This window comes from Enteractinococcus helveticum, from assembly GCF_001657475.1.
Lineage (GTDB): Bacteria > Actinomycetota > Actinomycetes > Actinomycetales > Micrococcaceae > Yaniella > Yaniella helvetica.
In genome coordinates this window covers 1-57,671 of record NZ_LXEY01000012.1, presented here as the reverse complement: position 1 = coordinate 57,671, position 57,671 = coordinate 1, and the positions used below count along the sequence as shown (strand labels likewise).

Annotated in this window: 53 protein-coding genes and 2 rRNA genes (1 of these 55 running past the window's edge); 32 read left to right on the top strand and 23 right to left on the bottom strand. The window is 57.1% G+C overall.

Annotation, left to right across the window (positions count from 1 at the left end; translation table 11 throughout):
- From A6F49_RS03950 to A6F49_RS03905, 10 genes are all read right to left on the bottom strand, one after another.
- A protein-coding gene (locus A6F49_RS03950; RefSeq protein ID WP_043057104.1) for an FtsK/SpoIIIE domain-containing protein crosses the window boundary here: on the bottom strand, positions 1–2,406 show its 5' portion. 1,926 nt of this gene lie to the left of the window's left edge; 2,406 of the gene's 4,332 nt are visible here — the first part of the coding sequence; the start codon lies at positions 2,404–2,406; the stop codon falls past the left edge of the window.
- A 21-nt stretch (positions 2,407–2,427) separates the two neighbouring features.
- Positions 2,428–3,828 (bottom strand): ABC transporter substrate-binding protein, encoded by a 1,401-nt coding sequence (locus tag A6F49_RS03945; RefSeq protein ID WP_052504712.1) that lies wholly within the window; start codon positions 3,826–3,828, stop codon positions 2,428–2,430.
- Complete coding sequence (locus A6F49_RS03940) at positions 3,825–6,989, bottom strand: coiled-coil domain-containing protein (protein ID WP_043057103.1); 3,165 nt, start codon at positions 6,987–6,989, stop codon at positions 3,825–3,827. Before A6F49_RS03940 ends, A6F49_RS03945 begins: the two co-directional genes overlap by 4 nt.
- A gap of 227 nt (positions 6,990–7,216) precedes the next feature.
- Complete coding sequence (locus A6F49_RS03935; RefSeq protein WP_043057102.1) at positions 7,217–7,627, bottom strand: hypothetical protein; 411 nt, start codon at positions 7,625–7,627, stop codon at positions 7,217–7,219.
- A gap of 9 nt (positions 7,628–7,636) precedes the next feature.
- On the bottom strand, positions 7,637–8,461 hold the full coding sequence (locus A6F49_RS03930; protein ID WP_052504711.1) for a barstar family protein: 825 nt from the start codon (positions 8,459–8,461) through the stop codon (positions 7,637–7,639).
- 203 nt (positions 8,462–8,664) lie between these two features.
- Entirely contained in the window at positions 8,665–9,072 is a 408-nt protein-coding gene (locus A6F49_RS03925) for a DUF6188 family protein (RefSeq protein ID WP_052504710.1), read from the bottom strand.
- 969 nt (positions 9,073–10,041) lie between these two features.
- The gene (locus A6F49_RS17645; RefSeq protein ID WP_150119377.1) at positions 10,042–10,389 is read right to left on the bottom strand and encodes a hypothetical protein; all 348 of its coding nucleotides are present in this window, start codon (positions 10,387–10,389) and stop codon (positions 10,042–10,044) included.
- A gap of 9 nt (positions 10,390–10,398) precedes the next feature.
- Complete coding sequence (locus A6F49_RS03915; RefSeq protein WP_043057100.1) at positions 10,399–15,843, bottom strand: DUF6531 domain-containing protein; 5,445 nt, start codon at positions 15,841–15,843, stop codon at positions 10,399–10,401.
- 116 nt (positions 15,844–15,959) lie between these two features.
- Complete coding sequence (locus A6F49_RS03910; protein ID WP_043057099.1) at positions 15,960–16,247, bottom strand: pyrophosphorylase; 288 nt, start codon at positions 16,245–16,247, stop codon at positions 15,960–15,962.
- Positions 16,248–16,628: 381 nt separating this feature from the next.
- Positions 16,629–17,960, bottom strand: coding sequence for a hypothetical protein (locus A6F49_RS03905; RefSeq protein ID WP_043057098.1), 1,332 nt, complete (start codon positions 17,958–17,960; stop codon positions 16,629–16,631).
- Between the two features lie 69 nt (positions 17,961–18,029).
- On the opposite strand from A6F49_RS03905, the gene A6F49_RS03900 reads away from it, so the two are divergent.
- A complete protein-coding gene (locus tag A6F49_RS03900) occupies positions 18,030–18,821 on the top strand; it encodes a YwaF family protein (RefSeq protein ID WP_043057097.1) in 792 nt (263 codons plus the stop codon).
- A 17-nt stretch (positions 18,822–18,838) separates the two neighbouring features.
- Here A6F49_RS03900 and A6F49_RS03895 read toward each other — a convergent pair whose 3' ends face one another.
- Both A6F49_RS03895 and A6F49_RS03890 read right to left on the bottom strand, forming a co-directional pair.
- Positions 18,839–19,072 carry a helix-turn-helix transcriptional regulator gene (locus tag A6F49_RS03895; RefSeq protein WP_043057096.1) on the bottom strand — a complete coding sequence of 78 codons (234 nt, stop codon included), beginning with the start codon at positions 19,070–19,072 and terminating at the stop codon, positions 18,839–18,841.
- Between the two features lie 202 nt (positions 19,073–19,274).
- Entirely contained in the window at positions 19,275–20,261 is a 987-nt protein-coding gene (locus tag A6F49_RS03890; RefSeq protein ID WP_201120228.1) for an NAD(P)-dependent alcohol dehydrogenase, read from the bottom strand.
- Between the two features lie 185 nt (positions 20,262–20,446).
- Between A6F49_RS03890 and A6F49_RS03885 the strand changes: the two genes are divergently transcribed.
- The 6 genes from A6F49_RS03885 (at position 20,447) to A6F49_RS03860 (ending at position 27,174) form a co-directional block, all read left to right on the top strand.
- Entirely contained in the window at positions 20,447–21,052 is a 606-nt protein-coding gene (locus tag A6F49_RS03885) for a TetR/AcrR family transcriptional regulator (protein ID WP_043057094.1), read from the top strand.
- A 101-nt stretch (positions 21,053–21,153) separates the two neighbouring features.
- The gene (locus A6F49_RS03880) at positions 21,154–22,629 is read left to right on the top strand and encodes an amidase (protein ID WP_043057093.1); all 1,476 of its coding nucleotides are present in this window, start codon (positions 21,154–21,156) and stop codon (positions 22,627–22,629) included.
- Positions 22,630–23,598, top strand: coding sequence for a branched-chain amino acid ABC transporter permease (locus tag A6F49_RS03875; RefSeq protein WP_052504709.1), 969 nt, complete (start codon positions 22,630–22,632; stop codon positions 23,596–23,598).
- Positions 23,490–24,770 (top strand): substrate-binding protein, encoded by a 1,281-nt coding sequence (locus tag A6F49_RS03870; protein ID WP_043057092.1) that lies wholly within the window; start codon positions 23,490–23,492, stop codon positions 24,768–24,770. Before A6F49_RS03875 ends, A6F49_RS03870 begins: the two co-directional genes overlap by 109 nt.
- Entirely contained in the window at positions 24,767–26,479 is a 1,713-nt protein-coding gene (locus A6F49_RS03865) for a branched-chain amino acid ABC transporter ATP-binding protein/permease (RefSeq protein WP_043057091.1), read from the top strand. Before A6F49_RS03870 ends, A6F49_RS03865 begins: the two co-directional genes overlap by 4 nt.
- Positions 26,480–26,481: 2 nt before the next feature.
- Positions 26,482–27,174, top strand: coding sequence for an ABC transporter ATP-binding protein (locus tag A6F49_RS03860; protein WP_043057090.1), 693 nt, complete (start codon positions 26,482–26,484; stop codon positions 27,172–27,174).
- Positions 27,175–27,176: 2 nt separating this feature from the next.
- Here A6F49_RS03860 and A6F49_RS03855 read toward each other — a convergent pair whose 3' ends face one another.
- Positions 27,177–27,479: a hypothetical protein gene (locus tag A6F49_RS03855; RefSeq protein ID WP_043057089.1), complete on the bottom strand. Its 303-nt coding sequence runs from the start codon at positions 27,477–27,479 to the stop codon at positions 27,177–27,179.
- Positions 27,480–27,550: 71 nt separating this feature from the next.
- On the opposite strand from A6F49_RS03855, the gene A6F49_RS03850 reads away from it, so the two are divergent.
- Positions 27,551–28,153, top strand: a complete 603-nt coding sequence (locus A6F49_RS03850) for a hypothetical protein (RefSeq protein WP_150119376.1) — start codon at positions 27,551–27,553, stop codon at positions 28,151–28,153.
- 35 nt (positions 28,154–28,188) lie between these two features.
- Here the strand turns inward: A6F49_RS03850 and A6F49_RS03845 are convergent, their stop codons facing one another.
- Together A6F49_RS03845 and A6F49_RS03840 are read right to left on the bottom strand one after the other, a co-directional pair.
- On the bottom strand, positions 28,189–28,515 hold the full coding sequence (locus A6F49_RS03845; RefSeq protein ID WP_052504708.1) for a hypothetical protein: 327 nt from the start codon (positions 28,513–28,515) through the stop codon (positions 28,189–28,191).
- A gap of 739 nt (positions 28,516–29,254) precedes the next feature.
- Positions 29,255–29,650: a DUF1348 family protein gene (locus A6F49_RS03840; RefSeq protein WP_235604859.1), complete on the bottom strand. Its 396-nt coding sequence runs from the start codon at positions 29,648–29,650 to the stop codon at positions 29,255–29,257.
- Positions 29,651–30,044: 394 nt separating this feature from the next.
- On the opposite strand from A6F49_RS03840, the gene A6F49_RS03835 reads away from it, so the two are divergent.
- Positions 30,045–30,284 (top strand): ribbon-helix-helix domain-containing protein, encoded by a 240-nt coding sequence (locus tag A6F49_RS03835; RefSeq protein WP_043057086.1) that lies wholly within the window; start codon positions 30,045–30,047, stop codon positions 30,282–30,284.
- Complete coding sequence (locus A6F49_RS03830) at positions 30,281–30,601, top strand: type II toxin-antitoxin system RelE/ParE family toxin (protein ID WP_043057085.1); 321 nt, start codon at positions 30,281–30,283, stop codon at positions 30,599–30,601. The genes A6F49_RS03835 and A6F49_RS03830 overlap by 4 nt, the downstream gene beginning before the upstream one ends.
- Positions 30,602–30,903: 302 nt before the next feature.
- On the opposite strand, the gene A6F49_RS03825 is transcribed toward A6F49_RS03830, so the two are convergent.
- Genes A6F49_RS03825 through A6F49_RS03815 form a run of 3 tightly spaced genes read right to left on the bottom strand, consistent with a single transcriptional unit; the run spans position 30,904 to position 33,773 of the window.
- Complete coding sequence (locus A6F49_RS03825; RefSeq protein ID WP_052504707.1) at positions 30,904–32,127, bottom strand: PQQ-binding-like beta-propeller repeat protein; 1,224 nt, start codon at positions 32,125–32,127, stop codon at positions 30,904–30,906.
- Positions 32,128–32,136: 9 nt separating this feature from the next.
- On the bottom strand, positions 32,137–33,012 hold the full coding sequence (locus A6F49_RS03820; protein ID WP_043057084.1) for a cytochrome c biogenesis CcdA family protein: 876 nt from the start codon (positions 33,010–33,012) through the stop codon (positions 32,137–32,139).
- 11 nt (positions 33,013–33,023) lie between these two features.
- Positions 33,024–33,773: a DsbA family protein gene (locus A6F49_RS03815; RefSeq protein WP_235604854.1), complete on the bottom strand. Its 750-nt coding sequence runs from the start codon at positions 33,771–33,773 to the stop codon at positions 33,024–33,026.
- A 117-nt stretch (positions 33,774–33,890) separates the two neighbouring features.
- On the opposite strand from A6F49_RS03815, the gene A6F49_RS03810 reads away from it, so the two are divergent.
- The 4 genes from A6F49_RS03810 (at position 33,891) to A6F49_RS03795 (ending at position 36,812) form a co-directional block, all read left to right on the top strand.
- On the top strand, positions 33,891–34,433 hold the full coding sequence (locus tag A6F49_RS03810) for a hypothetical protein (protein ID WP_043057083.1): 543 nt from the start codon (positions 33,891–33,893) through the stop codon (positions 34,431–34,433).
- Positions 34,430–34,795: a BlaI/MecI/CopY family transcriptional regulator gene (locus A6F49_RS03805; protein ID WP_052504706.1), complete on the top strand. Its 366-nt coding sequence runs from the start codon at positions 34,430–34,432 to the stop codon at positions 34,793–34,795. The genes A6F49_RS03810 and A6F49_RS03805 overlap by 4 nt, the downstream gene beginning before the upstream one ends.
- Positions 34,792–35,784 (top strand): M56 family metallopeptidase, encoded by a 993-nt coding sequence (locus A6F49_RS03800; protein WP_043057082.1) that lies wholly within the window; start codon positions 34,792–34,794, stop codon positions 35,782–35,784. The genes A6F49_RS03805 and A6F49_RS03800 overlap by 4 nt, the downstream gene beginning before the upstream one ends.
- A gap of 401 nt (positions 35,785–36,185) precedes the next feature.
- Positions 36,186–36,812 carry a DUF2249 domain-containing protein gene (locus A6F49_RS03795; protein ID WP_043057081.1) on the top strand — a complete coding sequence of 209 codons (627 nt, stop codon included), beginning with the start codon at positions 36,186–36,188 and terminating at the stop codon, positions 36,810–36,812.
- Positions 36,813–36,826: 14 nt separating this feature from the next.
- Here A6F49_RS03795 and A6F49_RS03790 read toward each other — a convergent pair whose 3' ends face one another.
- Positions 36,827–37,009, bottom strand: coding sequence for a hypothetical protein (locus tag A6F49_RS03790; RefSeq protein WP_043057080.1), 183 nt, complete (start codon positions 37,007–37,009; stop codon positions 36,827–36,829).
- A gap of 51 nt (positions 37,010–37,060) precedes the next feature.
- Positions 37,061–38,137, bottom strand: a complete 1,077-nt coding sequence (locus A6F49_RS03785; RefSeq protein WP_082911575.1) for a YeiH family protein — start codon at positions 38,135–38,137, stop codon at positions 37,061–37,063.
- Positions 38,138–38,209: 72 nt separating this feature from the next.
- Here A6F49_RS03785 and A6F49_RS03780 point away from each other — a divergent pair, with 72 nt between their 5' ends.
- From A6F49_RS03780 to A6F49_RS03745, 8 genes are all read left to right on the top strand, one after another.
- Positions 38,210–39,148, top strand: a complete 939-nt coding sequence (locus A6F49_RS03780) for a LysR family transcriptional regulator (RefSeq protein ID WP_043057079.1) — start codon at positions 38,210–38,212, stop codon at positions 39,146–39,148.
- Between the two features lie 132 nt (positions 39,149–39,280).
- On the top strand, positions 39,281–39,583 hold the full coding sequence (locus A6F49_RS03775; RefSeq protein ID WP_043057078.1) for an urease subunit gamma: 303 nt from the start codon (positions 39,281–39,283) through the stop codon (positions 39,581–39,583).
- A 13-nt stretch (positions 39,584–39,596) separates the two neighbouring features.
- A complete protein-coding gene (locus A6F49_RS03770) occupies positions 39,597–40,196 on the top strand; it encodes an urease subunit beta (protein ID WP_067605563.1) in 600 nt (199 codons plus the stop codon).
- Positions 40,193–41,905 carry an urease subunit alpha gene (gene ureC / locus A6F49_RS03765; protein ID WP_043057077.1) on the top strand — a complete coding sequence of 571 codons (1,713 nt, stop codon included), beginning with the start codon at positions 40,193–40,195 and terminating at the stop codon, positions 41,903–41,905. Before A6F49_RS03770 ends, ureC begins: the two co-directional genes overlap by 4 nt.
- Before the next feature lie 16 nt (positions 41,906–41,921).
- Positions 41,922–42,395, top strand: a complete 474-nt coding sequence (gene ureE, locus A6F49_RS03760) for an urease accessory protein UreE (RefSeq protein WP_043057076.1) — start codon at positions 41,922–41,924, stop codon at positions 42,393–42,395.
- Complete coding sequence (locus A6F49_RS03755) at positions 42,376–43,080, top strand: urease accessory protein UreF (protein WP_043057075.1); 705 nt, start codon at positions 42,376–42,378, stop codon at positions 43,078–43,080. Before ureE ends, A6F49_RS03755 begins: the two co-directional genes overlap by 20 nt.
- Positions 43,081–43,105: 25 nt before the next feature.
- Entirely contained in the window at positions 43,106–43,720 is a 615-nt protein-coding gene (gene ureG / locus A6F49_RS03750; protein WP_043057074.1) for an urease accessory protein UreG, read from the top strand.
- Positions 43,717–44,613, top strand: coding sequence for an urease accessory protein UreD (locus A6F49_RS03745; RefSeq protein WP_052504705.1), 897 nt, complete (start codon positions 43,717–43,719; stop codon positions 44,611–44,613). The genes ureG and A6F49_RS03745 overlap by 4 nt, the downstream gene beginning before the upstream one ends.
- Positions 44,614–44,917: 304 nt before the next feature.
- Here the strand turns inward: A6F49_RS03745 and A6F49_RS03740 are convergent, their stop codons facing one another.
- A complete protein-coding gene (locus tag A6F49_RS03740; RefSeq protein ID WP_043057073.1) occupies positions 44,918–45,652 on the bottom strand; it encodes an Abi family protein in 735 nt (244 codons plus the stop codon).
- Between the two features lie 553 nt (positions 45,653–46,205).
- Here A6F49_RS03740 and A6F49_RS03735 point away from each other — a divergent pair.
- The 10 genes from A6F49_RS03735 to A6F49_RS03685 all read left to right on the top strand — a co-directional run bounded on the left by A6F49_RS03735 (position 46,206) and on the right by A6F49_RS03685 (position 56,171).
- Complete coding sequence (locus A6F49_RS03735; RefSeq protein WP_043057072.1) at positions 46,206–47,291, top strand: FecCD family ABC transporter permease; 1,086 nt, start codon at positions 46,206–46,208, stop codon at positions 47,289–47,291.
- Positions 47,292–47,302: 11 nt separating this feature from the next.
- Positions 47,303–48,301: an ABC transporter substrate-binding protein gene (locus tag A6F49_RS03730; RefSeq protein ID WP_043057071.1), complete on the top strand. Its 999-nt coding sequence runs from the start codon at positions 47,303–47,305 to the stop codon at positions 48,299–48,301.
- Positions 48,298–49,083, top strand: coding sequence for an ABC transporter ATP-binding protein (locus A6F49_RS03725; RefSeq protein WP_043057070.1), 786 nt, complete (start codon positions 48,298–48,300; stop codon positions 49,081–49,083). Before A6F49_RS03730 ends, A6F49_RS03725 begins: the two co-directional genes overlap by 4 nt.
- Complete coding sequence (locus A6F49_RS17240) at positions 49,080–50,147, top strand: methyltransferase domain-containing protein (RefSeq protein WP_082911573.1); 1,068 nt, start codon at positions 49,080–49,082, stop codon at positions 50,145–50,147. Before A6F49_RS03725 ends, A6F49_RS17240 begins: the two co-directional genes overlap by 4 nt.
- 84 nt (positions 50,148–50,231) lie before the next feature.
- Positions 50,232–50,978, top strand: a complete 747-nt coding sequence (locus A6F49_RS03710; RefSeq protein WP_201120226.1) for a hypothetical protein — start codon at positions 50,232–50,234, stop codon at positions 50,976–50,978.
- A 195-nt stretch (positions 50,979–51,173) separates the two neighbouring features.
- On the top strand, positions 51,174–52,436 hold the full coding sequence (locus A6F49_RS03705; protein ID WP_043057069.1) for an MFS transporter: 1,263 nt from the start codon (positions 51,174–51,176) through the stop codon (positions 52,434–52,436).
- 131 nt (positions 52,437–52,567) lie between these two features.
- Complete coding sequence (locus tag A6F49_RS03700; RefSeq protein ID WP_043057068.1) at positions 52,568–53,134, top strand: DUF7010 family protein; 567 nt, start codon at positions 52,568–52,570, stop codon at positions 53,132–53,134.
- A gap of 18 nt (positions 53,135–53,152) precedes the next feature.
- On the top strand, positions 53,153–53,902 hold the full coding sequence (locus A6F49_RS03695) for a hypothetical protein (protein WP_043057067.1): 750 nt from the start codon (positions 53,153–53,155) through the stop codon (positions 53,900–53,902).
- Between the two features lie 44 nt (positions 53,903–53,946).
- Complete coding sequence (locus A6F49_RS03690; protein WP_043057066.1) at positions 53,947–55,644, top strand: potassium channel family protein; 1,698 nt, start codon at positions 53,947–53,949, stop codon at positions 55,642–55,644.
- Positions 55,645–55,793: 149 nt separating this feature from the next.
- Positions 55,794–56,171: a hypothetical protein gene (locus A6F49_RS03685; protein WP_043057065.1), complete on the top strand. Its 378-nt coding sequence runs from the start codon at positions 55,794–55,796 to the stop codon at positions 56,169–56,171.
- Positions 56,172–56,997: 826 nt separating this feature from the next.
- Here the strand turns inward: A6F49_RS03685 and rrf are convergent.
- Positions 56,998–57,114: ribosomal RNA gene (rrf, locus tag A6F49_RS03680) — 5S ribosomal RNA — on the bottom strand.
- Positions 57,115–57,441: 327 nt separating this feature from the next.
- Positions 57,442–57,671, bottom strand: a 23S ribosomal RNA gene (locus tag A6F49_RS03675); the annotation flags it as partial.

The following is a 57,671-nucleotide window of genomic DNA, read 5'->3' as shown; positions in this document are numbered from 1 at the left end:
GACCACACCGGCCGGGCGCTGGGTCGCCAGGATCATGTGCACACCCAGGGTACGGCCCACGGCGGCCACACTGACCAACGAGGCCAACACGTCCGGGAAGTCTTTGGCCAGCATCGCGAACTCGTCAATCACCAGCAACAAGCGCGGCAGCGGCTCCGGCGGATTCGTGGCCAAGTAAGCGGGCAGGTTGTCGATGTCTTCGCCGGCCTCGGCAAAGAGTCGCTGACGGCGTTCCATCTCGGCTTCCAGGGCGCGCAGGGCACGGTCGGCCAGCTGCTCATCAAGGTTCGAGATGGTACCGATGGTGTGCGGCAGTCGTTCGGCGGCCTTGAACGCGGCCCCACCCTTGAAGTCAATGAGAATAAAGCTCAGCGTTTCGGGGCTATTGCGCGCAGCCAACCCGGCAATAAAGGAGCGTAAGAATTCTGATTTACCGGAACCGGTGGTCCCACCGACCAGCCCGTGCGGGCCATCTTTGACGATGTCCAAAAACACCGTGCCCTTTTCGCTGACCCCCACCGGGCCAGACATCCCGGGCGAGCGCCATAGATCTTGGATCGTCTGGGCGTTGAGGTCCTCAACGCCCAGCAGTTCGGGAAGCCGGACCAACGATGGTAGTGCGGCTCCGGGCACCACAAGTTCCGGGTCCTCAAACTGGGCCAGACGGCGTGCGCAGTACTCGGCGTCCTCAAGACTCACTCCAGCTAGGGTCACGTCTTCCACATCGATGAGGTTTTCGGGGTGATGCACCGAGGCCGAGGCATCTTGACCCACCTCAATGACCGTGGTACAGGCGGCCGGCAGTTGATCGGTGGTCGTGGCAATAACAATGCCGCTGACCTGCGTGTTCTTCTCATCGGCACGCAAAATCCGCACCCCACCGTGGTCCCGGCCGTGGCCCAACAGGTCACGCGCCGGCGAGTTCCGGCCCTCGGTCAGCACCTCGGAATCAATAACCAGCATCAGCCCGTCGGTTGGCAGCCCGTTGATGTTGTCCAACAGTCCGCGCAGCATCGCATCGCTGGCATCACGCTGATTCGCCATCCAGTGCGCACCAGATGAAGTGCCGGGTTGTTTGGTGTGCGGCAACCAGGCAGCCCAGTCCCACACGTCTTCGCGCCCGTTATCGCAAAACACCCCGACGCTCAGATCCGCGGGTCCCACGTGCACGGTAGCTTGCATCACCAAGCTGCGCGCCAGGGCCAGCGCACCCTCACGGTCCCCCACAATGCCAACCACCCCGGCATTATTCAGGTCCACCAACACGGGTGCTGCGGTCAGCTGACTGGCGTCTAACACTTTGCGCACGCGTTCGTGATACTTCTGGGAGCCTCGGTCATCCAGTTCCGGCTGCCACGGGATATCGCCGATCCCGGCGTGCAAATACAAATGGTCGGTCGCATCTGGGCGGCGCTGCCACATCAGCGTGGACGGCAGGGCCACCCGCCGCATGACGGTTGCCGGGTCGGGAATCAGCTCATGACGACGTTGAATTTCCGTGGCCGCCGCCTCGGTGAGCTCTTCGTCGAAGTCCTGAATGGCCTGGCTGAAGCGCTCTTCCTCGGCCTCAAGATTCTTTTTGCGACGCCGCTTCTGCTCAAAGTACATGCCGATGGCCATCATGGGGCTCAGCAGCGCAAACAGGGCAAACCGCGGGTTGCCCAGCACCACCACGAGCACACCGGCCATGATCAGCGGCGCGATGATCGTCACCAGGCTAAAGCGCGCCTGGTCGTTGACCTCTTCGGGTGCCGGCGGCTCAACGGCCTCAGGCTTGGGCGGCAAGCCCGGCCGCGGTGGTCGGTTAAACGGTGCCGTGGCCGCAGGCGTCAGGTTCTTCAGCGACCCTGGAGCCGGCGCCACCGGATCATGGCGGAATGGTTCCACGGAGAGTACTGCGCCACCGGCTTGCACCGTGGCTGCCTCGGTCACCACCGTGCCGTCCTCGTCAACGCTGACACCGTCAACGTAGGTGCCGTTGGTGGAACCGGAGTCTTTGATGATCAGACCATCATCGGTCAGCTCGATCGTGCAGTGGTGCCAGGAGGCGCTTTCGGTGGGCAGCACCAGATCAGCTTGGGGTGCTCGACCAATCACCAGCGCACGGTGCTCCGGCACCACGACGACGCTCCCGACGGCGAATCCACCGGACACCGCGACGTTCCACCCGGCAATATTGCCGGTCTTCTCGGGGGCTTTCCGCGAGATGACCGATCCCTCAAGGATCGTGCAGTCAGCAAGTGTGGTTTCCCCGGTCACCGGCAGCTGGTCAACGTAGAGTCGGTCGTCGTCTGCCAGGCGGTAGCCCAGCGCAGATTCCGTGAGATCAGCAAGGGTCGCCTGCGGCTGGAAGCCGTTGAGGTTGACTACCTGTGTTGCACCATCGAGGTCGAGCAGAATCCGCAATACCGCATCCTAACTATCTGACTAGGGCTGGTTGATCCACACCAGCGCATCCGAGACTTCACCGTGCACCGGGCGCAAACCAAGGCGCTGCGACGACGCATTGAGTACCGTTACAGCCGCATCCACGGCATGGCTTTGGCTAAAGTCTAGAGCCGGTCCGGCAATGCCGTGACCAGCCACCATGTGCAAACCGCCAAGCGCCTCGGCAACATTGGCCGGGTCAGTACCACCGGCAACATTCAAGGCCTCAGCAAAGGCGAGCACTGCATCGTGGCCGCGCGTATCGGCAACCGCCGCGGTCTCGGCCAGTGGAGCATCCCCGGTCAGATTAGTGATTTCCTCATTGCCCGCAAACTGGCGGTTAGCACTCAAAAACGCCGACATCGCCCGGCTCTGCCCGGAGGTACCCAGCGCCATACCGTCGTCAGCCGACACACCGATCGTGCGCAGATTCGACGACACCGTACCGCCCAGCTCCAATAGCGTCTGTTCGAACCGTGGACTCAGTGCAGCATCGGTCAGAATCACCGGCACCGAAACGTTACCGGTCTGCAGCGCAAACACCACGCGGGCCTGCATGGCCGCCGGCCCAGAAACCACCACGGCATCCGCCGGGTTCTGTGCCACGGGTGGCGGTGTTTGTTCGTCTTCTCCCCCACCCGTATACGCACCATTGCCATACGGGTTAGCACCGGTACGCAGGGCAATGTCTTCGGCAAAGTCATCGATATTTGTCTCGGCGTTGAACGACAATTCATCGTCAACATCCACGCCATCGGGCAGTTCTTCACCCGCGTTGATGTGCACAGGCCGCTCGAATTCAGCAACCTTGGCCGCCAGGGCATCCGCAGTGTCTTGTGCTGCCGGTGCCAACGACCACACCCGCTCCACACCATCGGGCGCAGTTTCGTACGGCAAAATCACCGGCACACCGGCATCCGTGGCGGCCTTGAGCCCATCGTGCAGATGATCGCCCGCGCTGGCATAAATAATCCCCGAAACGCCCTGGTTGATCAGACTATCCACGGCATCCACACCGCCGGATGCCGTGCCAAGGTCGTCTTCGGCAATCAGTTCGACGTCGTTGCCACCCAGCCGAATGCGTTCTTGTGCGACGACGGCGCCCTGAGCAGCCTGATGCCACTGCGATCCTTCGGCTTCGCCCGAACCCAGCGTCATGATCACGCCGAGCTTTGCGTTCTCCGGCGGAGCCATCTCTGCCAGTGCGATCGGTACGGTCACCGCAACCGGGTCTGGCCCCTGATCAGCATTGGCACGCACCAAATATCCGACCAGCAGTACCACGATGACGACTCCGGCGAAGATCCCGAGTAGCAACCCAAGGTGTTTCTTGCGTTTCGGCTCGGTTTCTTCTTCCTCGGCGATGACTTCTTCGCCGAGTTCTTCAGCTGCATGGCTCATTTGCTGTCTCCGCCAATGTGGAAGGCGTAAATTGTCTGGGTGCGCGCACCAGATGGCACATCAAGGTGGAATACCGGCAGGTTGCCAGCAGCTTCCAGCGATGCCGAGAACTGTGCTTGGCGCAGCATAATCTCTGCGATATCTTCCGAGCGCACATTCGCATAGCCTGCTGCACGCTGTGATGCCAACGCCAGCTGGTAGTCCGCGGTATCCGACATCGCCGAGCTAGCCGACATCGAACCCAGAATACCCGAGCCCTGAATGTCCGGATCACCCAGGTCCAGGATCACGTTGGTCAAGCTCGCGCCCAGCTGGGCCGAGGCACCTTCGAGATCACGAGTCGACGACGTCGTGGACTGGTGAATCGATTCCAGAACGTTCGTCGTACTCTTATTCAGCGCCTCAGTAGTTGCACCCTGCTGCTCTTCGAGCGAGGCTTTCTGCTCATTCAACTGAGCCGCTGTGTCATTGACGACGGCGTCCGAAGTCGTCGCCAGACCCGAGATCGTGGTGTTATAAGAGTTAACCACTGCATCCTGTGCGTTGTTGATCCGATCAGTCACGACACGGACCTGCTGGTCAATATCGTCTGGCAACTGATCTCGCGTCTCAGCAGTCACTTCATTAAAGGCCGCTTCAATCTGGTCCGGAAGTTCTTCTTTGAGTTCGCGTTGAAGTGTTTCGATCTGGTCCTTGAGTTTTGTTTGGTCCTTTTCAGCTAGCTCGACGATATTGTCTTTATTTTCTTGGAGACCCGTCACTATGCCTTTGATGCGATCTGCTTCGTCTGCCGCCTCGGTTTCGACGCGTTCGATCTCTTCTTCGGCTTCAGCATTGATACGATCGATCTCGTCTCGAGCATTCTTTTTGACTTTCGAAATTTTGTCACGGGCCTTTTCTTTGATCCGCTTGACCTTTGATTTCGTTTCGTTTTCGATTTGCTCGATGCGCTTTTCGTGCTCTGCAATTTGCTGAGCTGTATCTTCTGCAGTTTGTGTCTGGACTGCGAGGATGTCTTTTTCCAGTTGAGTAAGTGTCGCCAGCAATGTTCCGACCGCTGATTCTTCGTTGTCGGCATTGAGGTGGGCCAATGCTGCATCCCAGTGGGCTTTTTGTTCCTCTACAAGACCATCTGCATGCTCTTCGACCGAGTCCTCAACAAGAGCTTTGGCGCGCTCATCCAAGGAAATATCCTCTACGCCAGTTGGAACAGCGTCATCACAGTCCGTGCCAACCAGTTGAATGCTGAGACGATTTCGATCATCAATCGCCCCTTCTTCACCGCCGTCCTCAGCTGCTTCAGGGAGTTCCATACGGCAGATTTCTTGCGCTAGCTCGTGGTAGTGATCACTCAGTGCATCAGCTTCGTCACTCAATCGATCATGGTCGTCTCGTACAACCGTGACATGTTCTTTGAGGTCTTCGAGAGCATCGTCTCGGTTGGTGCGCATGAGAGCTTGCAGCCCTTCTAAGTCTGTTCGTGCGCTCGAGATGGCTTCGGTCAGCTCATCCCAAGTGACAACAGGCTCGTCTGCGTCAGGTTTTTTATCGGAGACTTTTAATTCATTATTGTTCTCGTCCTCTGAGGAGCCCTCGCCGTCATCTTGGGTATTTTCCAAGAACGGGCTGGGGATTCCGGAAGCGTTTGACTTCTGTGGAGTCTTGGCGTTCCCTACTTCCTCACTAGGCTCGAGTATCTCGTCCAGGCCCTCGTAGATATCATCAAAGCGAGCACCGATTGTTTCGAGCTTCGTGCCTATCTCCTCGTTCGTGGTCCAGGACGGATCAACTGATGTGTTTTCGAGCTCATCAGCAATCCGCTGCCCTTCCGCGACCAAATCATCAAGTGAGGAAAGAACAGACTTTTCAGCAGCAAACAGGACGCACGTAATGGACGTACCATTCTCTTTACACACTTCTTGATCAGGGACTTCTGGCCCCAACGTGTCTTGGATTCCGGCAACAATCTCGTCACGGCATTCTGCGTTGGCTGCTGCATAACCATCAAGCTGTGCACCAAGAATCAAGAAGGTCGAGTAAAGCGAACCGTTAGATTCAGCGTCCTCAACAGTGGCAGCACAACCCTGACCGGTCACCAGCTTTGGCGCGGTGGCTTCGGTGTTGCCCATCATGCCGTTCATGGACGCCACGATCTGAGATAGCTGCGAGTTCATTGCCGTTTCGGCACCGCTCATCGATCCTTCGACCTGGGATTCCAGCGCGGTGAGCTGTTCTCCAACACGCTGCATCTCAGTGACCATGTCGTCGGAGTTCTGACGCAACTGTTGTGCGGCGTCGACACCCAACGTGTCAGTGGTGTGGTCGAGGTTCTGACGAATCTCGGTGATAGTGGTACCAGCACGGGTCAGGACTTCGTTAATATCAGCCACCAGTTCGATGGCTTTTTGCTGCATCGCGTATTCAGAGCTGGCGCTGGTATCAAACGTCGAGGTCAACATGCCCTCAAACGACATGTCGGTGTGGAACCCGGCCTGTACGGCCAGATCAAATTTTGGGGTGGAGAAGTCTTCAACGTCAGCGACTAACCGGAACGTAGTGGTTGCTTCTGACTGTGGCGGGGCAAGGACGGTGCCCCACTGGACCACGGCATCGCCGTCAGTCGTCTGGCTCACCACACCGTTGGTGGTGTTGTCGGACTCGACGTCGACCACGACATTGCTGGCGGTGGTGTCTTCAAGTTCAACGGAACCGGCCACGCTCAGCGGCGTGCCAACGAGCGCTGAAGACTGACGAGATTCACCGGCGACATCGTAGGTTACTTCCGTGGAGTTCAGGGTGAGGTTTTCGACGGTCACCGCGATTTCCACGCGACCGGTGTGGCCTTCGAGGTCCTCGAGGTTCGAACCGCTGTCATCATCGGTCGTGTACTGGGTGGAGACCCGGACCGGAAGATCTTCGACAACCTCGTCGACGGTGTAGTCGTCGGTATTGCTATTTGATTTGCCCGAGAGTTCATCGAGATACACCGCGTTACTGGCGACCTCGGTGATCGCACCGGCTGGATCAAGGTTGACATCCACGGATTGGATGACCTTGGTTGCTGCAGATTGATCGAAGCCCGTGTCACCGCAGGCGGATAATCCCAACGCTGCGATAGTTAATATTCCGGTCCCTCGAACGAGACGCCCTACCCGTGACATACGGGTTCCTCCTCGAATTATGCGGTGTGATGTTGTGCCATGACGAATGTGTCTTTTGAAAACGACAAATGCCGCCAGATGAGGCACTCGCTCGAGTATAACGGAATTACATGAAAGTTTTGGTTATATGCGGTTCTACAAATATGAACAAAATGAGAAGACTACATTAGACCAAGTCATAGACAGAACGAGTTTGCACGCGGGCAGTTCATAGTGAGACACGCTTATCATTGCGGTTTGTCCGCAATCCCCACGAGCGTGATACCAGGCAATCCCAAGACCCACGGATCAATATCGGTCTCCGCATGCACCCTCAATTCAATACCGCCAGAGATCTGGAATATCGGGTCGATCATCTGCGCATTTGAAGTGATTGCTTCAATCTGTTGGTCTATGAGAAACTCTAGATCCTGTGTGGTGCACTCCGCTGCATCATTTAGAATATTGCCGTCGCTATAGTTCCGGTCAATCCGATGTCCGTTGCCTTCCAAGCTCCAATCGCAGGAAAAATTTGCTGCCCAGCCTGGTCCGCTGAGTAACAGGATTGGATCTGGCCCAAGCTCTGCACGGGTAATTTGCAACGGAAGTGCCGCCTGTGCAGTTTCCAGCATGCTGTCAGAGGCGTTGGGCGGTTTCACGGTTAACTCTCACCCCTCCGGCCGTTGAAAAGAAGATTTAAGAATACTCTCCCACTGATCGAGGCGCTGGTTTTCGGTATCTTCCGAGATGACTACAACGTGAATCGGGACTGGCTCGGACCGAAGGCCGTCGTGTTCGAGTGGAGCGGTGAACCTGGCGTGTGTATCTTTGAGAGTCTCGAGAAACACGATGAGGTCATCGAGGTGAGCGTCGGCAAGCAATTCTTGTGGCTGTGTGATCGCGATAATGTAGTCGGCTCTGGGTTCTAGCCATTGTAAATCTGAGATGCAATCATAAAAAGCGTCCCAATTCTCCCCGAAGTGCAAAGGGAATTGGAATGCCGCGCTGAACTCATCAAACAGGGCGGACTTGTTGCGCATTTTGTCTCCACGCACCGTCCGAACCGTCTGTCCCGCTCGTTGCGAATCTGCCAGGAACTTTTGGAAGTCAGCAGTTTTCAGTGTCAACAGGTAAGGCACAAAATGCTGTTGTCCAACCGAAAAATCACCAGCAATCTGAGCCTGCCCTTTCCGCGGGTTCTTCACAGCTCGCCCCGTTGGATACTCAATCCACGATTCGGTATCTCCCGACTCCAGGACCGCCCTTGCGCGGTTACGACAGAAATATAGATCGACCCTAGAATCGTTCGCTCCAAGGCCTAAAAAGTCACTGAGACCATTCGAATCGACGATTTCCTGGGTTTCGTTGTCGTGAAGCACCGCGTAGCGATACGCCCTACTGGGCCGAAAGAGATAGCGCCAACCTTTCTGAGGAAGGCTGTGCTCCTTAAAATATCGAACCAAGCTATACGGTGGAGATGCATCCATTTCCATGCACCCATCCAATCTCATCTACTTGTCAACAGGGACCAGCAAGCCGGTGGCGTTTGCGAGCAGGTCGGGTTTGGTTATGATTTTAGTTCCCGAACTCTCAGCATGGAGGCCTGGTTGTGCGCTTCCCGCCATAGGGGTCCAAAGCAGTATTCTCGGCGGGGTAGAAGTCCATCACAGTCCGCATCCCAAATCTGTTAGAGGAACTAAACGTCTTCGTCAGACTGCCATATGGCAAGTTCGCCACCTGGCATAGCGATAACTCGCGTGGGTGTGGATTCAGGACCGGTGTAACTCCAGGATTCGTAATCCTCGTCGGGTCCAGCCACTAACACGGATTCATTGGAAAACTTCAGGACCAATTGATTGTCATTGATGTGGGCAGCTTCCACTAATTCACCGTGCAGTTTGAGAACTGGCACGAATCGAGCTTTATCGCCTCCTGGGTCAATAATGGTCTGACTGTCGCCGGCGCCGGAAATGGCAAACGCTGACTCTAAGCGAACAACACAGTTATTGGAGAATCGCAAGGTTATCTGAAGATCTACACCAATAAACGCCACGTGAGCGCCCACAAGCGGCAATTGCGAGTCGGCGGCTGTATTTCTGGACATCTACCTTACCTCTCCTGCCTTTGTCTGAAGATGTGACTTCTCATAGTTGGTCTGGGAATGACTGTCTATCGCCAGTCAAAGCCGAAAGAACTTGGACTCTACGACTTATCAAGTCGCTTAAGTCGCTCCCCTAGCGATAGGCCATCTGAGACAATTGAAGCGTCGTACCACTGAGCGCCAGAAGCGACCCAGGCGTTCCTGTAACTCATAATCGCGGTTGGTGTTGCATCTTCATAGCCCCACTCGACTCCACAACATGGACAAATATCGAATGAAGGATCCATCCCGCTGCTGCCCCAGGGTGCTTCCGTCGAATAAAAGCCACACACTCTGCATAAATGCGAATCACAGACTTGATTCTTATGCACTGTAGCACTCCAAAATTATCTGAAATCCGTACTCGTGCGAATTAAAGATATGAACTTTCGGGTATACAGTCTCTGTTCATGAAACGCTCCCTATCTACGAGGCTGACGTTGCTGTTCAAACGAAGTCGAACTGTTGTCTCAAAGAATGTACTGGTAAAAATCGTTCGGGAAGTCTTCCTCGTCATCAGCGTATTCACGGACCGTTGAATAATCGACTCCGGAACTAAAATCCGTTCGTCATGAATTATCCACGCCAATTGGACCACCCCTAACGGAGCCTCCCCGTGGTCTACCAACCGACGAGATTCCACGAGCAAGTCCTGCGCAATGAACCCGGAGGCATCATGCAGCAACTCCCGTACTTTCTCCAAATAGCGTTGCATCGCCTGAGACTGCTCCGGTGAGATTGATATAAAGAGCTCCTTGCAACGTTTGGAGAAGTGGCGGTTCAGAATCGTAAATTCAAAATATCGAACTGACTATCACGCCTGTGCTCAGCCCAATAAACGCTGCTATTTTCCTCTTCGATACGGCGTAAATTCTCCCCAGACTCTGAGATGTCGATCTGGCCAGGCCGCGAAACAGCTTATCGGCCGGTGCTCTAGGGGTCAAAACGGTGGTTGCGAGCGTCATCTTCTGTCTTATAAATCTCACCCCAGGCGAGAATACTTAGTGATGACGGATCATTATCCGGACGATCGGCGTCGCAGATATATACGAAAAAGGGAAATCTCGCCGGGCTCCAAATATCATCGCCGTCGAAACGATTCACGAGTACTAGCTCGCTTATGCCGAATGGAGCGTTCAAATCTTGTCCAAGCACGGGAGGATCGCAGGTTACAAGAAGCGCAGGTCGGCCGTCTTCTAGGCGAAATCTTTCCTTGATTTCACAATGAAATACTCCAGAGAATCGCTTGCTGTCCATTGATGAGAGATAAAAAGCAGACATTCAACTAACCTAAAATTCTGGGTTGACACCGCTGACTCGTACGACCCGGATTGCTCCGTTATCGAGACCATTTGGAATAATGTATTCAGGGATGCCTCCGCGATTACCGTCCAAAGGTAAGGCGTCGCGGACAAGGACTACTGCGTCAGGATCCATCAACCGGCCTTCTATAACGAATCTACCCGAATTAAGACTACCTCCAGATTCTGCGCGGCCTGTAGGCAGCCCGGCAGCGTCCCGGTAGTTTGGCACTGAAGCCGGGCTCACGGGTGACCAGGAAGCTCCTCCAGGAAGCGCGTCGTCGCCGTAGACACGGTAAATCGTTTCACCAGCTACAGGTCTCGGTGGTACTGCATCAAGACGGCCCACTGAGCCGGATGGAAGTTTGTTCAATGCCCCGGCCGTCACTGTTGAGACTGCTGCACCTTCTGCTGCGGTGGTAAGCAGCGTCGCTGGGGTCAACGGCTGACCACCGGCTGCTGCGTAGGCAACGCTCTCCACTGCACCTTCGACAGCATTGCCAGCCATCTGACGGCCTGCTATCGACGCAAGGCCGGCACCACCCAGTCCACCAAAGGCTCCACTGATAGCGACCTGACCCCAGTTGACGTCCCCGGTGGTGGCTTTCTGGATGACCGTATCCGCACCCGCGGCAATCAGCATCATGCCGGCTGGTCCGCCCACACCGGTCGCCATGAGCACTCCACCGGCCACGATGGCGGCACCGCCGGCAAGGTATTCCCAGTTATTCTTCGTCCAGTCCCACGCTGATCCGGCAGCGCTCTTGGTCCAGTCCCAGGCCGCACTAAAACCGCTAGCAAGCGGGCCCTGCAGGCCATCGGCATAGGACTGCAGATCAGCATCAGAGACCGGGGATAACCCTAGAGGGTCGATGGAGTGTAGCGGATCATTGCCCGCATACGAATACGGATTCGCAGTCCAACCGGAACCGGTGATCGGTGCAAGAGGGTCAACCGACAGGAATCCGCGTGCCGCAGGATCATAAGCCCGAGCGCCCATCCATTCCAGACCGGCGACTTCGATGCCACCATCGGCGGTTAGTCCAATGCCACCCGGCAGGTCGTTTTCGCTCTGCGAAGCAGCGGCTAGCACGTGCCACGGGTCGTTGACGTCGGTGGCACGAGCAGAACGCCAGGTAGCACTCTCCCACTGGTCTCCGACGCCGGTCAGCCCACCGGGGGCTTTGAATATCGGGGTGTTATCAATGCCGATGGTCGTGGGCGTTGAGGCGGCCAAGTCCCACTGGACGCTGGTGTCATTAACTTCGGTCAGCTCACCCAGGGCATTGACCCACAGGTTGGTGGGTTCGGCGTCGTCGTTTGTGATCTTGGCCAGCCAACCGCGAGCGTCCCACGAATAGTGCACGGTGTTTTGAGCGCTGGCGGCCTGGATGCGGCGGCCCTGGCCGTCGTAGGCGTAGTCGGTGACTGAGCCGTCCGGTTCGGTCACGGTGACCAGTTGCCCGGCGGCATCGTAGTCCAGCATGCGGGGGCCGCGTGCATCGTATTCGTGTATCAGACGTCCGCCCAGATCATAGGTCCAGGCGCGGCCACCTGCGGGGCCATAGGATTCGATCAGCTGGCAGGCGTCGTCGTAGGTATAGGCCGTGGTGCCCTCGGGGCCGTCGATCTGGGTGATGCGGCCGTCCATATCGCGGGTGATGCGGGTGACGGTGACGCCGGAGGGGTCGGTCAGGGTGTGGACCACCGGATAGCCGTGATGATATTCCCAGGTTTGCAGTTGGTCGCCGGCGCGGGATTCGATGATGCGCCCGGCGGCATTATATGCAACGTTAATGTCGCCCAGGGTGGGGTGGATGATGCCGGTAATGCGCCCGAGCATGTCTCGGTGGTATTCGATGCGGGCACCATCGGTGTCGATCAGCGCGGTGCGGGCGCCGTCGGCGTCATATTCCCAGCGGGTGGTCTGCGAGGCTGTGGGGCCGGTGGTGGCACGTTCGATGAGCTGACCTAAGCGACTGTAGGTCAAAACGTGGGTGGTTTCGCCGTCGTCGCGGGTGAAGTCGCGGATGGTTGCGGTGCGGGCGCGTTCATCGCGGACCAGTTGGGCTACCCAGCGCCCGTTGAGGCGCATGCCGGTTTCACGGCCGGCCTCGTCGTGGGTCCACTGCGTGAGGTTGCCATCTGGGTCGGTTTGGGAAATTTGACGGCCGGCAGGGTCATAGGTTGCGGTGGTCACCCGGCCCAGCGGGTCGGTGGTCGAGTCGACCTTATCCAGTTGGGTGTAGGTGCGGACGGTGACGCCGCCGGTGGGGTCGATGATTTTGGTGACGCGGCCGCGGAGGTCGTATTCGTAGCGGGTGATTCCGCCGACGCCGTTGATGGCCTGGATGAGTTGGCCTGCGGCGTCGTAGCGGAAGCGGCGCTGGCCGGACCAGGAATCTTGGACGGCGACCAGGCGGCCAGCTTTGTCGTAACGGTAGCGGGATGCGCCGACGCCGGGGGTGCATTCGCCAATGACGCGCCCGGCGGGGCCGTAGTCGATAGTGGTGGGTTCGCCCACCGGGTTGAAGCGTTGGATGACGCGCGAGTCGGCGTCATAGACTAACGTGGTGCGCTGACCGGCGGCGTCGATGGCGGCCACGGGGCGGCCGCAGGCGTCGTATTCGTAACGGGTGGTGCGCCCGGCTGGGGTGGTGATGGCGGTGATACGCCCGGCCAGGTCGCGTTGGATTGTGGTGAGCCCGCCGTTGGCGTCGACGAGTTCAACGGGGCGCCCGCAGGGGTCATAGGTGACGAGTTCTTGGGTGCCGTCGGTTTTTTCGACCCGGATGGGGCGGCCGAATTCATCGGAGTCGACCGTGGTTTCTTCAAACGCGTTGCGGATGGTGGCAATACCATCAGCGCGGGCCCGGGTGACTTCAGCACGGATGCCGGTTGGGTCTACGGTGGCGGCCAGGTGGCCGTTGGCGTCGTATTCACGACCCCAGATGCCGCCGGCCGGGTCGATGACCTGGCGCAAACGGGATAGTGCGTCGTGGGTGAAGGCCCATTGGGCGCCGTCGGGCAGGGTGAGGCTGGCGACGTTGCCGAATTCGTCGAAGTCTTTGGTGATGGCCCGGCCCAACGGGTCGATCGTCGTCGTCAGTTCGCCGGTTGGCCCGTAGTGCAGCTCGGTGCGTGCGCCCAGCGGGTTGATGATGGCGGTGACGTTACCGCCTGCGCCGTGTTCGTAGCGCCAGATCGCACCGTCGGGGTCTTGACGGGCGATCAACAGGCCGCGGGCGTCGTAGCGATACGTGGTGCGCGCGCCCAGCGGCGTGATGGCCTGGGTGACACGTCCAGCGTGGTCGCGGATCAGCTGCGCGGTGTCCCCGGCCGCGTTGGTCACACCGATGAGATCACCAGAGGCGTCGTAGCTGTAGCGCAGGGTCACACCCTCGGGATCAACCACTTGGGTGAGCAGTCCGTTGGCCCAGGTCAGCTCGGTGCGACCGCCTGCCGGGTCGATGATGATCGAGGGCGAGCGGTCGGTTTGGGTGGCGTAAAGGTATTCGACGATCCCACCCGAGGCGTTGACCACGGTGGTGACCCGGTCGTGCTCATCGTAGCCGTAGGTGATGTCAGCACCCTCGGGTGTGACCGTGCGGATCTTGCGGCCTCGGGCATCGTAGGCGTGGACGGTGACTTGGCCGTCGCGCGCCGTCGTCGACACAATATTGCCGTTGGCATCGTAGGCCATGGATTGGCGGTTGCCCTCGGCGTCAATAATGCCAACCACGCGACCTTTGCGATCGGCGATCCAGGTGTTGGCCCCGGTACCGTCGTCGGTGGAAACCGAGGTGACGCGGCCGCGCAGATACGCATAACGCACGCTGCGCCCGTACGGGGTCAGCTGGCGGATCACACGCTGGTTGTCGTCGTAAAAGTTTTCGGCTTCGACCGTGCCATCGGCGGCCACCACCTGGTCGATCAGCCCGGTGTCAGTCCACCGGTAGGTGCGCGTGCCCACCGCATCGGTCACCCCGGTCAGGCGGTGCGCGGCGTCGTAGAGATATTCGATGCGCCGACCATCCGAGGCGTGAATGCTCACGACCCGATCATGAGCATATTCAACATCCAGCCAGCGTCCGCGCTCGTGCAGCAGCCGGGTGATATTGCCGGCGTCATCGCGGAATGTGCGGATCCCGGTGCCGGGGCCGTTGCCCCTGCCCAACCAGGCGCCAGCGCGGGTGAAGGCCCACCAGCCGCCGGTGTTATTGGTGACCACCAGCAGCTTTCCGGTGGTCACGCCCAGATCGGTGTGAAAGTCTTGCGCGTTGACCTCTTCGAGCCAGAAGTTTTCCCCGATGCCGCGGTCCCAGCCGGTCCCGATGCGCGGGAATTCGATTTGGCGGCCATCGGCCAGCACAAAGCTTGCACCCTCGTCGTCAACTTCCAGCCGCGTTTCGAGCAGCGAGGACCAGCCCAGCCCAAACACGCCGAGGCGGGTGTCGTGGGTGTTGTACATGCGCGTGAATTCAAAGGAGGCGGCGGCCCCCGCGAAGCGCAGGTCAACCTCGGGTTCCAAAAAGTTACCGGTGGCGGTGTTGACCGGGTCATCGGCGAACCCGGTGGTTGGTGGGCTACCGATTGCTGTGAACGGCCCGATTGTAAAGTCATCGCGGTGCACATCTACACCGGCGGAGGCCAGTGCTGCGCTGATCGAAGCGTCGGCAACCGTGATGACGCCCTGGCCACCGGCGGCCTCAAACGCCCCGGCGACTTCTCCGGCCCACTCGGCGTCCTGACTGTTGGCCTCGAACCACTCGCGCAGTGCGGCCACCAGCGATTGGGCGTCCAGGTTGCCCCAGCGCCCGTTGCACATCATGATGTAGTCGGTTAGTGCGGCGTCAAAGGTGCGGAACGGCGAGCCCAGCTCAGCATCCAGGTCTTGTGTTCCGGTCTGGAAGCTTCGCAGATCCGCCGGGACTGCCGACGACGTCGATGACCCACCCACGGGTGCCGGAATCTCGCGGCCTGCAACGGTCACGGTCTGTGCGGTGCGGTTCGGTGCGGGTTCGGCCGGCGGTGGCATTGGGTCGTCTTCGACCAGACGTAAAAACGTGCCAATCTCGTGGATGGTCCCGGCAAACCAGTCCTCTTCGCGCTGGCGCTGCCGCTCCTCCCAGGCGCGAGCCGCCTCGCGACGCTGATCCTCAGCTTCGGCGGCATCGCGCAGTTCTTGGACAAACCCCGCAAGACTGCGCAGGGATGACGCCAGCTGTTGGCGACCACGCGCTGCAATATCGGCGTTGTTTTCAAAAACTTCCGAGAAGTAACCGCGGAACTCCTCCATCGCCTTGGACACCAGGCTCGAACGAGAGCTTGTTTGATCTTCAAGCAGGGTCGCTAACGATTCGGCGCGCTGTTTTAGCGTGTCAGCCGCCGTGTAGTTATAGCCGGTAGGTTCGTTGCCTCCGATACCCGACATGTGCTCTCGCCTTCTCAGTTACAAAGTTCGCGATGGTGAAAAAATCAAATAGAACGCACAGATCGGTGCACCTACGCGTCCCCTAGCGTAGATGCACCGGCTTGCATTGATAGGTGTTAGGCGCCGCCACCGGCGGTGAAGATGTCTTGGGAAATGCGGTCCAGCTGGTTGCGCAGTTCTTCCAGCTGCTCTTTGGCGGTATCCAACGCCGACTTGGTCTCAGGCCAGGTGCCGTTGCGGAAGGTTTCGGCCAGCGGGCCATCCCAAACATTCGGGTCCGACAGCATGCGGCCCTGGGTATCAAGCTGGGTGATCTGGTCGGTGAATCCACCGTTGACGATCGACTGGATCTGACGGATAGCTGTTTTAGCTTCCTCGGTAGATAGAACGCGCGCACCACTCATCGGGCTACTCCTCAAGGTGAAATGAAATTTAGAACGCGACCCAATAGGAGGGCACATTGAAAACAGAGAGCTTCAAGTAACTGTACCTTATATCACAACATGACGACACATAATGCAAGACCACACACGCTACTCAAACACGAAGAACCACCCTTAGTTACCTGCAATTCCCCATCCGACTTGGGAATTCATTGTAGCTTCACGTTTTTATACTCTCCCAACAATCGGCTCCAGCCTGAACTCCGATCCACGTCAATTGCGGGCGATATTATTTTGATCCGTGTTAGGCGAGTCGTAAGATCGCCTAAAATCGTTGCTTGAGTGCTCCCAAAATCCCTGGCTGGGCTACGTCAGTCTCTTAAGCGTGAGCATTCCGATGATTTAGTCATACATCCAGGGATCTTCGAGATCTATTAATACTGAGTCGGGTTGGCTCTGTGACGATGTTGGCTCATTGGTTCTCAATTCAGCGAATAAGATGCCCACTGGTACGACCAGTTTCTCAAAGCGCCGGACTGTTGACTCAGATCCACCAAAAATAGTAGAAGACTTTTCAACGAGATCTCTATCCACAGTTGTCACTTCTACCTGGCCCCAGCCAGGCCCGAGACTCACCTGGAGCACCCATTCTTTTCCATCGCGCTTGAGAGACAGAATCTCAATGAATTTCTTATTATCTCTAGCAAAATATTCTGAACTATCGCGAGGATAAGGGGAAAGTCTCTCATAAATATCCATTACTTGTTCTACGAACACTGGACTCGAGTTGATGGTTTCAAGTTCGACCCTAAATAGCGTTCGATTATAGCCATGATCTTCGTGACCTTCAGGATAATATCCTGCATAATTCTGACATAGCAGCTTGATGGATAGCTCATCGGAAATGGGCTCAGAAGAATAAACCTGAGCCACGCCGTAGGTTCCTGGACCAGAGAACCGTCCTTTGAAGTATTCAATCCGTCTGATCCAGGCAGGCCGTTGAATGCATTCTGTAAGGACGACCGCTTCAATAAAATCAGCGGAAACGTCATTCTGACGAGCCTCGCGCTGAATGACATACAGAACCTCCTCTCCTAATTCCTCCTGGGCACGCTCGATCTGCTTATCTAGATTCTGTTCAAATGTGCCGAACGAACGAAGCGATATCACAGCAAGAGCTACGAACACACTTGTCCAAATAGCCTGCACCAACTCGTCAACGTCCGGCAGAAAAGGGAGTAAATAAGACCATGATATTCCCGCTAAAAATGTTGCCAGAACAATGGCAACAACAGTCTCTAAGAAGACTGCAACATAGCGAACGCGAACTCGTGAAAACTTGAATGTTCGCCGCAGGATATGAGGACGAAAATTTGTAAGACAGAGATGCAAAACGGCGCAGGTTACCAGAGCCAGCGCTGCCCTACCGCCTATTGCTTCAGCGAGCGAAGCAACTAATACCGACGCTATGTACATCGGAACGAAACGCATCGCCAAATAGACCCACATGTTGCGTTGAGAAGCCGAATCCACCACGTTTTTCATGTCCGCATAGTTGTTCGGCCAATCGTTTTCCAGCAGCCTGAAGACTAAGTACAGCAGCGCCGACCCAAATAGCCCGGCGAAAACACTCATCAACACGGACGACATCATTCGATAATAGCGCAGCACAGGCGTTGTGAGCTCGGGACCATATCCCGATACATACATAGAAGCGCATTCACGCTCAAGCACTTCGAGAGTCGCGCTGGTTTCCTCTACTGGTTCATCACGCGTTCAACAGCCTCTGTTTAGAATGTGGTTATGCGCACCGCTGTGGAACCCATCGGAAAGATGACGCCGTACGGTCCCGAACACGCCGCCATGCTCGTGTTCACCGCATGCATCGCCGTCGTCCTGGTGGTCCTAGGACGACGCATCCGCGGCACCGCTGCCGAAGATCGCGTGCTGCGAGCGCTGGGCTGGACCATGCTGATCGCCACCGTCGCTTGGACTATCTGGGGCATGCTGCCGGGCCACTGGGACATCAACCAGTCGCTGCCGTTTCACTACTCTGACGCTCTGCGCATGATCACCGCCATCGCACTCATCACGCGCGCCGGATGGGCGATTGCCATCTGCTATTACTGGGGCCTGACGCTGAATCTGCAGTCGATCATCACCCCGGATCTCAACTACTTCGATTACCCTGGCCTGGAATTCGCAATGTATTGGTTCTTGCACATCGTCGCGCTCGTGGTGCCCGTCTTGTTTATCTGGGGTCTGGGCTACCGTCCGACCTGGCGCGGTTACGGGGTCGCCTATTTGGCCACAGTCATCTGGGCGGGCATTTCGCTGATCGCCAATGCGATGACCGGCGCCAACTACGGGTATCTGTCTCGCGGGCCGGAGGGCGCCTCAGTTCTTGATCTGCTGGGCCCTTGGCCCGTCTATATTTTCTGGGAGGCTGTGATCATCGCCGTCGTCTGGGCGCTGATGACCTGGCCGTGGCAATTGAATCCCGAACGAGGTCACCCGACCGCAGACAGGTTCGCCACCACCCGTCGTAAGCCCACCGGTGGGCGTATTCGAACATCAGCCCAACATATGGCCTAGCACTCGACTGCGGAACCCTACTGGAGAACTAACTTCTTATCGAGGGCTGCTGCAAGGCGAGCGACCGTTTCAATCGTTGGGTTCGCATTACCGTTTTCGATCCGGCTAATCTCTGCTTGCGGCACACCCGTTGCATCGGCCAGTTGAGCCTGAGTCATTGCATGACGCCCACGAGCCGACGCAAGCTCCCGACCAAGCTCTACCTGAGCTGCGACTTCGGCCTGGAATACCTGACTGGCTGCATCATATATTTTCTGGGCATCATCGGACCACGTTTCGCGCGCACGGGAAGCCAGGTCACTGAATTTTTCGACAAGTCGATCACCTCGTTATGGGCTTTAGTACATATTACCTCTCGTATCCTCCGCACTTTAATTCCCCTGGACGACAGTGGATCTCCGAATCTTCCGGCTCGTCTTCGCGTCGCCAGTCCGACGACGAAAACTAGCAACTTCACGGCCAATACGATCCGGGGCCACGCACAGTGATCAGCACGCTACCGATCTTTCTCCCCGTCTCGACGTATCGGTGAGCAGCAACAATGTCGTCTAGAGGGTAGCTGCGGTCGATCACCGGCCGGAACATACCCGCTGCAAGGGCATCACGAATCTCTTGCACCACGGCTTGGTTGTCCTCGGGATAGGGAAACACCACGCGCTGACGCCCACGGCGTGCGATCCCTATCAAAGACAGTGGAAGGTTCTGCCACCCGGGTCCGAGTTCGGATGAGACGTAGACGCCGTCCGATTTCAGGATGCCGCGGCACCGCCCGAAGGTACTCTTGCCAACGGCGTCAATGACCACATCGAACATATGCGGCAGGTGGGTAAAGTCCTGGGTTGTGTAATCCACAACGTGCTCGGCGCCCAGACCATGAACCAGGTCCGCATGCTCGCCAGCGCAGACCGCAGTCACGTTGGCACCCAGTGCCGCTAGTTGTTGGACCGCTGCCGACCCGATCCCACCTGTAGCACCGTTGACCAGGACTTCGTCGTTCGGTTGAACGCCTGCACGTCGAATCGCTGATCGGACGTAGTGATATCCCTCGGTGGCTGCTGCAGCTAGATCCTGAGTGATGCCCTCGGGGACAGCGGCGACCGATGAATGCTGGTTGACCACAAGATATTGCGCGTGTGCTCCGAACCGACCCTCACAGTAGCCGAAGACCCGCTCCCCCACAGCAAACCGATCTACCTGTGGGCCGATTGCGACGACCTCACCGGCAAACTCCGTGCCGAGAATGGTGCGCTTCGGACCGCGCAAACCAGTCAAGGCTCGCATGAAGAAGGGACGTGCCGCGCGGTAGGCACAGTCGGTGCGGTTTACGGTGGTTGCATCCACGCGAATCAACAGCTCACCGGTGGCAGGTTGTGGGATTGGAACTTCGGTGACCAAGACAACGTCTGGGGACCCATAGCGGGTGTTTACGGCTGCGCGCACGCCACTGATTTTACCATCCGCGGCCTCTACAAAGCGGATTGTCATGCACTTTCTGATAGGAAGTGCACTACGCACGAATCGTCTTCGAAGAAGCCAAGACCTTGCCAACTCCCTCCTGCTAAACTGCCATTACGTGACATGCGTCACTGCATCATGCCGCTTTTGGAAATTAATGAGGTGAATCAATGCGCGTAGATGCGTATGAGAATCGGCTCCGGCTCCTCACGGCTTGTCGAGACCTTATTGCCCAAGAAGGCACCACAGCGGTAACCGTCAAAGAAATCATCGGTCACGCAGGTCTCAGTTCAGCGACATTCTTTCGACACTTTGGTTCAAAAGATGCAGTCATTGACGAAGTCTCCATCAATCGGTGGTCACTGCTGGAATTTCATGCTCGTCGTCCACTCGACGATGAGGACGACAACCAGGCCAGTTTGAAACAGATTATTCGCATACTTGACCTATTCACTCGGATGATTACTTCCGATGATGAATTCATCAACGCGACTGGCCTCCGTATCGGCCAATCCCCTGGGGCCATCCTGCCGATCCGAGAAACATTTGAGCCAAATTTTGCCAATCTTTGGGTGGATGCTCAACGACGAGGCAATATCCGATCCTGGGCCCATCCTCGCGATGCAATTGACATGACAGCAAGCATCCGAGATAAGGATCGACGACTTCCGATGCTTACTACATTAGTCAGTGGACTGTGCACTGATGTTATTGACGCAGAACAACTCATCTACGACCTTTTCAGTGCAGGAAAGAATCGACTTCCTTTACGCTAATAACCGTCCTGTGACAGGGGAAGTCAAATCATGTGAGAGCTATCGGCTGGTTGTCTCTCAGATACAAATAGGAGGGCCTGTCCTCGTGTTACTTTGCAGACATGATGCCTCATGATTCTTCTGGAACAGACCCGGCCGACCTCACGCTCATTGGAGCTATTGACGCGTTACGTTCAGGTCAGCTCAAAGCAGTGGAATTACTAGATGCAGCACTAAAGCGCATCACTGCCTGTAACGGTGGCAATCCAAGCTTTGAGGGTGAACCCCAGGCGATTAATGCGTGGGCGCGCATCTATGCCGATCGAGCTCAGATGCAGGCAGAACAAGCCGATCGCCATCTGCAAAATGAACCGGAAAACACGCCATTATTGTGTGGCATTCCATGGGGTGTCAAGGACCTCTTTGCCGTTCAAGATTTGCCGCTAACTGCATCGTCGCGGGTCATCGCAGATCATATTGCTGATGAATCAGCAGTCGTGGTTGAACAACTGGAATCGCAGGGCATGGTCCTCGTGGGACACACGCACACACATGAATTTGCGGCAGGCGGCTCGACTGACCAGGTGGGCAATCCGTGGGCGCTGGATCGTTCTGCTGGTGGGTCTAGCGGTGGATCAGCCGCTGCATTAGCTGTTGGCATGATCCCAGCCGCGTTAGGGACTGACACCGCCGGCTCGGTGCGAATTCCAGCATCTCTTTGCGGGGTGTCAGCGATCAAACCGGCATTCAATCGAGTCCCCACCGCAGGTGTGATTCCGCTGTCACCAACCTTAGATCACGTCGGTTCGATGGCTCGGACGATCGCGGATGCGGCAGTTTTACTCAACCACATGAGTCGCTCTCGTCGACCTGCCCTACCCTGGATGGGCTGGGGCGACCCGCAAATCGACTTACCGATTGCGGCTAGTCGGGAGCGACGCCCCTTGGAAGGTACACGCATCGCTGTTACCGAGCGGAACCGATCAGAACTCATCCACCAAGACGTAGCCGTATCCGATCAAGCCGCACGCGAGGCTTGCCAGCGGCTCGGCGCTGAGATCATTGAACTGCCAATTCCAGTCGACATGAATCGAGCCGACTACGACACCGTCCTGATTGCCGAAGCCCGGAGTTATCATCGGCAATACGCAGCATTAGAAGACCAGTACCGGGGTAGCACGCGAGATTTCCTGGCGTTTGGTGCCGATGAAATCCCGGTCAGTCAGTATCTTGCCGCCCAGCACCAACGACTTGCTGTGACCGAGCAATGGCGTCAGTGGTTTGACTACCACGGCGTCGATGCCATCCTTGAGCCAACACAAGCCATCCCCTCGCCCAGACGCGGTCACGGCTATGATCCCGATCAAGCCGTCGGTGGCGAAGACCCGATGACGTACTTTACAGCCTTGTGGAATTACACTGGTTTCCCTGCAATCACTTTGCCGACAACACGAGGGACAGAAACCGGACTGCCGATGAGCATCTCGCTGATTTCAGCACCCGGTCAAGAACGCGAAGCCGTGCGGATTGGTCTGGCCCTGCAGCATTATGAATTCTCCGTGCCAACCCCACCAATCGCTTCCTGGGAGGCGGACTAAATGGAGCTCCTGCAATCGGTGGTACTCTTTTTCCTCACCGCGATGACTCTCTTCGGATTTTACGGTCTGTTGGCGTGGGGACTTGGACTGATTTTCGGCCAACTCGGTGTCGTCAATGTCGCACACGGAGATTTCGCTATGGTCGGCGCTTTCACAATGTTCGCACTACCGGCCGTGCCGTTTTTCTTACGGTTGCTCATTGCGGTCCTGGTGGCCATCGTCCTGGGCTATGTAACCGAACGGTTCCTCCTGCGAAAACTCTACCTTCGGGGCATGCTCGCCACATTGTTGGCTATGTGGGGTGTAGGCATCGTGATTCGCCAGGGCCTTGAAGCCTGGTTTGGCACGACCCCGGGCTCGGTCACGGCACCGGTCACCACCAGTCTTACAGTCCTAGGAGTCCAATATCCTGCCTACCGATTGCTCGCTACTGCTATCAGCCTGGTGCTCATTTTGGTCGGTTTATTCATCATCTATCGCACCACTCTCGGGCTCAAATTGCGCGCCTCTATCGCGAACCGTCAAATGGCTGCCCTCTTGGGCATCTCACCGACCGCCATGATTACCGGAACCTTTATCGTCGGCACGATTCTGGCCGTCATCGCTGGAGCCCTGCAGTCACCGATGCTGGGGGTCACACCTTCTGTCGGCCTCACTTTTCTAGCCCCCGCGTTCTTTGCCGTACTCGTTGGCAAACCAGGCTCACTTGGCGGTCCAATCCTCGGCGCCGCCATCGTGGCACTATTGCAAACTGCACTGCGTACCTTCTTCACCGAAACAGTCGCAAGCCTACTGTTCTTCCTCATTCTGATACTCCTTATCGCACTACGACCTCAGGGTCTCAACTGGAGGATTCCACAATGGAAAACAACAAGAAAAACTCCGCCATCTTCATCGACCCAGGAGAACACCTCAAACAACCACCCAAGCGGTCGCCAAGTCTCCGCCGAGCGGCAAGACTCTCGGTAGGACTCATCACCTTAGGTTTTGCACTCACCTCGTGCGGCACACTGGGTGGAGGCGAAGCCAACGATGACGACGCCGATGCCACAGCCAATGATCCGCTCACCATCGGTGTAATTACGCCGATGACCGGCGTCGCTTCACTGGAAGGCAATGCGCTGCGCGACGGCTTTGAGCTGGGTATTAAACACCTCAATGCCGACGGTGGAGTCTTTGGCCAAGATGTCGAATTGATCTTCATCGACGACCAGGGTGATGCAGCTATCTCAACCCAGTCTGCCCAGCGACTCATCCAACAGGATGAGGTCGATTACCTCTTCGGTACCATCGCCGGAGATACCTCAGAAGCCGTTGCCGGTGTTGCCGCCGAGCAACAAGTGCCGTTCTCAACGGCCATGATCGGCTCGATCCCGCACTGCAGTCCACACTTCTGGCCATTCGGAGCCACCGAATTGATGGTCACCGAAGGTTTGGTGCCCTACATGATCGAAGAATACGGCGAAAACGCCGCGCTGGTTGGCAACGATTACCTATTTCCAAGACAATATCACGATGCGTCACGCAGCCTCATTGAAGAAGCGGGTGGCAACGTAAGCGTCGAAGAATACTCACCACTGGGTACTTCAGATTGGCAGCCGGTTATCAACCGTCTGGCTGATGCCGACCCAGATTGGATCCTCACGGCTGTTGTCGGCGGAGATGCCATTTCCTTCAGCCAACAATCCGATCAATTCGGTCTGCTCGACGACGCGGGCATCAGCGGTGTATCGCTGCAACAAGAGTTCTACCCAGGAACTGCAGAAATCATCGAGGGCTCAGTCACGGCGCAACCATATTCGGATCAGCTCCCCGGAGAAGATAACGAAGCCTTCGTCGAAGAATTCAGGGAAGCCTATGACTTTACCGATCCAATCCCCGTCGTCGCAGCAACCTCCTACCACGCGGCCCACTACATTGGAGCTGCAGTCGAAGCCGCAGGTAGCACTGATCCAGAAGCAATCTCTGAACAGATGCCCCAAGTGGATATCGGTGGGCTGATGGGCTCTTCGTCCTTCGACCAAGACAACCATACGTTCAGTACCCAAATGTATCTGTTCGAAATCGGGCCGGACGGCGACTATAACCCGATTGAAGACTTTGACATTGTGACAGATCCAATGGATAGAGACTGCTCATGAGCCGAATTAAGCGCTCACACTTAATCACCGCAATTGTGGCGTGTCTGGCGCTAGGTGCGGCACCGTTTCTCCTGGTGCCGTATCCCCTGGCTCTCCTCACCCTCGCCTTAGCCTACGGATTGTTTGCATTTGGGCTCGATCTCACGTGGGGACGAACCGGAGTCGTCAGTATTGGCCACGCCGCTTTCTTTGGCATAGGCGCTTATGGCTCAGCTATCGCTATCGATAACGACATCCCCATGCTAGTGGGAGCAGTCGGCGGCGTAGTGCTGGCAACCCTGATGGCGTGGATCATCGGTGTCATCGGACTCGGCGATAAAACACTCCCGTCGACCATGGCGATTTTGACCCTGGCGCTGACATTGTTAGTGGAACAGGTCGCATTGTCTTGGCGCGGCGCCACTGGCGGCAGTAATGGAATATTTGTGCCCGGGTCAGGAGTCGTGATCGAGTACTACACAACAGCGCTCATTGTGATCATCGTGGTGGCGGTCGTGTGGTTCTGGATAATTCGCGGTCGCTGGGGTCGTCGTTTCCGTGCGGTCCAGTCCAATGAGAAACGTGCAGCTCATCTGGGTATCAATCTGCATGCAACGAAAACCTTTTCGTTCTGTCTCAGTGCAGCGGTGGCATCCATCGCCGGAGCAACCGCCGCCCCGGTCATGGGGCTGGTATCCCCTGGGGTCGCAGGCATCATACTGTCTGCACAGGTTCTGGTCTGGCTGGCAGTCGGTGGTCGGGGTAGCATCGCGGGCGCTTTTATCGGGGCGGGCCTAGTGAGCATCGGCCAGCAGTACCTCGGCGATGCTATCGGCTCCTGGTACCTCCTGGTGCTTGGCGTCGTCTTTATTCTCGTCGTCCGCTTCGCCCCAGCAGGACTGACGGGAGCTGTTCGTTCCATACTGCGACGACCCGTAACGGAATCCGCAGCACAAGGAGTGCATTTGGATTCGGCAACCATCAGGCTGGCAGCCCCCCGCAACCCAAGCGAGAAACTTGTTGCCACCACCGCTGCTGGTTCGGCATTAGAAGTGGTAGGAGTGACAAAGTCCTACGGTGCCACGCACGTACTGCGTGGCGTCACCATAGAGGTCCCTAATGGCGAGGTCATGTGTCTGATCGGCCCCAATGGCGCTGGCAAAACGACATTGCTCGAAATTATTACTGGTGGACAAGCCCTGAATGATGGCCAAATCCGGTTATTCGATGAGGACATTTCAACCTGGTCGATTCATGCCCGCGCACAGGCAGGTCTCGGGATGGTTTTCCAGATCCCTAGTATTTTCCCTGACCTAACGCCTGCCCAAAACCTCCAATTAGCCAGTGCTGAAGCGAAAAACCCGGCACCGCTGCCCGAGGTCTATGAACGCTTTCTAACGAGTCATTCTGGACTGGCCGTTGATCTACCGCTAGCCGATCGGCGAGCGCTGGAAATGGCAATGATCCTGGTGTGGAACCCGAAAGTGATTCTGCTTGATGAGCCAGCAGCAGGACTGTCACACGAAGAATCCATGAGCTTAGCCCGTCGTCTACGCACGGTTGCGGACCAAACCGGATGCACGCTGGTCACAGTGGAACACGATATGGAGATTGTCCGAGAACTCGCAGAACGCGTCGTCGTCCTCGCCGATGGAGTAGTCCTGGTCGATGGGACGATGGATGAGGTCTCTGCCCATGAGTCAGTCAAACACGCCTATCTCGGGGTATAACGATGTTGAAGTTTGAAGATGTGAGCTCTGGCTATCACGACACCAGAATCATTCAGAATTTATCCCTGAGCGTTGAATCCGGCGAATTTGTCGCGCTGCTCGGTCGCAACGGCGTTGGCAAGACGACGTTGTTGCGGACATTATTTGGAATTTGCCCAATCTTCGGGGGTGCCGTCGTTGTTGACGGTACAACCCTGCGTTCGATTCGCTCGGAAAAGATGGCTCGTGCGGGATATTCTTTTCTGCCAGATGATCGGGGTGTCTTTGAGGAGCTCACGGTCGAAGAGAATCTGGTGCTTGCTCGGCACAAAACTTACAAACCTGCTGTCGATGTTTTGGAGCTCTTCCCGTTACTCACGGAACGGCGCACTCAATTGGCGGGCAGCCTTTCCGGAGGGCAGAAACAACAACTCGGCATTGCTCGAGCCATGCTAGCTGGTCGTAAGTTCATCGCCATCGATGAGATATCACAGGGTCTGCAACCAAATATCGCGCACGCAACCATGCAGGCGCTTCGCCATCTCGTTGATGAGCACCAGATTTCGGTACTCATCGTTGAGCAAAGCCCTACTCTGCCGCTGGAATATTGTGATCGAGTCATCGGCATGGTTAAAGGCAGGATTTCATTAGATCAGCCTGTTGCGGCGATCCAGCAAGAACCTGATCAGTTGACCGACCTATTAATCGTCACGTGAATTCACGTAGTCTGCGGTTGAGTAACACTTGCTTCCAGCCAGCTGCGGTACTGGCGAATGCCGACCGTTGTCAGTGCTATGGCAAGCGGCAGCGTGAGGACCGTGCCGAAGAGGCTGCCCATAAACATAGCGAAGCCAAAGTACATGCCGCCAAGTTCCGGCAGCGCCATCGTAGTGGTTGGCGCCAGGTTGAGCACGAGCGCGCAGGCAGCAGCCCAGCTAAACGTCTTACCGACCGATATGTCCATCCACTTGCCGCGTCGTTTACGCGACAGGACGATCACCAGGTAGACCATCAGGGCCACGACGACGGTTGTGGACGACGACGTTAATCGGCGCAGGTCTCTGGTTTGCTTCCCGTCTGTTTACGATCCTGGTGTCACTGTTCGCATCTGCCAACGTCACGGTTCCGTTCTTCATAATCGCTTCGGCTGGCGCGGTTGTGGCATTTTTGGCCGGCACCCTGGCCCATACGTCCGCTCGGACTGACTCCCCCACTGCGGCTGCTACACCCCACGACCCCAAAAATTTCCGTACCTTGTGGGTAAGCGTCGTCGTGGGCACTGGTCTGGTCATCCTTGGAATGCACATAGCCAGTTACTCTGTGGACAGTATGCGCCTGAGCTTCAGTCTGATCGCCCAGACCATTGTCCGCCATTTCGGTCCGCAAACCATCCTGACGATCATGTTGCTGGCCGTCCCGCTGCACATTCGCCTTACCCAAAAGGTTGTAGTCCTTCCGATGGCAGTGTTTGCACTGCTCGAGGTGCTCCCGACCTTCACCGGCTTCATTGAACTGTCACTCAACATGAGTTCTGAGGTGGCTACATGGCTGGCGAGTCGAACGAGCTGGCTGAGCACTCTTGCCTGGGTTGTCGCCATCGTCGCGATCATCGTAGTGTATTCACGGACAGACGCACGTCGTCAGGCTTCAATCGACGTCAGGAATCCAATGGATCCTGTATCAAACAAGCACTAAAACAAAGCCGCACCGCATGTGCGCAGTATGAGTTGTCAGCGTGGAAAGATCAGCCGCGGGTGGGGCCCCTCCAGACGTGCCACCGCAACTTTCACGTCATTCAATTCTGACTGCATTTGGTTCAGTCGCTCATCAACCTTGTCGAATCGCTCATCGACCTTGTTAAAGCGCTCATCTACTTTGTCGAACCGCGCGTCTATCTTCTCGAAGCGTTGGTCGACCTTTTCGAAACGCTGGTCGACTTTCGCGAACAGTCCTTCCATGCGCCGCAGCAACCATGCCAGACCGGCAAACAGGCTACCGCCGAGCGTTATCAACACACCGGCAGCGACGAAGACCATGGAAATCACTTCGGCTGACATGTACATACCTCCATTGTGCCGCATCACGAACTCTTGACGCCACTAAATCTAAAGCGCGGCTGCCCTTCGTAAGCGACCAGCACTTCGTTTTGTGGAGAACTACTCGCAGAAGCGATACCTGTGGACGAAGCCACCAGCCTTACCCATGATTCACTTGCAATTTACATGTTCGCAGCCTCAAGGAACCTTCAGCACTTCTGGTGATCGCTGGCTCCACTCACGTGTCAGAGGAAAGTAGGTTTATGCGCACGCATTCCAAAATAACGGCCACGTGTGCCGTTGCGGCAGTAAGCGCTGTGTCGTTGGCGGGCATCCCCGCAACCCAAGCCAAAAATCCTGGATGAACCGATCATCAACGAATTTGTAACCGATACCGCCGGCACCGACATGCTCGAATACGTCGAGATGCTCGTACCCGAAGAATACGGCACCTCTGACCTGCACATCATCGGGTTGAACTCCGCCACAAGCACCAGCCGCCTTCGTAGTGTGTTACAGAAACTACAGCTGTTGAGTTAGTAGCTCGTATACTCACTGACGGCGTTCGTCGAGTTCACGATTCGCTGCTACGTCCGGTCTGGCATTGTTCATGATCACCAGATCGTTCAGACTGGTCATACCACGGAAGTACGCGATTCCCTCACCTGCCAAGCCACGGCGATCACCAGCGGTGTGTGCGGCGTCAAACCTCGTGGCTAATCGTTGGAACGACGACGCTACAAAACCAGGAGGCCCCGGGCTACAGTCCAAGTTCGGTCAGACCGGGATGGTCGTCAGGTCGCGGAGTCTTGACGTCCCAGTGGAATTTGCGCTGGGATTCACTGATTTCGACGTCGTTAATACTGGCGTGACGGCTCGACATCAGGCCGTCGCTGTTGAATTCCCAGTTTTCATTGCCATAGGCGCGGTACCACTGACCGGCGGCTGACTGCCATTCATAGCAGTATCGCACCGCGATCCGGTTGTCTGCGAATGCCCAGAGCTCTTTGATGAGCCGGTAGTTGAGTTCACGTGACCATTTATCATGCAGGAATTCGATGATCTCGTTGCGTCCCTGCAGGAACGTATCACGGTTGCGCCAGCGGCTATCGGGGGTGTAGGCCAGTGCGACTTTTCTGGTTCTTGTTGATTCCAGGCATCTTCGGCCGCGCGGATCTTCTGGATGGCGGTTTCACGGGTAAACGGTGGCACCGGTGGTCGAACGGACATCAGACTCCTCTAATGGATGGACATGCACAACGCGATACAAACACTTCAAGCCTAAACGTGTTGCATGTTTGCAACTATAGCCACCAGCTTTCTGCGCACTGAGGGCTGTTTACCCTGTACCTCAACCTTTGCAGACTCCCACTAATGGGAAAATCTTTCCGAATTTTCTCATGAACGAGGCGCTTTCTATCTCTATCCCCGTATGCGCTCGACGAAGTATTCACACGGGCCAACAAGAATATTGAATCGCTCACCGTTCTGGGGCATCATTCAACTATTCTTTCGATGACAAACTTTGCCAATGCACTTATCCTGGTTGTATGGCAACGATGAACGTATCACTGCCTGACGAACTCAAAGAATTCGTCGAGGCACAAGTTGAGGAACACGGCTACGTGTCGAGCAGTGAATTCTTGCGGGAACTCATCCGACGAGAAAAAGACCGCACGAAGCTACAAGGGATGCTCGTAGAAGGGATGGAATCGGGCGTAGGTTCAGAGCTGGACGCCGCTTATTTTGATGGTCTACGCGACCATATTCGAAACTCTGGGGCAGCGTGACTTCACTTCGTGTTGTCACGACCAAACAAGCCGACGCGGATATCAATGCGGCAACGGATCACTACGTGGCTCAGGGGAATACAAAGGCAGCTCTAAGCTTTGTGGATACCCTGGAAGAAGCTAAGACCCTCCTGAGCAAGCATCCGCACCTAGGTTCACTTCGATTTGCGGTCGAACTGAATATCGCTGAGATACGTGCCTTTACCTTGCAGCGCTTTCCTTATATCATTTTTTATACTTTGTTTGCCGATACAATCCGCATCCACCGAGTACTGCACACGGCCCGGGATATTCCTCCTCGGTTCTTGGAAAACTGAACCAGTCAGTCTCACCGTCCATGCACTTAGACGCATCATTAGACATTGTCCGCTGGTCGCTACAAGCCTCCCAAACTGGGCGGTTCATTAAACGTGGCCTAACCTGAGATTCCATGGCGACAGGCTTGTAGTGTTGATGTTCAAGTACCGCCAGGTTAGGCGGTCTCAACAGCGCCGAAGGGTCCTCATGTCGAATACTGAAATCCCAGCATCCGAATCCCGCGAAATTGATGTTCGCGCCGTCCTGCCTCAAGCCTAAACACCTCGAATGCTGGCGAACATAGTCCAGCACTTATGCCCGTCTACTGGCGAGACTCGTATCCAGGCACAAGATAATAGCTGTGGTCACCTTCCAAAATGGCAGCACCATTTGTATCGATCAGCTGAGGAACAACGAGTTCGCCGGGAGCCTGTGGGTCATAGGAACGACTCAACGCTCCGGTGATGACATTATGCGTTTGGACATCGCCGTCAGCATTTTCTACATAAGCAATCGCACCACCGACACCAATGAGCTGGAGTCCTTCCAAAGATTCGACAAACAGCAACTCCCCTTGAGGGCTATAACCGGCAAGCTCTTGGCCCACGGTCACCCATGTTTGACTCGAAGAATCCTGACCCGCAGCGGCAACCTCTTCGGCAATGATTACGCCGTCCACCAGGCTGATTAGGGCACGGTCCGTGGAATTCGTACCGATGAGTATGGCGCCAGTGCCGTACTCCATATCTGGATTCGGACTAGGCGCGGTAGCATGCAACTGTTGATCGTCCCAGTTGTGATCTGCCGTGGACAGGCTCCAAGACGGGTCAGCCTCTAGCCCTGCTTCGGCCAAAGCTGATGTTTCAAAGGCCTGGACTTCGTCGTCGCGAGCCACCAGAACGAGCCCATAGAACTCACCCAAAATCTTAGCTTCCGGGGCCTGTCGCTCATCGAGCAGTACCTGACCGCTGGCTGGATCCAGCACAACCTTGTCACCGCTGGCTCCCATCGCAGCTTCTGGTGGGGCAGCAAATACTGTCCCGGGTCCGTGATGCGGGCCCGGCACGTCAACCGGCCCCCAAACCTGTTGTCCCGTACGAAGGTCGTAGGCGGTGGCGGTGGTGTGCCCAAATGTTTGGACGTCGGCGTCGATATCCGTCAGGACGGCCAAGTGTTGGTCGTTGGCAGCCGTCAGTGTAAATCCGGTGCAGCTGAGCGGTCGTTGGGCTTCCCATAGGATTGTGCCGGTGGTATCCACGGCCCGAAACGTCAGCACGTCGTGGTGGTGTTCGGCTGATAGGAAGACCCCATCCGCGTGCAAAGGTGCCGTGAGCCAACCGGGTGACAGGACCTGCTGTTCGGCCAGCTGCAGAGGTAACCACAAGTCAGCTTTATCAGCTTCAACCGCCGGAGTATTGACTTGAGTTGGCGTCGGATCATAGTCCGGCAGGAGCTGATCGTCTTGGCTGGTCGTATGTGCACCGCAGGCCGTCAAAACCACCGCGGACAGCACGGCAAGACCGAGTCGAATTTGTGATTTCACCATCGTGTGCCTTTAGCTGCCACGGTTCATCTTCTGGGTCTGTGCTGTGTCTTGGTGCTTTGTGCGGTTGCGTGTTCGTCGAATCGCCCAGACAGTAACGATGATCACCACGAGGGCACCTAATATGACGGCATCCAAGAGCGGATTTGCCAGCATGCTCCCATAGGATTGCAGCCCACGCTGGATTCCGGCTGGTACTAATGACGGCGCACTGACCAGGCCGTTGGTTGTCCAAAAAATGATTCCCACGACGACGATCAGCAGGCCGGTGGCCACCGACGTGGTGTGTAACTGCCGCCCCAAGAACCGAAAACCACGCCCGCGTAATACGCTCATGGCGCGAGGGCTGAGCTTATCCCACTGGGCTGCCAGAAGGGTCAACGGCGCCACCATACCCAGTCCGTAGACGGCCAGCATGATTCCAGCATTCAGCGAGTCGCCCTGGGCAAGAGCCAACGTCAAGATCGCCCCAAGAATCGGTCCGGCACAAAAGCCAGCCACACCGCTGACTGCTCCCAATAGGAAGGTTCGGCCCCACCCGCTACGCTGATGAGCGCGCTGGTGCAGCGTCTCGGCTCCGGGAAGCATTTTGGACATATCGAACCCAAACCCGGCGGCTTGAGCCAACCCAAGCACGATCAATAGGATCGATGTGGTAATAATCAGGACATCTCGGTAGACGGTCAACAGGTTGCCAAGTGCCCCGATGCCTAACCCCAGGGGTACAAGCGTCACCACCAGGCCCAGATAGAAGATGCCACCGTGCAACATCAACCGCAGCTGTCGCCCGATGACGGATGCGAAGAATGCCGGCAGCAGCAGTGCACCGCAGGGGCTCAAGATGGCAAGCACACCACCTAAAAATGCTGTGATCAAACTGATTTCCATGGCTGCTTCACCTATCGTGCGGTCTTGGCCAGTGCGTCGTCCACGGCGTTGACGAATACCTCCGTTGGTTGTGCGCCGACCATCGGCTGACCATCCACAATAAATGACGGCGTAGAGTAGGCGCCTAAATCGGTACCGAGTTGCTGATTTATGAGAATCTGTTCGGCAACCGGATCGGAGCGCATATCCGTAGTGAATTGTTCAGTATCAAGACCAAGATCTGCGGCAAGTTCCACCAAGGCGTCTTCGCTGAGCTCCGCAGGATCACGGATGTCACCGTCAGCAAATAATTCATCGTGGTATTCCCAAAACCCCTCCTGCAGAGCCGCCGCATAGGCTGCCTTCGATGCTTGCTCTGATTCCGGTCCAAACACATTGAGATCTCGCCATTCAATCCGCAACTGATCTTCTGCTACGTAGTCCATCATGATGGGCAATGTCTCGTGGCTCCACGACGCGCAAAACGGACACTGATAATCTGAGAACACCACCATCGTCACGGGCGCATCCACGGTACCGATGCTCAATGGGTCCGTCTCGTCACGGCGTTCCACAAAACTCAGATCAATTTGGTCGGCCTCAGATTGTGGGGCAACATCGACGACGCCGCGATCCTCGAGCTGTTGTGTTGCGGCGGAAGACTCAGGGCTATCCGAACCCGCAAAGATAAAATATGCGAGCACGATGACGGCGAGCGCAGCCACCCCGACGATCATGGGCAGCAGCCACGGGGGTTTCGAGCTGGTGGTTTGCTGGGGCACAACATTTCCTTTGTAGTAGATGGCTGGATGCAGCGAGCAGTTCGATTACTATCTCAAGTAGTAATCTTTTCGGTGGCCCACTATACATGTTCGTTACTATCAGGCATAGTAGATGCCATGGTGAAGACTTTTCTCTATGCTGGTCAAGCACTGCGCCTTTGGAATACGCGTCAAGTGCTCGTCGCTGTGTTGGCCAGCACTGTCATCGGCTTGCTGATTGGCATGGCTACGGTGCTCATCCCCAATCCAGTGTTTACGCGCGACATTGACCCGGTGTGGTGGAACTACCCCGTATGGATCATGACCTCGGTGGCCAGCGGGATGCTACTGGCAACCTATATTCAACCTGCCACAACAGTCGAACAATCCGATGCACCCGATGCGACAGTTCGCCATGGAAAGCTCGGGATGGTCGGCGGTTTTCTCTCTTGGTTCGCGGTGGGCTGCCCCGTCTGCAATAAGTTGGCGCTGATCGCATTTGGCTACTCTGGAGCCATCACCTATTTCGCACCCATCCAACCGTTATTAGGCATCGCAGCACTGTTGCTGACCGGCATTGCGTTAGTGCGACGGCTCAAAGGACAACTTCTTTGTGAGGTATCGCCCAGCAAATACCTGATGCAGTCGGCGTCTCAAGAAACGGAAAATGCTCGAGTATGACGATGCCATCACCACATTCGGCCCCGCAGCTGGGCGAACTAGAACAACAAGTCATGAACTTACTGTGGGAAACCAGCCCCCGTAATGTCCGCGAGGTCATGGATGCCCTGCCGTCCAAACCCGCATATACAACCATCACCACGGTGATGCAGAACCTGAAAACTAAAAACATGGTGCGCGCCCAACGACAGGGGCGGTTCGTGCTGTATCTGCCGCAACTGAGCCGAGAGGAATACGTTGCCCGGCAAATGCACCAAGCCCTCGACGCCAGTAATGATATGGCCGCATCAATCCTGCACTTCGTCCAAGATTTGCCCGAAGAGGGATTAGAAATGTTACGCAACTACTTGGATCAGTCATGACGGCGCTGATCTTAGCTCCCATGCTGTTGGTAACCGTCCTGGTCAGTGGACTGGCGGGGGCGCCGATCGTTCGAAAGGCTGCACCAGCGCTCATGCGCACACCCCGGCTGGCAGTTGGCGCATTATTTGCAACGGTAGTTATCTGGATGGCGGGCTTCGCCGCCATGGGGCCAATGTTTGCCTGGGGCCTGTCTGGTCCTAGCGATCTGCTGCCGGGCAACACAGGGTTAGTATGTCAACGGTGTTTAGATGCGGCCAATCCGCTACCGCCCGGATTGGAGTTCAACACTTTTATCCCCGTGATCCTGCTACTGGCTCTACCGCTGATCTTGGTGTTGGCGATGTTCATTGGCAGCTATCGTTACGGTCGTCGTCATGTGAGACAACAGCGCGATCTACAGGATGCATTGGGCCTTGGTCCGACTCACACATGGATTGCCGGACAACCGGTCACCGTCATCGTGCATAACCAGCCGACCGCCTTTGCCTTGGCGCATCGTCGTTGGGGCATCGTCGTCTCAACAGCCTTGATGGAACTACTGACTGAGGACGAACTCACTGCGGTAGTGACACATGAAGCGGCTCATCTGCGACAACGTCACCACTTGATTTTGCGTCTCTTGCACGGTGGGATTGCACCGTTACGCTGGATCCCGCTGGTGGCCGCCATTGACGCGGCGATTCCGCATTACCTAGAAATGGCAGCCGACAATGCTGCCCGCGAGCAAACCAGTACACCCATACTCGCAAGCGCGCTGTTAAAGATTGGTGAAAAATCAGGCCCTGCGATGTCGCATGCCGCTTGTGGACCCGTGGCGCTGCATGCTGCAGGTATCGACCGGATCCGCCATTTGATCGCACCGCCCGACGGTAAACAAGGCGTGATCCCCATATCCACCATGCTCACCGTCGCCGGCATTTTGCTCGTTGGGAGTCTGGTTGTGCATCTGCCATATCTGCAAGCCGTACTCGATGGGTGTCTGATCTAAGGAAACACGCTGTTGGGCCGCGCTAGTGCAAAGCGGCTGATCGAGCCCGAACGCGCAAGTCTGTACGTTATCTGTATCACCGCGGGGCTCATTCTGGTGACCACGCTGCAGCGATGACGAACGTTGCCAAAGTGCCTATTCTGGTTATGTGACCACGATATACGTCGCACTGCCTGAGGGGCTCAAAGAATTCGTCGAAGCTGGTTGAAGGCATGAATCAGGAGTACGTTTCCGAGATGGACGGCGGCTATTCACTCAATGCGAGATCAGATCCGCCAGGCTCAGACAGCGCGACCCCGCGTAGTGTCGCTGCAATCAGAATATGCAGAATTTTATCAACTAGGGTCCGGCCCTCCGGCTTTCATGCCGCTAAACCAACCGACCAGTCTTGAAGGGTCCTCATGTCGAATACTGAAACCCCAGCATTTGAATCCCGCGAAATCGATGTTCGCGCCGTCCCGCCACCACAGCGTCACCATTTGGTTTTTGACGCCTATGCCCAGCTGGCGGTCGGCGAGTCACTAACGGTCATCAACGACCATGAGCCGCGAGGTCTGAAGGACGAATTTGACCGCGAGTTTGCCGGCTCCTTTTCTTGGGATCCACTTCCACAGGTTGCTCAGGAATATCGAGTTCGCATTACCAAACGGGCAAGTACCGCGCTGCCACGGGTAGTCGCCGACACCACGGCACTCCTTGCCGACACCGATCCCACTACGGGTGGCTCGATTTGGCAGCTGGAACCAGGCGCGCGAGACCTCGACTCAAATATCATCGCGCTGCCCGCCGACGACGAGATTGGCCTACACATTGGCCCAAACCTCGACGTCCTAGTTCTCGTGCTGCAGGGCTCTGGGCAGCTACAAACCGAGCTGAATGTGATTGAACTTCAGCAGGGTGCGCTAGTGTGGCTGCCGCGCAATGCACAACGCCGCTTCATTGCCGGACCCGAAGGCATCCGCTACCTGACCATCCATCATCGGAAACCGACCCTGAATATCACCGCTGCACCCGAACGCAACGACTGACGGTCGCCTAAGACCTAGTCGGGCCTCCACAGCCCATCGGCCAACACCTTGGCCAAATACTGGCAGCGCAGCTCGTCGTCGTCCTCAAGGCCATCTGCCGATGGGTGCCCACTGATCCGCTGCTGTGCCCAAGTCGCAGAAAACTCTAGATTGCTACGGGCATCAATCTCGGCGGCATCCAGTGCCTTAAAAAGCACTTATGCCAAAGCGTTGTGTGGCGTGATGAGCGCCTGGATTGTGATGGTTTCCTACGAAGCAGCAAAGAATACGACGCCGACATAAGACACCACCAAAATCACCACAGTGGAAACCAGGCCCAGAAGTACGGGTTTGAACCCTACTTTAAAGAGGCTGCGTAAGTGAACTCCCAGTCCCAAAGCGAACATTGCGGCGGCTAACAGCAACACCTGGATAATTTCGACGACGTCCAAAACGCCTGCGGGTATAAAGTCCAGAGTGCGGAGCAGCATGGCGGCCACAAAGCCTACAACAAAAAGCGGAACAATTGCCGGCTTCTTGTCGCCGACGGCTCGACCACTGCGACGCATGTACACAGCGATGCCGGCAATAATTGGGGCCAAGGTAATGACGCGCGCTAGCTTGACGGTAACAGCAACAGCCAGAGCACTTGCACCCACGGCACCACCGGCAGCTACTACCTGAGCGACTTCATGGCTGGAAGCTCCGATCCACATTCCTAAGGCCTCATCCTCCATACCCAGCACTCCTCCCAGGAATGGGACCGTAGGGATCATGAGGGTGCCAAATAAGACGACGAGCCCAATGGCAGTGGCCACTTCTTCTTCAGCGGCTTTCGTTGTCCCTTCCGTTGCGGCGACAGCTGCCGCACCACAAATCGAGAAACCTGAAGCGATCAGCAGACGTTGCGCCAATCCGATGCCCAGCAGGTGTCCCACCCACAAGGTGGCAAAGAATGTTATAGCTACTGCTGCAACGATGAGGAAGATAACCCCAAATCCCAGATCAGCAATCGTGGACAGTGAGAGCTGGAACCCTAAAAGAATAATCCCAGTCCGCAGCAGCTTCTTAGAAGAGAACGTTATTCCCGGTTTGAGCATGACCGGAACGGAAGCGATATTCCGCCACACAGCTCCGAGAATAATGGCGATCAACAGCGCACTGACCCCAGGGAGAAATTGAGCACCAACGAACGACACCACAGCACCCACCAGACATACTATGACGCCCGGGATGCCAGCTTTCACCCCTTGCAGAGGTGAAGTTTTTGGCTGTTCTGTCGTCTGGCTTATTTGAGTTTGGTCCAGAACTTGGCCCTGTGTGGTGGTGCGGTCATCGTTACTCATGAGCTCAATCTTCCCACCGTCACGCACCGGACAGTAGACCCCAATTCGCCAACACTGCCATATACTCATGATATGACTGGTCGTATGCAACCGATCGACCACTGGAGCAATATCTCGCTATTGCAAATCATCTGTGGGATTGCGGATCATAAGAGTTTGAGTGCTGCAGCGAAGGAATCTGGCGTCGCGCAATCCAATGCATCACGGGCGGTTCGGGTCCTTGAACGCAGGCTTGGTTATGCATTACTTCACCGCTCTCACCGAGGGTCTCAACTCACACAAGAAGGCAAACTCATTGCAGAGTGGGCGCGTGAAGCCCTGGAAGCCCTTGACCGTCTGGCCATCGGAGCTGAAGCCTTGGCTCGCTCCGAATCAGAGGTTCTCACGATTGGGGCCAGCATGACGATCGCAGAACATCTATTGCCTGGCTGGCTCAAAACATTTCGTGCGCGGTATCCGGAAGCCAAAACTCAACTGCGCATTATGAATTCAGCCGATGTCATCAGTGCTGTTGAAGATGGCCGTGTTGGGCTGGGGTTTGTTGAAACACCGGACGTTCCACGCGCGCTGCATTCCCAACCCGTGTGGACTGACGAACTAATCGCGGTCGTGGGTTCGGCACACCCTTGGGCAAACAGCGCAACGACAGTGAGCACGGAGCTTCTGGCGAATACCCCGTTGATCGAACGTGAGCCGGGATCTGGAACGCGAGCTTTTCTCGATTTCTTGGTTGGTACACATCGGCAACCCCCGCTGCTTGAGCTCAACAGTAACTCCGCTATCTGTCAGGCGGTGATCGAGGGCATTGGACCTGCTGTCCTGAGTCGACTGGCTGTAGAAAGTGATGTCCGCGAGGGGAAATTAATTGCCATCCCCAGTGGCGAGAAAAAGCTTGAGCGGCAGCTAACGGCTGTGTGGAAAGACCCGAGCTCGTTGACGCACTTCGCGCAACGATTCATCGACATCGCCCGAACGGGGACAGAGCACCCCGGGACGCAGAATACCCAGTAAAAATCACATGATTCACGCTGTTAACGCTGAGACAAACGTGAGCTTTTCAGCTACGCTTCGAAAGGAAACGAATTGTCATTGAAGCGGGGCTTGTACTCCGGCGACAATCGTCATTAATCGAGAGGATATGCGATGCATTTGACTCCCCGTGAGCAGGAAAAGCTGCTCATCGTCGTGGCCGCAGACTTGGCCCGGCGTCGTCGTGAACGTGGCTTGAAGCTCAACCACCCAGAAGCCGTGGCACTATTGACCGCTGAACTGCTGGAAGGTGCCCGCGAAGGCAAAACCGTTGCAGAACTGATGAATGACGGGGCCACCGTTCTGTCTCGTGAAGATGTCATGGATGGTGTGGCAGAGCTGATTCCGGATGTCCAAGTTGAGGCCACCTTCCCTGATGGCACCAAATTGGTGACCGTCCACAATCCCATTCGATAAGCGAAAGGCCGTCATGATTCCTGGTGAGTACATTCTCAGTAAAGAGCCCATCACCTGCAACGTCGATAAGAAGACCCGGATTATCAATGTGATCAACCGCGGTGATCGACCGATCCAAGTCGGCTCGCACTATCACTTTGCCGAAACGAATCAGCAACTCGAATTTGACCGCTTGGCAGCCCGCGGCATGCGACTGGATTCCCCGGCCGGCACTGCGGTGCGTTTTGAACCCGGTGATGCGCGCAGCGTACACCTGGTCGAGCTGGGCGGTGAACGGATGATCTTCGGATTTCATGACGACATCGATGGTTTTGTCGGTTCCACCGTGTCCATGTTCTCTACCGAAGCCATCGGTGGTTCGGCCGGCTATGACATTGCTCGCGATGCTGATCTGAAGGAACGCCACGAAGAGCAGGTTGAAGCCCAGACCGCCAAGATCGGTCAGGTCGAAGTCGGTGGCACCCAGACTGAGACCACATCTGCGGTGAAGAACTCTCGGGCCACCGAGGAAGAGTATTACGCCAACGACGACGTCCAAACCAACTCAACCGTGAGTGATTCCAAGTCCACCGGTTCTCGCGAGTTTGAACAACATAAGGAGGATCGTTCATGAGTTTTGAGATGAGCCGCAAGCAGTATGCGGAAATGTATGGCCCAACCACCGGGGATGCAATCCGGTTGGCCGACACCGATCTCCTGGCCGAGATTGAACACGACTACACCGTCTACGGTGAAGAAGTCTCCTTTGGTGGGGGCAAGGTCATCCGCGACGGGATGGGCCAAAACGGCCAGATGACCCGCGATGAAGGTATTCCGGATACAGTCATCACCAACGTCGTCGTACTGGACTACACCGGGATTTATAAGGCCGACGTCGCACTGCGTGACGGCCGGATCTTTGCAATCGGCAAAGCTGGTAACCCCCTGATTCAAGACGGCGTGACCATTCCAGTGGGTGTCGCCACCGATGTGATCTCCGGTGAGCACAAGATCCTGACCGCCGGAGCCATCGACACACACGTGCACTTCATTAACCCCGATCAGGTTGGGGTGGCGCTGGCCAATGGGACAACCACACTGATTGGTGGCGGAACCGGGCCCTCGGATGCTTCCAATGCAACGACGGTAACCCCCGGCGCCTGGCACATCTCACGCATGTTGCAGGCCGTGGATAACCTACCAATCAATATCGGCCTGCTGGGCAAAGGCCATGCCAGCTCGATTGACCCGCTCACCGAACAGATTCGCGCAGGTGTGATCGGGCTGAAACTGCACGAAGACTGGGGTGCCACGCACTCCTCGATCGACCGTGCGCTAACGGCTGCTGATCTGCTGGATATTCAAATCGCAATCCACGCCGATACGCTCAACGAAGGCGGGTTCGTAGAAGACACGATCCGTTCCATTGACGGCCGCGTGATCCACACCTTCCACACCGAAGGTGCCGGCGGTGGGCACGCCCCGGATATTATTCGCATGGCCGGACTGTCCAACGTCCTACCCGCTTCGACCAACCCGACCCTGCCATATACCCGTAATACGGTGGATGAGCACCTAGACATGGTCATGGTTGCCCACAACCTGAACCCGGATATCCCCGAAGACGTCGCCTTTGCCGACTCGCGGATTCGTGCCGAAACCATTGGTGCCGAAGACGTGCTGCAAGATCTGGGCGTCTTTTCGATCACCAGCTCCGACTCCCAGGCCATGGGCCGGGTGGGTGAAGTTGCCCTGCGCACCTGGCAGGTGGCCAATGCGATGAAACAACAACGCGGCCGGTTCTCGGATGATCCCAAGGTTGGCGACAACGCCCGACTGAAACGCTACGTTGCCAAATACACGATCAACCCGGCCATCGCCCACGGCATCGCCGATACAGTCGGCTCGATCGAGGTTGGCAAATTTGCTGACCTGGTGCTGTGGGATCCGGCATTCTTCGGCGTCAAACCACAGTTGGTTATTAAGGGCGGCCAAATTGCCCAAGCCCTGATGGGTGATTCCAACGGTTCAATCCCAACCCCACAGCCACGCACGATGCGCTATAACTTTGGGGCCATCGGAAGTGCGGTGCATGAATCCTCGCTAACGTTCCTGCCCACCGCAGCCCTGGAGGACGACGTCCCCGAACGGCTGGGACTCCGGCACTCAATTGCCGAAGCTAAGAACATGCGCGAACTGACCAAGGCGGATCTGAAGCTCAACGGTGCCACCCCGAATATCGAGGTTGACCCCGAAACCTACCGGGTTCTGGTTGACGGCGAGCACGTGACCTCACAACCGGCGGACACCCTGCCCATGGCCCAGCGCTACTTCCTGTTCTAACCTTTGGAGGTTTTGCATGATTATTCATGAAATTGTTGGCAACCGGGCAGACCTGCCCGCCCAGCAACTAGCCGGACTGACCGAAGACCGCGTGGTGCTGGATAACGAGCAACTGCTCAAACGCGTGCAACGTCTTACCACCACCTCCGGACGTGAGCTCGGGCTGCGCCTGGCCAACAATCAAGAACTGCACGACGGCGATATCGTATACCTGGACGACAACACTGTTATCACGGTTCAAGCCGCCCCGGCCGATGTGCTGGTGATTGCGCCAACCGAACTGGAAACCATGGCCTTTGTGGCCCACAGCCTAGGCAACCGTCACCTGCAGGCCCAGTTCTTCGGCCCTGAATCCGAATACGGTAAAGCTGTGATGGTGGTTCGCTACGATCACACGGTTGAAGATTTTCTGACCGATCACAACATCGTCTTTACCCGCGAACAGCGGGTCATGCCGAAAGCGTTCCGTCATGCCGAACACTCCCACTGAGCTCACCGCGCTGCTCACGGTCATGCAACTATCCGACTCGGCCTTACCCACCGGGTCGTTTAGCCACTCGTTTGGCATGGAGACCTATCAGCAGCGCGGGCTGGTCGACTCGGCTGACAGTTACACCGCGTGGGCCACCGGCTACCTGCACCAAATGGCTTATACCGAAGGCCTGGCCACCCGGTTAGCGCACGAAGCAGCCGTTGCCAACGACCACCAGCGTGTGGTCCGCATCGACCAACTGCTCTATGCCTCGGCCATTCCGCAACAAATCCGTGATGCTGGCACCTCCATGGGGCAACGGATGAACACAATCGTCGACGTGGCCATCGAAGAAACCCCAGCACTACGCTGCTACCGCGATGCCATTGACGCCGGCGACGCGCAAGGCCACCCGGGCGTGGTCTTTGCATTAGCTGCAGTCGCAGCGAACGTGCCCGGCGACCAGGCCGTGGCAGCCTACCTGATGCAACTGGGCACCTCGCTGACCCAAAACGCCATCCGATCCATCCCACTGGGACAAAACGCTGGCCAACGTGTGCTGAGCCAACTGCGGCGAGTGGTCCCCGACGTCGTCGATGTGGTCTTTGACCTCGACGAACACGACCTGGGGGCCAGCGCCCCGGGCCTAGAAATCGCACAGATGATGCACGAAACCCAACGGGCACGCATGTTCATGTCGTAAGCCCCACCGAAGGTAAGGAGCAACCATGAAACCAGTACGTATTGGCGTCGGCGGACCCGTCGGTGCCGGAAAAACCCAATTGATCGAACGCATTACCCGCGCGTTGGCCGATGAATTTTCAATGGCCGCGATCACCAATGACATCTACACGATCGAAGACGCCAAAATCCTGGCCGCCAACGGGGTGCTGCCCTTAGACCGGATTATCGGTATTGAGACCGGCGGCTGCCCGCACACCGCGATCCGCGAAGACACCTCGATGAACGAGGCCGCAATCAAGGAACTCAAACGCCGCCACGACGATCTGGACATCGTGTTTGTTGAATCCGGTGGCGATAACCTCTCGGCCACATTCAGCCCCGAACTCGTGGACTTTTCGATGTACATTATCGACGTCGCCCAGGGCGAGAAAATCCCGCGCAAGGCCGGGCAGGGCATGATCAAGTCCGACTTCTTCGTGATCAATAAAACCGATCTGGCCCCCTATGTGGGTGCGGACCTGTCGGTCATGGAAAAAGACTCGCTCGAGTTCCGCGGTGACAAACCGTTTGCTTTCACGAACCTGAAAACCGACGACGGACTCGATGCGATTCTGGAGTGGATCCGCAAAGACGTCATGATGGCAGATCTGGCCCAGTGACACCGAAACTCTCCCTTGACAATCCGGTCGGCCAGCTGCGCATGGTCATCGAAGAGCGCGCTGGCCGAGCGATTGCTCGTCAACAATACTTTCAAGGCGCCCTGCGGGTGTTACGGCCGCACTATCTGGATGACTCCGGGCAGGTGTCCTATACGATCGTCAACCCCGGCGGCGGGTATCTGGGTGGCGACGTGTATGCGATCGACATTGAAGTCTCGAGGGGCACCTCGGCATCATTGACCAGCCAGTCGGCAACCAAGGTGTATAAAACCCCTGACGAGCCGGCCTATCAGCACACCGTGTTCCGTCTCGGTACCGATGCGGTGTTGGAATACGTGCCGGATCAGCTCATTGCCTACCGCGATGCTCACTACCTTCAGGACACCGTGGTCGAAATGGAGCCATCGGCCAGTTATCTGAGCACCGAAATTGTGACACCGGGATGGGCCCCGGATGGCACGCTATTCAAATACGATCGCCTGCACTTGCGTCACGAAGTTCGCATCAGTGGGCGCCCCATGATCGTGGACAATCTTATTGTCCGGCCCGACGACGAGACGTCACCCATTGAGTCCATGTTGTATATGGACGGGCGCACCCATTTGGGCTCACTATTGGCCGTGGATGCTCGCATTGACGCCGAACTTGTAGCAGCATTGCGTGAAAAGATTACCTGCGCTCTCGACGACGTTGGGACCATGACGCCGGCCAACCAGCCAAACCGCGTGATTCCTGAACCGTTGTTTGGGATCACGTTGCTTGATGGCCCCGGACTCGCCGTGCGTGTGCTGGGTACTTCAACCGAACAAATCACCGCGGCACTCTACGCCGTGGTCAATGACCTGCGAGCGCGCTGGCGGGACCAAGGCCCCATCCATTTGCGCAAGTACTAGCTTCGGTGACGTCAGAACGCTATCTCTGTGGTCATGAGAACATGGTCATCGTGCCAAATCAATTATTCCGATGCCGTTGGTCTCCTCGATAGAGCCAGAGAATTTCGGTAGCTACACTGTGAACGAAGCCATTGAAAACGCGCTCACCGTGGTTGTTTCTTTGCTGACTTCCACAAGTTTAGTGACCCGTTTTAGGTGTGCGGCCTATCGAATTGGTACAGGATGTGCTGGGCCACGGCGGTCTATTGGCCAGAGGTTGGGCATAAAATTCGCACAGAGGACTGTTTGTATGGCCGTGGACTCTCTACCAAGATTTCCTTGGGTCTGCTTTAGCCAAGGGTCGGAGAGTGTTAGAACCCATAGCTAACGTGGGGAAATCCGGATTGATGAAAGATAAGAGTTTCAAAGAGCCGTTAAGCCTGGCCGAAATATCAACTTCAAGCAAATTGTCATGGTGAGCCACCCGGTTTCTCAGCCTACGAACACTCTCTAACTGACGCCCGACTTGCTTGCGCCCTCTGTCACTTTGCTCAGCATATGCAAAAGCTTTACTTAAACATTCTTCCCACAGCAGTTTCTGGTTGTTTTGACTAGCGCTACCTGGTGCCATGACAAGTCTGCTCCACGAACCAAACATGAGCTGAGCAATAACGTCGTCATGGTTCGGAGTTATGCCTCTACGTGGGTGCCCATCCGGCCGGAACCTAGCTTCCTTTCGTGCAGCTATGCGGGCTTTCCCAAGACTATCTTTCAAAATTGCATAGACAGGCTGAGCCGCTTCGCCCTCAGCAGTCCAGTCAGCAGAGAATAACACACCGCTACCTTTTGGTTGCGTCGCGTTCCATTTTCGCAACTGCACATCTATGGAGTTCCGCACCGCGACTTCAATATATGAGATGTGGTAATGCCACGCGCTAGAAACACGGGCGCTCCATTCATATAATTCTGCTGCGCGCTCTTTATCTCCACTAGCAGCGTCAAGATATGTCTTATATCGCGCACTCCCGAGCATGTGGGAAAGAGAATTTATGGCTGACATGCGATTTATGCTATACTACGTAACAGAGCGCTGGGCTAGGACCAGCGCGTATATTCCGGTAATCCCTCGTCTAAGACGGGGGATTATTTGTTTCCTCCACAGTTTCATCACCAGCAGAGCTAACCGACTAGTTCTTCCGCTCGGTTCTATACACCCGCCACAGTCTAACTGACCCCATAAATTCCCCATAATGTAATCGACCGACGTGTGAAAGGGTCGACGAGTCAAGATCAGAGCCACTGCGCGAGTGACGGCAGCAGCGTCAGTTGCGTCACTGGTCTCGGTCGGTCCCTGTAGATATGAATCCGGTCTATCCCCGCAGCTCTGGCTCGTCGTAGTGCCGAGAGCCGCTCACCATCCACCATTCTTGGTGCGTAATCCAAAGTGCCACGCTTACCCCGTTCTGCCTGGTCAATTGGTTCAGTCGTCAATTTATAGGACTTCGAGTCGTCAGTTTAGAGGCTTTTGAGTCGTCAGTTTGTAGACCAAGCACGTTCGAATATAGCCATGCAGACAGCGTGCCAACGAGCACCCAAAATGCTAATGTGTCCAGGTGGACACATATCAGGCCGAGACGATCGTAGACGATGACGTGTTGGGCGTGAATCGCCAACGACGTCACGCCCTTACCTGGATGCTCGCCCTGGTCGCCGCCACACTGGCCAGCCTGATTCTTGGTGTGGCTATCGGCGCCGTCTACGTTCCACCCGAGCAGATTGTTGGGATTCTCGGGCATCGCATCCTCGGGCTACCCTCCGGTTCTTGGACAGCGGCAACCGAAGCCATCGTCTGGGATGTCCGACTCCCGCGCGTCATCCTGGGCCTCAGCGTTGGTGCCGGACTAGCGATCTGCGGTATGGCGTTACAAGCCATGGTGCGCAATATGCTGGCCGACCCCTATCTGCTGGGCATCAACTCGGGCGCGTCAACAGGGGCCGCTGCAGCCATCCTGTTCGGTGTCGGAGCCGGCTTGGGCGAACACGCTCTGCAAGGGAGCGCCTTCTTGGGCGCACTAGCCGCTTCGGTGCTGCTGTACAGTATTGCGCGCAGTGGCGGACGGGTCACCTCGGTGCGCTTGCTGCTGGCCGGGGTGACCGTCGGATACGCCCTGTATGCGCTTACCAGTTTCTTGATCTTTGCTAGCGGATCGGCAGAGGGCGCCCGCTCGGTCATGTTCTGGCTGCTCGGTTCGCTCGCTTTAGCCGACTGGGGCACGCCGTTGTTGACCGTCGTCGTCATCACCGTGTTCACCGCCGCGGTGCTGACCCTGTTTGGTCGCAGTGTGGATGTGCTCGCCATCGGCGACGACACATCGCTGACCCTGGGTATCAGCCCCGAAAAACTCCGCACTGTCCTGCTCGTGCTGGTCGCCCTGTGCATCGGAGTGCTCGTCTCGGCCTCGGGCAGTATCGGCTTCGTCGGGCTGGTTGTCCCCCACTTGGCCCGCCGCGCCGTGGGTTCAACCCACTCGCGTGCTTTCCCGGTGGCTGCGCTGATGGGCGGGATCTTACTGATCTGGGCTGACCTGGTGGCCCGCACCGTGCTGGCTCCCCAGGAAATCCCGATCGGCATTCTCACCGCCATGGTCGGGGCACCATTCTTGCTGATCCTGATCCGCCGACTTCACGCCAACCGATAAAGGAGCTACCCGTGACACGTGCTATCCGACCCCCTGTTTACAAGACAGGTGCTCTTGGTCTCGCTGCCGCACTGATCCTGAGCGCTTGCAGCAATCAGCCGGCAGCAACCGACCCAGCAGCAGCTGCAGGTTATCCGGTCACGGTGGAAAACTGTGGCGACGAGATCACCTTCGACGCCGCCCCACAACGGCTTATGCTGCTGAAATCCGCTTCGGTACCGGCACTGCACGAACTGGGCGTTCTGGACCGCGCGGTGGCTCGTGCCGGCGCATTCCCTCAAGCCTATTTCGACGACGCCACCCTGGCCGAACTCGACGACATTGCCCAGTTGACCTCCGACGTCGATGCAACCGGGCACCTGCAAATCTCACGAGAAGTGGTCATCGCCCAAGAGCCCGACCTTGTGTTCGGTGAAGTCGAAAACCTGTCGCGCAACAGTCTGGCCCAGGTTGACATCAACCTGCTGGAAGAACCCGCTTTCTGCTCGACGAGCCCGGACACCAAACCCGACTTCGAGAGCATCTACGACCAACTTCGCCTCTACGGCAAGGTATTCGACAAGCCTGATGAAGCTGAAACCTACATCACCGAGCTGCAAGATCGGGTGGCAGCCGCACAAGCCGACGTCGCCGAGAACGAAAACCGCACCGCAGCGGTGCTCTACCCCACCGTCGGCGGCGGCACCACATATGCCTACGGCACCGGATCCATGGCGCACCCGCAATTGGAGGCCGCCGGTTTCACCAACGTTTTTGAAAACACCTCCGAGCGAGTCTTCGAAGTGTCCTCTGAACAACTACTGGGCCTTGATCCCGACATCATCATCCTGCTGCACACCGACGGCGACCCGGCCGACGTCGAAAATGCACTGCGCGACCTGCCCGGTGCAAGCGATCTGACCGCTGTGAAAAACGACCAGGTCATGACCCAACTGCTCAACTTCACCGAACCCGCCACCCCGCTATCCGTGACCGGGCTGGAACACATTGTCGAAGAGTTTCAGCCATGATCACCGGCCACAACCTCACCTACGCATACGGTGCTCACCGCGTGGTCGACGACGTTTCCCTGACCACCGCACCTGGCCGTGTGCTGGGACTGATCGGGCCCAACGGCTCGGGCAAAACCACCCTGCTACGCTTGCTGCACGGCGCCTTGCCACCCCAGGCCGGCAGCGTAACCATCAACGAGACACCCCTGGAACAGCTCAGTCCACGGCAAATCGCTCAGCAACTGTCCGTCGTCGTCCAAGAATCCGAGTCCGACACCACGATCACCGTGGGCGAGATGGTACTGCTGGGCCGTGCCCCCTATCTGAAACCATTTGCCCGCACCAAACCCTCTGACCACCGTATTGCTGCCCAAGCCCTGGAGCGCGTCGGGGTGGCACACCTGGGCCACCGAATATTTGCGAGCCTGTCGGGCGGCGAGCGCCAACGGGTGCTGATCGCCCGTGCCCTGGCTCAACAGGGCCAACACCTGTTACTGGATGAACCAACCAACCACCTGGATATCCGCTACCAACACGAAATCCTCGCCCTGGTCCGCGGCCTGGACGTCACCACGCTCATTGTGCTGCACGATCTGAATTTGGCCGCCCAGTACTGCGATGAACTCATCATGCTCGACCACGGCCGCATCGCCGCAACCGGCACCCCAGACCACGTGCTGCAACCCGAGCTGATCGAGCGCGTTTATGGCATTCACGCGGCACGCCACCGACTCGGCGGCCACCTACAACTGTCGTTTAGCCTGCACCCGGAACTGGCCCAGAAAGGTCCACTTCGATGAATATTCAAGCCAGTATCACCCGCTACTGGGACGGTCGTGCCCGCGCCTACGACGCCCACCAACAACGCTCCGACCGCCACGACGCCGACCAAGCCGCCTGGACCCGCGCCCTTGTCCACGCATTGGACGACGACGTAACCGACGTGCTGGATCTGGGCACCGGCTCGGGCTACCTGGCGTTTCTGCTGGCCGACCTTGGGTATTGCGTTACGGCAACCGATCTCTCGGCGGGCATGCTAGCAGTCGCCGGTGAACGCGCCCAACGTCGGGCCACCAACGATCAACACAACCCCGTCTTTGCGCTCGGCGACGCCATCGCACCGGCCTTTGCACCCGAAAGTTTCGATGCGATCACCAACCGGTATGTCATGTGGACGCTGCGCGACCCTTTGGCCGCCCTGTTGAACTGGAAGAACCTGCTGCGCCCCGGGGGACGACTGGTCATCGTGGATGCGCCCTGGTTCCCCAATGGCCTGGAAGCCAACACCACCGAGGGTTTCGTCGACCACTACGGCGGCACCATCGCCAACGAACTGCCCCTGGCACAGGCCCGCAGCATCCAAGACACCGTCGCACTCGTTCGCCAAGCCGGGTTTCACCGCGTGACCGCTACCCCGCTGACCGAGATTTTTACCCTCGACCAGGCCGCCGGGGTCGCGCCCGGGCACCACGTGCAGATGCAGCACATTATCACCGCCACCAAAGCCTGCGCCGTCGACGCCGGAACCGACCACGGAATGATCGCCGAGGCCGCCGTGGCTCGCATGGAACCCGAAGTTGACCAGTGGACCACCGCATTTGCCGTGTGTGCGGACCCCACCCGGCTCAAACTCCTCATCGCCCTGCATGCGGCTCCGGAAGCCACCGTCACAGAACTCGCCGCAGCCGTGGACTCCACCCCCAACGCCGTCACCCAGGCGCTTCGAAAACTCTACGACGCCGGCATCACCGAACCCCGAACACAGGGCCGGCACCGGCGCTGGCGGCTCATCGACCGGCGCATCCACGAACTGCTCCACCACGTAGCCGCCCCACACTCGGACCTGCATCCTGAACACCCCTAACCGTTTTGGTCTCTATCATGGGAAGCACCCTGGTGAGCAGAACCAAGCATTTCGGGACCGAATTTTTGAAGGTGGAGGAACAGCATGCTGCATGCAGTGCGACATGGCATCGTGATCGGATGTGCCATCTTGCTCATCGCCGGGGTGATTTGGATCGATGTCACCACCACGATCTGGCAGGAACTGGTCATTGTCTCTGGCCTGGCGGCCGGGGTTGTGACCTTCTTATTGACGACGTTATTTCTGGATCGATTCGTCCAACGCGCCGCCCAGCGACGTTGGGCACCGGTGACCCGCCTGGCGCTCACCGAAATTTTGCACGAGTTGGCTGATGACCAACACAGCGAGCCCAGCCGAGGTCATATCGAGCCCCGACAGCTCCCCACCCTGGACCCAGATGCTCATGCAGCTCAACTTTTAGCTGATACGCAAGCGCTTCGCCAGACGGTTGCAGACGAGGGCCGCCAAGTCGCCACGATGCTTGGCACGTGGTGGGATTTCCTGTCAGCACTGACCGATAATGAGCAACTCATCCGGCACATCGCTGATGTCACTGTCCTCTTTGAACAGGTGCGCGATCTGTCCTTGGACGTGGATAAGACGCTGCAAAAAGCTTCCCAAGACGACGTCCTGCCCGAAGAGTCACAGCACTCGCTGGCGCAACTCAATACGCACATATTGACCTGCAATGAGTCCATCGCCCACATCGTTGCGGAACTATCCCAACGCCTGTCGAACGATCCCGCGACGCTAAGTCAAGAAGCCCAACAAACCCTTTCCCGCCTGCGCCGACGCCAGGGCACCCGGCATCACCGCCGTGCCAAAAACTAAATCGCCCTGGGTTGTTCCGGTTTCTATACGGAGGTCAGGAGCATGAGCCTGGGTCATATTGATAGTCGACTTCGACTTCGGCCGGGCAGGCATAGATCAATTCGGTCTTATACAGGCCGTTGACACTTCCAGCTGCTCAAATGCGGCCCGGTAGGGTGTAACCACCATCATCGCCCTACACAGGAGCCCTTGTCCTTGACCACCGTTGCTGAAACCATCACGCCCCGTCGACAACAACAGCTGCACCGTCGCACCCTGACCACCGTGCTGATTAGTCAATCGTTTGGTGGGGCCGGGCTGGCCGCAGGCATTTCAGTAGGCGCCCTGATCGCTCAGGACATGCTTGGCAGCGACGCCCTATCCGGCCTCCCCACGGCGCTGTTTACCCTGGGCGCTGCGCTGACTGCATTCATTGTGGGGCGAGCCGCCCAACGCTCTGGACGCCGCAAGGCACTGGGTTTCGGATTCATCACCGGCGGGATCGGCGCCATCGGCGTCGTGGCCGCCACTCACTTTGTCAGCCCGGTGCTGCTATTTCTCTCCCTATTCATGTACGGGGCAGGCACTGCGACCAATATGCAAGCCCGCTACGCCGGCACCGACCTGGCTCCGGCCAACCGCAAAGGCACCGCCATCAGTACGGCCATGGTAGCCACCACCATCGGGGCGGTCGCCGGGCCCAACCTCATTGAGCCCCTGGGCGGCCTGGCCGAACGCTTCGGCCTGCCAACGCTCGCAGGACCGTTCTTACTGGCGGCCGTCGCCTACATCACCGCCGGTGTCATCCTGGTGACTATGTTGCGCCCCGACCCCTACCTGGTGGCCAAGCAGCTTGAAGCCCAAAACAATCCACAAGCTGACACCATCACTCCCAAAACACCGGCCGATAAACCTTCAAGGCTCGTGCGAGTCGGCGCGTTAGTGCTGGTCATCTCGCAGGTCGTCATGGTCGGGATTATGACGATGACGCCAGTGCACATGCGCGCACATGACCATTCCATGGGAGCTATCGGACTGGTCATCGGACTCCACGTTGCAGCAATGTGGCTACCATCGCTGATCACCGGACCCCTGGTCGACAAAATTGGCCCACGGATCATGGCCATCTCGGGCGGTCTGACCTTGTTGGCATCCGGGCTGGTGGCCGCGTTTGCACCAGGAGAAAGCCTTTCCGCGTTGGTACTCGCGCTGGTGTTACTTGGCATCGGTTGGAACGTTGGCCTCGTCTCGGGCACCACGCTGGTCGTTCATGGCACTCAACCAGAAACTCGAGCCGCCACCCAAGGCAGCATTGACGTCTGGTATCAAATTTTCGGTGCAGGCGCCGGGGTGTTCTCAGGTGTACTCATGAGCGCTACTGGATTTGGCATCGTCACCATTGTCGGCGGCATCCTTGCCCTGATCATCATTCCCGCAATTGCACTGGCACCGAGGCTCCACGCACGAACAGACGCCTGATAATAGGTGTGGGCATTCCCTTGGGTTGGCATTGACTTCAGTGCCGCTACTCAACTTGGTGTTAGATGCACACTCAGTGCACAAAGTGTCGTTAGAATCGACCGTGCCCATCCAATACTAAGTGAGACGACATGACAACCGCCCTAGCCACCTCTGCAGAAGGCTTATCGCACCTGCGCCGTGACATCAGCCAGCGAACCGGACGAGGCCTCAACGCCATCGTCGCCGGGATCCTGCTGTGGACCACTTTCACGATCCTGGGCACGCTGATCACCGACACAGACATTCTGGCGCTGGTCTACGTTTTTGGCGCAGGAGTGCTCTTTCCACTCAGCTTGCTCGTGGCCAAACCTCTCCGACTGGACCCGTTTGCAAAAGGCAACCCCCTGGGCGTACTAGCCGGGCTGCTGGGTGCTGCCCAAATTTTATTCGTTCCCCTGATGATCGGTGCAACCCTGGCCGTGCCAGCTATGGTCCCATGGTTCCTAGCTGTGCTGGTCGGGGCACACTTTTTGCCGTTTAGTTGGGTCTACGACAGTCGCGCCTACATTTTCGCTGCAGTATCCATCCCGATAGTCGTTGGGCTGATCGCCTGGCTATTGCCAAGCACTGTTGCTCTCACCGTTCCAGCTTCTGTTGCGGTCCTACTTATACTCACCGCAGTGCTGCTGCGCGGGGAAAACACCCAGACCAGCTAGTCGTCTTGCGCCAGGGCCGTGCTGGGGGCCGCATTTGTGCTCCGGGCGGTCGGCGATATGGCCAAAGTCGGCGGCGGCACCCTGGGCTGGGGTTTCGGTATCCTCGCGCTCTGGGTCATCAATGGCTTATTTACCCAAGCCATGCTTGACGCCGGCGATACGATGCCGTCCGAACTCCAAGCCGTCTTCAGCACAGAGCAACTGCTGGATGGGTATATCAGTTTTCTGGGTCCTTTTGTGGGAATGTTGGTTACCGCCTACGTCGTCTATGCCGTCCAAACCCTACGCACCGAAGAACACTTCGGCCATGCCGCAGTCGTACTCGCCACCCCGGTGAGTCGTCCCGGCTGGCTTAGCGCGCACGTCACCGTAGTGGCAATCGGTGCCCTACTGATCTTGGTGGGCACCGGGATCGCTGCGGCAGCGGTGACCCGCAATGGTGCCCTGCTGGGCGACGTCGTTGCCTCACATCTGGCCGCTGCCATTCTCGCGGTGCTGGGGCCGGCGGCTGGCTGTTTTGGGGTGGTCCCGCGAGTCATGACCCTGGTCTGCTGGCTGGTGGTGGCGGTGATCGCGATCGTGGATTCATTCGCCGACCTGTTGGATCTGCCACAGTGGTTCCGCGCCCTATCACCATTGTGGCACCTGCCCACAGTGCCGGTGGATGACTTCGCCCTGCTGCCAACTGCCGTGTTGTTGGGCATCGCCGTCGTCATTGCTGGCATTGGGCTGTGTGGATTCCGACGTCGTGAAATCAACGTCAACTAGCGCGGTACTGCGTTGTCCCAATAAGAGAGTACGATAAGTCCACTATGCAATACTTTTCTGGCGAATCGCAGGTCCTCCCGGCCCAGCAAAAGCGTCGCCGCACTCGGATGTTGCTGTGGATAGCGCTGGGCGGAATAGCATTACTGTTCAGCTACAGTGCGATCTTTCATTGGCTCATGGCGCGCGAGGGCGAAACTCACGACTGGAGCACAGCACTGTATTGGACTATCACCACGATGTCCACGCTGGGCTATGGCGATATTACGTTTGATTCTGCAGCCGGCCGCTTGTTTTCCATGGTGGTCTTGGTCAGTGGGGTCCTCCTGCTGTTGGTGCTGCTGCCGTACCTCTTTATCCAATTCGTGGTAACACCCTGGATTGCTGAGCGTGACAGGGCTCGAGTGCCTCGTAGAGTGCCCGACAACCTGCACGGGCACCTGTTGTTAGTGGGACTTGATACCGTCAATCGCACGCTGATCGCTCGGGCGAAGCGCACCAAAACCCCCACGGTGGTGCTCGTGGATGATCCCATTGAAGCCAGTCGTCTGAAAGACGAGGGCTATCAGGTGATGGTCGGCGCTTTGGACTCCCCGATGACCTACCGTAAAGCGGGGGTTGACCGTGCGCGGATGGTTGTGTCGACACAGGCCGATACCACCAACACCAACGTGGCCTTCACCGTGCGTGCCGTCAGTGAAGACGTGCTGATCACCGTCACGGCTGATAAGAAAGCGTCGCACGACGTGTTGAAACTGGCTGGCGCTGATCACGTGGTGCAACTCAGCTCGACGCTGGGCACTGAACTGGCCAATCGGATCCTCGGCACCACCGGTCGGTCTCATATTATTGATGCGATCGGTGAAACCTATGTAGCCGAAGCTGCTGTGAAAGGCACCAAACTGGTTGGCCAAACTTTGGCACAGGCCCAGGCGTGTATCCGATCTGAAGCACAGATTTTGGCAGTCATGCGTCGCGGGCGGCTGGTGCGGCTGACCCCGGATTCAATCCTTGACGAGGGCATGGTCGTGATCATAGCGGGCAGCCGAAACGACCTAGAGGTCTACGATGACCAGTTCCAAAACCCGCAACAACGTGAAGGCCCCGTACTGGTGCTCGGTGGTGGAAGGGTTGGTCGTGCCGTAGCTGAGACCTTCGAAAAATCCCGCATCCCCTACACAATTGTCGAACAAGTTCCGTCTCGCGTTCCCAAGCACCTGAACTTTATCGAAGGCGATGCCGCCGATCTCGAGATCCTCGAGCAGGCCGGCCTCCACGACGCCTCCGGGGTGGTAATCACCAGTCATGACGACGACCTCAACGTCTATCTCACCCTTTACTGCCACAGGCTGCGCCCCGAATTACAGGTCATTTCTCGTGCAAGTTCAGAGCACAACGTCGCCACGCTATACCGAGCCGGTGCCGACGGCGTCTTGTCCTATGCCGCTATTGGTGCCACCGCAATGTGGAATAAACTCGGCAATTCTCATCGCGTGCTCATCGCCGAAGGCAATGAGCTGTTCACCGTGCCCCTACCGCGAGCTTCCCATGGCATAGCGCTGCGAGACGACAACATCTTGGCAAGAACGGGTTGCCACCTCGTCGGTGCGTTGGATTCGGAGAATCGTTTACTTCCTGCCACGAACCGCGTCTGCGGCGAGGAAACCAATACCTTATTATTACTAGGTGATCGGCACGCCGAACGTACTTTCCGGCGCACGTATTTAAACGCCGCCAAGAGCTGAGGCGCCAGGTAGCCACGCTGTTCCACCGAAAACCTCATCCATTCCACTCGCTCAGGCATACCAAATCTTGACACGCGTGGGATAATGAAGTTATGAGAGTCGCGGAGCATGCGGCCTCGCTGCTTCCGCGACCACTCGGAAGGAGTATCATGTCACGCGTCAGTGTTATTTTCGGTATTGTGCTCATCCTGGTGGGTGGTGCCGCCTACGGCATGACGTCGCCGGCCACCTGGATCGCACTCATTCCCTCGATGCTCGGCTTCGCGCTTGTTGCCTGTGCCGTCCTTGACCTGTTGAGCGAAATCGCCGGCACCATTATCGGACTCATCGTGGCTCTGGTTGGTCTGGGTGCAACGTTCATGCACGTCATGGACCTTGGCACCCTGTTCGCCGGGACGGCGGCCCAGCCCGCAATCGTTATCACCAGTACGATCACGTGGGTGTTGTTGATAGCCTACGGAGTGTTTGCGATACGCAGCCTAGTCTCCGCCGCCCACGCCTACCGGCATCCAGCAGTAACGGTGTAGTCAAACATTTCCAGTATGTGCTGGGCCAGCGCTGCACGCTGAACAGGCGTCAGCGCTGGTTTATGCACGGAATCATGCAACCATGACCCATCGGCTAGCACCTTGACCAAATTCCGCACTGGGGTGACGTTTCGTGGGATCGGGCCGACGTTGGTCGAAGATCGTGCCCTATCACTGTGGGTCCGCATAGGCCAGGTAAAAACTCACGCAGGGGTATTCACGTGAGGATAGATCGGACTCTAGTAGACCAGGGGACCATCCCGTCAAACAGGAGATCTAGGGAAAGTCTTCGGAGGTCCAGCAGACAATGCACCTTCGGTCGGCCTCAGGGCAAATGCCGCCGACACTATCAACTACGAGATAGCTACACGTATCGGCCCAATCGTTCAGCACGTGTATATGGAGGATTAGACACCTGAACCGTGAAGGGGAAGAATCCATCACTTCCCAGGTGCTCTTGATGCCTGGAAAACGACCAGCCTAAAACTTCGGATCGATGGCCAAAGGACTAAGCTTCGTGTGTGCAGAAGTAGTTGGCACTGATAACGGGTGGTCATACCGGACGTCTGTTGTACTAGGAACCGGCCTGAGAGTGATCAAATCCAGTCAACCGCCGTGCGACGAACCGGATATCCCAGATCACGCTCGGCATTGATTACAGACTGTATGTGAGAAACACTCAGTCATAGCACTGGAGGATACCGTGCTCACGCTCACCATCCTGCGACGCAGCGTCATGCCTCGATAACGCACGAGCGCCATGCAATTTCGTGTGCTTAAATGCCAGACCCCTGACACGGGGTGTCAGGGGGTCTGGTGAATGGTTGTCCGGCGGTGTCCTACTCTCCCACACCCTCCCGGGTGCAGTACCATCGGCGCTGTGGGTCTTAGCTTCCGGGTTCGGAATGGGACCGGGCGTTTCCCCCACGCTATAACCACCGTAACCCTAGCCCACCAACCACTGCGCTGGCAGTAGCCGGGGAAACTTTGTGGGGTCACGCACCCCGGAACCCGGGGTGATGTGGACCTCTATGTTGTTATAGATGTTGCTTTTGGACGCGGCCCGCACCCAGGGTGTCTGGGTGTCGGGTGTTGTTGCTGGAACCGTATAGTCGACGCGAGCACGCTTGCAATGCTTGTGGATCGTGGACGTTGTTGTTGTGTACCCATGCTGTGTTTGCCCCATCATTGGTTGTGGTGGGTCGTGGTGGGCCTTTTGCTGCCCACCGCACACACCCCGTTCCGGCATTGCTACCTGAAAAAGTAGGGTGTGGGTAAGTCTTTGGTGTATTAGTACCGGTCAGCTCCACACATCTTGAGTCTGTGCTTCCACATCCGGCCTATCAACCCAGTCATCTCCTGGGCACCTCATAAGGAGAATTCATCTTGAAGCCGGCTTCCCGCTTAGATGCTTTCAGCGGTTATCCATCCCGAACGTAGCCAATCAGCCATGCACCTGGCGGTACAACTGACATACCAGCGGTTCGTCCGTCCCGGTCC

Bases quoted from the DNA above. Each gene is read 5' to 3' on its own strand.
- A6F49_RS03945 (WP_052504712.1), bottom strand. From the start codon at position 3,828: ATGAGCCATGCAGCTGAAGAACTCGGCGAAGAAGTCATCGCCGAGGAA.
- A6F49_RS03940 (WP_043057103.1), bottom strand. From the start codon at position 6,989: ATGTCACGGGTAGGGCGTCTCGTTCGAGGGACCGGAATATTAACTATC.
- A6F49_RS03930 (WP_052504711.1), bottom strand. From the start codon at position 8,461: ATGGAAATGGATGCATCTCCACCGTATAGCTTGGTTCGATATTTTAAG.
- A6F49_RS03925 (WP_052504710.1), bottom strand. From the start codon at position 9,072: ATGTCCAGAAATACAGCCGCCGACTCGCAATTGCCGCTTGTGGGCGCT.
- A6F49_RS17645 (WP_150119377.1), bottom strand. From the start codon at position 10,389: ATGTCTGCTTTTTATCTCTCATCAATGGACAGCAAGCGATTCTCTGGA.
- A6F49_RS03915 (WP_043057100.1), bottom strand. From the start codon at position 15,843: ATGTCGGGTATCGGAGGCAACGAACCTACCGGCTATAACTACACGGCG.
- A6F49_RS03910 (WP_043057099.1), bottom strand. From the start codon at position 16,247: ATGAGTGGTGCGCGCGTTCTATCTACCGAGGAAGCTAAAACAGCTATC.
- A6F49_RS03900 (WP_043057097.1), top strand. From the start codon at position 18,030: ATGCGCACCGCTGTGGAACCCATCGGAAAGATGACGCCGTACGGTCCC.
- A6F49_RS03885 (WP_043057094.1), top strand. From the start codon at position 20,447: ATGCGCGTAGATGCGTATGAGAATCGGCTCCGGCTCCTCACGGCTTGT.
- A6F49_RS03880 (WP_043057093.1), top strand. From the start codon at position 21,154: ATGATGCCTCATGATTCTTCTGGAACAGACCCGGCCGACCTCACGCTC.
- A6F49_RS03875 (WP_052504709.1), top strand. From the start codon at position 22,630: ATGGAGCTCCTGCAATCGGTGGTACTCTTTTTCCTCACCGCGATGACT.
- A6F49_RS03870 (WP_043057092.1), top strand. From the start codon at position 23,490: ATGGAAAACAACAAGAAAAACTCCGCCATCTTCATCGACCCAGGAGAA.
- A6F49_RS03865 (WP_043057091.1), top strand. From the start codon at position 24,767: ATGAGCCGAATTAAGCGCTCACACTTAATCACCGCAATTGTGGCGTGT.
- A6F49_RS03860 (WP_043057090.1), top strand. From the start codon at position 26,482: ATGTTGAAGTTTGAAGATGTGAGCTCTGGCTATCACGACACCAGAATC.
- A6F49_RS03845 (WP_052504708.1), bottom strand. From the start codon at position 28,515: ATGTCAGCCGAAGTGATTTCCATGGTCTTCGTCGCTGCCGGTGTGTTG.
- A6F49_RS03835 (WP_043057086.1), top strand. From the start codon at position 30,045: ATGGCAACGATGAACGTATCACTGCCTGACGAACTCAAAGAATTCGTC.
- A6F49_RS03825 (WP_052504707.1), bottom strand. From the start codon at position 32,127: ATGGTGAAATCACAAATTCGACTCGGTCTTGCCGTGCTGTCCGCGGTG.
- A6F49_RS03820 (WP_043057084.1), bottom strand. From the start codon at position 33,012: ATGGAAATCAGTTTGATCACAGCATTTTTAGGTGGTGTGCTTGCCATC.
- A6F49_RS03810 (WP_043057083.1), top strand. From the start codon at position 33,891: ATGGTGAAGACTTTTCTCTATGCTGGTCAAGCACTGCGCCTTTGGAAT.
- A6F49_RS03805 (WP_052504706.1), top strand. From the start codon at position 34,430: ATGACGATGCCATCACCACATTCGGCCCCGCAGCTGGGCGAACTAGAA.
- A6F49_RS03800 (WP_043057082.1), top strand. From the start codon at position 34,792: ATGACGGCGCTGATCTTAGCTCCCATGCTGTTGGTAACCGTCCTGGTC.
- A6F49_RS03795 (WP_043057081.1), top strand. From the start codon at position 36,186: ATGTCGAATACTGAAACCCCAGCATTTGAATCCCGCGAAATCGATGTT.
- A6F49_RS03785 (WP_082911575.1), bottom strand. From the start codon at position 38,137: ATGAGTAACGATGACCGCACCACCACACAGGGCCAAGTTCTGGACCAA.
- A6F49_RS03780 (WP_043057079.1), top strand. From the start codon at position 38,210: ATGACTGGTCGTATGCAACCGATCGACCACTGGAGCAATATCTCGCTA.
- A6F49_RS03775 (WP_043057078.1), top strand. From the start codon at position 39,281: ATGCATTTGACTCCCCGTGAGCAGGAAAAGCTGCTCATCGTCGTGGCC.
- A6F49_RS03770 (WP_067605563.1), top strand. From the start codon at position 39,597: ATGATTCCTGGTGAGTACATTCTCAGTAAAGAGCCCATCACCTGCAAC.
- ureC (WP_043057077.1), top strand. From the start codon at position 40,193: ATGAGTTTTGAGATGAGCCGCAAGCAGTATGCGGAAATGTATGGCCCA.
- ureE (WP_043057076.1), top strand. From the start codon at position 41,922: ATGATTATTCATGAAATTGTTGGCAACCGGGCAGACCTGCCCGCCCAG.
- A6F49_RS03755 (WP_043057075.1), top strand. From the start codon at position 42,376: ATGCCGAACACTCCCACTGAGCTCACCGCGCTGCTCACGGTCATGCAA.
- ureG (WP_043057074.1), top strand. From the start codon at position 43,106: ATGAAACCAGTACGTATTGGCGTCGGCGGACCCGTCGGTGCCGGAAAA.
- A6F49_RS03740 (WP_043057073.1), bottom strand. From the start codon at position 45,652: ATGTCAGCCATAAATTCTCTTTCCCACATGCTCGGGAGTGCGCGATAT.
- A6F49_RS03725 (WP_043057070.1), top strand. From the start codon at position 48,298: ATGATCACCGGCCACAACCTCACCTACGCATACGGTGCTCACCGCGTG.
- A6F49_RS17240 (WP_082911573.1), top strand. From the start codon at position 49,080: ATGAATATTCAAGCCAGTATCACCCGCTACTGGGACGGTCGTGCCCGC.
- A6F49_RS03710 (WP_201120226.1), top strand. From the start codon at position 50,232: ATGCTGCATGCAGTGCGACATGGCATCGTGATCGGATGTGCCATCTTG.
- A6F49_RS03700 (WP_043057068.1), top strand. From the start codon at position 52,568: ATGACAACCGCCCTAGCCACCTCTGCAGAAGGCTTATCGCACCTGCGC.
- A6F49_RS03690 (WP_043057066.1), top strand. From the start codon at position 53,947: ATGCAATACTTTTCTGGCGAATCGCAGGTCCTCCCGGCCCAGCAAAAG.
- A6F49_RS03685 (WP_043057065.1), top strand. From the start codon at position 55,794: ATGTCACGCGTCAGTGTTATTTTCGGTATTGTGCTCATCCTGGTGGGT.